This is a genomic window from Microcoleus sp. FACHB-SPT15, from assembly GCF_014849525.1.
Taxonomy (GTDB): domain Bacteria; phylum Cyanobacteriota; class Cyanobacteriia; order Cyanobacteriales; family Coleofasciculaceae; genus Symplocastrum; species Symplocastrum torsivum.
Map to the genome: position 1 here is coordinate 57,672 of NZ_JACJNU010000012.1, position 42,194 is coordinate 99,865.

The following is a 42,194-nucleotide window of genomic DNA, read 5'->3' on the forward strand; positions in this document are numbered from 1 at the left end:
TTTGACGCCATTCAAACCAAATCTCTCCTGTGTGTTCCATTGGTGAAAGAAGGGCGATTTGTTGCATTGTTGGTGTTGCACCAGGCCTCTGTTCGCCACTGGACGGAGGAAGATGTGGTGCTGATGGAGCGAATTGCTCAAAAAACCTGGCTAGCCGTGGAGCGATCGCGCTCAGAAGAGGAATTGCGCGAAAGTGAAGCTCACCTGCAACTCGCGCTGAAGGTCGGACGCATGGGAACGTGGGACTGGGATATGCAGACCGATGCCTTGCTTTGGTCAGAAGGTCACTTCACGATACTAGGGCTAAAACCGAATGAGTGCGAACCGGGCTATAAGGTTTGGGCAAGTCGGGTTCATCCTGATGACCTAGCAGAAGCTGAGGCAAAACTTCAGCAAGCCATAGCTGACAAGAAGGAGTATCACCATGAATATCGCCTGCGTTGGTCAGATGGCTCCATTCACTGGGTCGAAGCGAGAGGTCAGCTTACTTATGATAGTCAGAGAAATCCCAAGCATTCGATCGGAGCCGTCATTGATATCACAGAACGCAAGCAAGCGGAACAGGAACGAGAACAACTACTAGAGCGCGAACGCATTGCCCGTTCAGAGGCAGAAGCGGCACAGCACCAATTGGCAACTATTTTTAATACATCCCCGATTGGACTTGCCCTGTTAGATGCCCAGCAGCGATTTATTGCCATCAACGAAGCCTTAGCAGAAATTAATGGATTAACCCGCAAACAACACTTAGGACAATCCATTGCAGAACTTTTTGGTCAGTCCGATCCCAAATTAGTTGAAGTCTTTCATCAGATCTACACCACAGGCAATCCCTTCATTTCACCGAACTTCGCGGTGAATGTTCCCGGACGTAGTGATCGCCGTCCCGGTTACTACAACGTTTACTATCTTCCGACTGTTAACTCAAATGGTCAGGTAGAAGGGGTTCTAGTCTATGTAGTCGATGTGACTGAGCGCGTCAGATTAGAGCTTGCCCAACACTTTCTGTCTGAGGCAAGTGCCGTGCTTGCCTCCTCCCTTGATTATCAAACGACTCTAGAGCGAGTCGCGCAGCTTACGGTGCCGGAATTAGCGGACTGGTGTACGGTTCACATGATAGAAGAGGATGGTGCGATCGAGCAGATTGCGGTGGCTCACATCGACCCTGCCAAACTGGAATGGGCATATCAAATTAGAGACAAGTATCCACTAAACCCCGATGACCCTCGTGGTGCTGCATATACATTGCGAACTGGGCAACCTGATTTTGTGCCGGAGATTCCCGATGAACTTTTGGTACTCTCAGCGCGTGACTCAGAGCATTTAGAGATTCTGCGGCAGGTTGGATTCAGATCTGTAATGACGGTACCACTACGAACTCAGGCACGAATTTTAGGAGTCATTTCCTTTATCTCAGCCGAATCTGAACGACAGTACACCTCGGCAGATTTGCAACTAGCAGAGGAATTGGCTCGTCGTGCTTCCTTGGCGATCGACAATGCTCAGTTGTACCGGGTGGCTCAACGCGATCGCACCAAAGCAGAAGCCGCTAATCGGATTAAAGATGAATTTTTAGCCGTATTGTCCCACGAGTTGCGATCGCCCCTCAACCCGATTCTGGGCTGGACAAAATTGCTACGAACTGGGCGACTCGATGGCACAAAAACGCAGCAAGCCCTGGAAACGATCGAACGCAACGCCAAGCTGCAAGCGCAATTAATTGAGGACTTGTTGGATGTCTCGCGCATTCTGCAAGGAAAAATGACGTTAAACGTCGCTCCTGTGAATCTAGCAGCAATGATAGAAGCCGCCCTGGAAACGGTACGACTGGCAGCCGAAGCCAAACACATTCAAATCCAGACTACATTCAATCCTGTTTCAGGAACGGTTTCAGGTGATACAAATCGCCTCCAACAGGTAGTCTGGAACCTCCTCTCCAATGCCGTGAAGTTCACCCCAAGCGGAGGGCGAGTCGAGGTGCAACTAGAGCAAGTTGGTACGTATGCTCAGATTCAAGTCAAAGATACTGGAAAAGGCATCAGTCCAGACTTCTTACCCTATGTGTTTGACTACTTCCGTCAAGAAGATGGCACAACAACCCGAACATTTGGCGGATTAGGATTGGGACTGGCGATCGTCCGCCATTTTACCGAATTGCATGGAGGAACTGTTCAAGCAGACAGCTTAGGACAGAACTTAGGGGCTACATTTACCATCCGGCTACCGTTAAACATCGTAGAGCCGGAACCCTCTTCTGAGGACAGACACCCAGAAAGTGCGACAGACTTAGCAGGTATTCAGGTCTTGGTTGTGGACGACGATGCAGATATGCGGGAGTTGGCAGCATTCACCTTAATGCAATCTGGTGCACAAGTTACAACAGCCGCTTCGGCTGCACAGGCGTTGACTCTCCTGAATCAATCTGTCCCCGATCTGCTGTTATGTGACATTGGGATGCCAGAGATGGATGGTTATTCGCTGATTCGGCAAATTAGAAAGTGGTCACCTGAACAAGGAGGTATGATTCCTGCGATCGCACTTACTGCCTATGCCGGAGAAATCAATCAGCAGCAAGCCTTAGCTGCCGGATTTCAGATGCATATCTCAAAGCCTGTCGAACCTGAGGAATTGGTGAAAGCGATCGCCCGTTTGCTGAGATATTGAATGATTTGAGGACTAGCCTGATGCTGCTTGGCATAGATTTAGGAACAGGTTCTGCTAAGGCATTGCTCCTGGCGACAGACGGAACCGCAATAGGTGAGGCATCAAACTCCTATCCTGTTCATGCACCTCACCCCGGATGGGCTGAGTCTGAGCCAGAGGATTGGTGGTTAGCTGTTGGCGGGGCTGTTAGGAAGGCAGTGGGAAATCACACTGATCAGGTACAGGCGATCGCACTTTCAGGACAAATGCATGGTGTTGTCCTAGCTTCGGAGTCGGGTCAGCCCCTGCGTCCTGCTATCCTTTGGGCAGATACTCGCTCTAGTGCCGAGCTTAGCGCTTATCATTCGCTCGATGCCACTCTTCTAGAGCGCTTGGGCAACCCGATTACGGCGGGAATGGCGGGTTCAACTTTGTTGTGGCTACGAGAACACGAGCCTACTGTCTACACCGAAGCGCGTTGGGCACTCCAGCCAAAAGATTGGCTACGGTTACGGTTGACTGGAGAAGTTGCAACCGAACCATCTGATGCTAGTGGTACTTTGCTTTACGATGTTGTGTCGGACAACTGGGCTGGGGATGCAATCTCAGCGCTGAATCTACGTGGTGATTGGTTACCAAAAATTATCCCCTCTAGTGCGATCGCAGGTTACCTAACAACTGATGCTTCAGAGCATCTTGGCTTAAGAGTTGGCTTACCTGTTATTGCTGGTGCTGCGGATACGGCAGCAGCGGCACTTGGTAACGGACTACTAGAGCCTGGTTTGGTTCAACTAACCATCGGCACAGGCGCTCAAATCATTACACCTCGCTCCCAACCCATTATCGATCCTCAGGGTCGTACACATCTCTATCGAGCTGCTGTACCTAACCAGTGGTACAGCCTTGCAGCAATGCAAAATGCGGGGTTAGCGCTTGAGTGGGTGCGAGGTATCCTCGGCTTGAGCTGGCAGCAAGTCTATACTAAAGCGTTTTCTGTTCCCCCAGGATGTGAAGGGTTGACATTTTTGCCATACCTCACGGGTGAGCGAACTCCACATCTTGACCCTTATGTGCGCGGGGCATGGGTGGGGCTTGGACTTCATCACACACAGGCGCACCTGATGCGGGCGGCTTTAGAGGGAGTTGCTTTTGCCTTGCGACAAGGTTTTGAGGCACTTGAGGCAACAGGTTTTAAAGCGACAGAAGTGCGTTTAGCTGGCGGTGGAACGGCGGAAATGCCTTGGAAACAATTACTGACTGATGTATTAAGAATACCCCTCTATGCAACTACCGTTGCTGCTGCTTCCGCGCGGGGTGCTGCTTTACTGGCGGGTATCGGAATTGGTGTATACGCAGATGCTAATGACACGATCAAACTGGCAGCCACACCAACGCTTGCTGCAACTCCCCAATCAGTAGATTCAGCCCTAGAAGAGGCTTGGATGCGATATCAATCCCTTTATCCACGACTTAAAAAAGCCTGAGGTACTTTTGCCCTCACTTTTTTATTTAGTGCAATCTGCTCAAAGGTGGCATAGAGGTTAACAGCCGCCGCATGGACCCAGGTATCCAACCGTCCAAATACTTGAATCGCTCTGACGGCAACGGCATTCACCTGATCGAATACGGTTGCATCGGCAACAACAGCCACCGCATCACCACCCATCTGAGATGTCAATCCTCTACTCGATAACCCAACTCTGCCAACTGGAGGCGAGATTGCCGCCATTTGGGCTGCACTTTCACATACAGTTCTAGGTAAACCTTACCTGCAATCAGTTTTTGCATTTGTTCACGGGCAGCACTGCCAACGCTTTTGAGCATACTGCCCTTTTTGCCAATTACAATTCCTTTTTGGGAGTCGCGCTCAACGTAAATCGTGGCAAGAATCCGGGTAATTGTCGGTTCCTCCTCAACCACATCAATCGTAATCGCTACTGAGTGGGGGACTTCCTCTCGAGTTAGCAGCAAGATTTGCTCCCGAATTAATTCCCCCATAATGAACCGTTCGGGCTGGTCAGTGACTAAATCAGGAGGATAGTAGTATGGCCCTGGTTCTAGGTGATTGATTAGTAGTTGTTGCAGTGCTTCTAGTCCATCACCGGTGAGGGCAGAGAATTTTGCTATCTGCCAGTTGTTCGGTGCAGCGAGTTGTGCGTAACTAGCATCAATTGCCTCGTAGCTGGGGGGTTGCTCGTCAACTTTATTGATACCTAGAATTACTGGTGTCTGAGTGCGGGAAAGGATGTCAACAATAAAGCGATCGCCTCCTCCCGCATCTACGGAACCATCCACCACAAATAACACCACATCCACCGATTCAATTGCAATCTGGGCATTTTGCACCAACACCTTACCCAGTTGGTGATGCGGCTTATGAATCCCTGGTGTATCGACAAAAATTAGCTGCGCTTCCGGTGTCGTCAGGATACCCCGCAAGCGATTGCGTGTTGTCTGTGCTACAGGAGATGTGATCGCAATTTTTTGTCCCACTAACTCATTCATCAACGTTGATTTACCAACATTGGGGCGTCCAATGATGCCAATAAAGCCGGATTTAAATCCTGCCGGGGATTGGGGAATACTCGACCACTCAGGAACGTTACCTTGGTCGCCTTCTAAAGAAAAATCTGTGTTGTCGTCGTCTTCCATGCTGTGCCCGTCGCTGAGAAATCTCCGATCTGCTTCCTTCAATCTACTGCGTTAGCTCTTATGCCGCACAAACTCTGTTAGTGAATAAACGATACAAGAGATTTGCATTTCCTATCACCACGGTTGCCGATGCTAAGATCGACCCAGCTATAGATATCTAAATTCGGTTGAATATGGTACCTTCGCCTCCTCGCTTCTCTGATATTCAAAATCACTGGGCACGATTATTTATTGAAGGGTTAGCAAGTCGAGGTATCATTAGCGGATTTCCCGATGGTACATTTCGACCGAATCAAGCAATGAGTCGGGCTGAGTTTGCTGCGCTACTACAAAAAGCCTTTACCACATCTAAAAAACGTCCCTACGTGCCTTTCGTCGATGTGCCTGCTAAACATTGGGCAGCCGCCGCGATTCAAAAAGCTTATGAAGCAGGGTTTATATCGGGCTATCCGGGGAATCGCTTCCGTCCCGATGCAAGCATTGCTCGAATCGAAGTGCTAATTTCCTTAACTACTGGCTTAGAAATTACGTCCAACACACCCTCTGAGACAAAAGCGGCATTCCCAGAATTCTATCAAGATGCGGCTCAAATTCCTGTCTATGCGCTGGACAAGCTGGCTGCTGCGACAGATGCCCAAATAGTCGTCAATTACCCAAATGTGAAACTTCTCAAACCACTTGAAGTCGCAAATCGTGCGGATGTGGCAGCGTTTGTTTACCAAGCTTTGGTGTATTTGGGCAGGGTGCCGACAGTCTCTTCTGAATACATTGTTACTGGTCAAAAAACCGTAGCCGTTAGCCATAAACGAGAATTTCGCGGAGTTTGGGTGACAACGGGCTGGAACATTGATTGGCCGTCCAAACGGGGATTGTCTGTCGAACAACAACAAAGCGAACTGATCCAAATTCTCGACCGGATGCAAGGGCTAAACCTGAATGCTTTGGTTTTTCAGGTACGACCGACAGGAGATGCTTTATATGCCTCTGAATTAGAACCTTGGAGTGGTTGGTTAACGGGAACACAAGGCAAGGCACCTGAACCATTTTATGACCCACTAGCGTTTGCGATCGCCCAATGTCATCAGCGCAACATCGAACTTCACGCCTGGTTCAATCCTTACCGTGCGGGAACCTCTTCAGAAAATTCCCCGAAAGTACCCCCTCACATTACCCTGACTCATCCTGAATCTGTCTACACCTACGGTAATGATTTGTGGATGGACCCAGGAGTCAAAGTTATTCAAGACTGGACTTACAACGTCATCCTTGATGTGGTGCGTCGTTACGATGTGGATGGCGTTCACCTGGATGATTATTTCTATCCCTATCCAGTTTCTGGTCAAACATTTCCCGACAACGAAACCTACAGCGCTTATCAAGCTACAGGCGGCAAACTTTCTCTTGCTGACTGGCGACGGAACAATGTCAATCAAATGGTGCAACGCTTAGCCACAGGAATTCACGCCACAAAGCGCCATGTAAAGTTCGGCATTAGTCCCTTTGGCATTTATCGACCTGGACAACCACCGCAGGCGAAAGGCTTAGATCAGTACGAGGCGCTTTACGCTGACCCGAAAAAATGGTTGGGAGAAGGTTGGGTAGATTATATAGCCCCACAACTCTACTGGCGCATTGACCCACCTGCTCAAAGTTATCCCGTTTTGTTGCAATGGTGGACGGATAACAATCCCAAGCGCCGCCACATCTATCCCGGCAATCGGCTGAGTGCGTTAGATGGCAAAGACTGGTCAATTTCGGAGTATGAAAAACAAGTTGAGATTACTCGCAATCTTGCCTCAAAACAATCTCTAGGGAATATCTTCTACAACATGAAGGTATTTAGTGAAAATCGCTTGGGTGTTGTTGATGTATTGAAAGCCTCGACTTATGCCGAACTAGCACTTGCCCCCTCAATGCAGTGGCTAGATGATGTAAAACCAGGATTGCCCACAGATTTAGAGTTGAAAGACGGCAAGCTTAGCTGGAAAGCTGCAACTGGAATTCGTTCTTGGACACTCTATAAGCAGAATGCTGCTACCTGGAAGCTTGTACGAATTCTTGGAGGCACGACAACTTCTGTAGCGGTAGAACCAGGAACCTATGCGCTGTGTGCCGTGGATAATCTTGCGAATGAAAGTGCAGGTGCCGTTGTGTCTGTGAAGTAAAGCAAGACTTAGGGTTGGGGCAAGATTAAGCGATCGCTGACTTTAATCACGGTTTTTCTCAGGTTTGTGCGTTGTGATTAGGGAGTGCTGAGCGATCGCATTAACGAGTTAACTCCTCTGACTTGCGCCTTTCCATAAGTCAATCAGAATCGCTACTCATCTTCTTTGATAAGTATGATTCTTCTTTCCGTAAAGTTTTGCCAAGGTGCTTCTATCCATAGATAGGCATGAGGTCACACCTATTGGCAGATACAGATCTACATAGTTTTTGAAATATTTTGTAATAACACATTCTTTCTAGTGATAGTCTTTGGAAAAATTGATAATAAATGCTCACATCTGGGAATAGTAATTAGTTAGGGAGGGTTTTAAATTATTATTCATTTGCTCTAAACACGAACAGCTCTGTAAAAACTTCATTCTCTACTCCTTCCAATTCACCAATTACCATGTTTTCTCATCGCCCGCTACTCAGTGCAGTGTGGAGGAAATAACTATCCAGTTGAAAAAGGTTAAAAAGCTTATTTTACAAGCAATATTCATAAAAGCCTCCTGCATAAGAGCCTTCTTGCACTCAGTTCCTACCTATAACAACCTCGCAGTTGACGTTTTTTTGGGCTGAGCTATTTAGAACAATCATGGTTACGGTTATGACGTTGATAAGAGGAGTGATCTTGTGTCTCCAAGCCTAAAATTAAGCATCAAACCACCCAGTTCCTCAACAACGCCTTTATCTCAATCAGCTCAGGGATTAATTTTTGTCGTTGCAATGTGGCTGCTCAGCCGGATTGTCATCATCATTGCAATGCAGCTACTTGCTCCTATGTATCCGGGTATTCCTGCTGAACACCCTCTCCCAGTGCCACTGAGTTTTACTCCTGGTTTTGTACCTAAACCGAGTTGGGATCTCTTCACTCATTGGGATGCTGCTTGGTACGAGCAAATCGTTACTCAAGGCTATGACTATGCCGATGATGGAGAAATGCATAACATTGCATTTTTTCCTCTTTTTCCAATACTCGTTCGTAGCGTGATGGCTCTTGGTATCCCCTTTGTCATCGCTGGATTCTTGGTAAATAACTTGGCACTGCTTGGGGCAATGATTCTTCTGTATCGCTGGGCAGATGAGCGTCATGGAGTCAATGCGGCTAGGTGGGCAACGGCGGTTATGGCTTGGTGTCCTTTTTCCTTATTTGGAACAGTAGTCTACACTGAAGGTCTATTTTTGTTGCTCAGCACAGCCGCTTTACGGGCTTTCGAGAAGCAGCAATATGTCAGGGCAGGACTTTGGGGGGCATTGACTACGGCGACTCGCGTGACAGGTGTGGCGCTTATACCGACTTTTTTGCTTGTGGCTTGGAGAGAACGCCGACCTGTTACAGCCTACGTTGCTGGTTTGGCAGTCGGTTTAGGACTACTTGCCTACATGGTTTATTGTGCAATTCATGTCGGTGATCCCTTAGCATTTGTTCATGTACAGAAGGCATGGGGTACGGCTTCTGGTGTCAACTGGAAGGGTTGGTTAAATACCTTCTTGAATATGTTCCAGTTGCGGTTTGGTGCAATCAAAGAAATGACGAAAGTGGTCATGGTCTTTGGTGGCGTATATCTGTTTTGGCACCTACGCAGTCAGCTTAGCCGTGTTGCTGTCATCTACGGTTTTTGTTCACTAACAATTATCATCAACTCCGGAGCCATTATGTCCGTCAACCGCTATGTTTACGGGATTGCGCCAGCATCGTTAGCATTCGGATTGTTGCTTTCCCGTTATCCTCGTTGGGGATACGCCATTATGGGCTTCTTCGGTGTGGTACTCGTCGGCTTTACCGTTCGTTTCTCTTGGTGGCGCTTTATAGCGTAGAGGTCGTACCAAAGATAACAGCGAGTTTTTAGATTGGTCGCTCTTCGTCATTAGTCCAAGTTGAATGGGACTGAGGCTAAGGGCGATCGCTTTTGTGTAAGGATGTCGTTACTCTAGAGGATTTAGGTTAGTTAGCAACTAAAACGTATCCTGTATCAAGGGAGTTCGCACAAATCAGGCTTTCGTTTCCCTGAAACAGTAAGTGATTACCTTTCTTTGTAGTCAAAAATACAGAGTTTGCCTCCAAAGGTGCGTCTTAATAAAAAGTAATATCCCTGGAAGAACGCAGATTGACTGAACCTATTCCTGGATTACTAGACGCAGCGCGACTCCTGTTTGACTTACAGCAAGGTAATGAAATCGCTCAGAGCTTCTCTGGCTGTCTCGATCCAGAGGAAATTGCTCGTCGCGTGACTGATGGTTTGGTCGAAAAATTTGACTGTGCCTTTGCTCGTATCTGGCTGGTAGAACCGGATAAAACTGCCCTCCGATTAGTAGCTTCCTCTGGAATGTACACCCATACAAACGGTGCTTTTGCCAGGGTGCCAATGGGAGCCTTCAAGGTCGGTAAAATTGCTCAGAACCGCGTTTCGTTTCTGAGCAATAATTTGGCAAATGAGTCTTGGGTGAAAGACCGAGACTGGGCACTTACCCACAAAATTTGCGGTTTCGCAGGCTATCCCCTCACTGTCGGAGACAGAGTTATCGGAGTTCTTGCAACCTTTAGTCATCAGGTGATGGCACCGGAATTTCTGGAATTCTTACAGATATTGTGTACAACTGTAACTGTTGCCCTGGAAAATGCCGTTCAACATCAGCAGGAAAAGCAATCCTGGCAGCCTTCAATCCATAAGCTATCTTGGAGCAATCTTTCCCTGTCCGATCACTTAGCGAGTATTTTGAGTTCTGTTCGGTTAACGTTAATTGGAACAGAGCAGCCTCTCACACTACCCCTAAATTATCTATTTCTACAGGCGGCAGAAGTACTGCAAACAATGGGGTGTACCTACTGTCGGCTCATCTACAATACCCAATTCGTTGGGCTGGAAGCGATTATTACTGCTCCTGATCTGGCATTTCAGGCGCAAAGCGACTGGGTTCGCTCTGCCTTTGAACCTTTCTTGTTTACAGTTTCTTGCCTGGGTGGAGTGCTTCAAACTCAGACAGGAGCTAATCATAAAGTCATCCAGTTTTTACTCAAACTTCCCTACCCTAGCTCTACTCTAGGAGCGCGTTTGCGAATTCACTGCCGTTTACCCGTGTTGCAGATGGCATTCACTCATCTGGCTTATTTGGCAGGCTTAACAGTTTGCGATACCACTGATCAGGAGATTCCACTACTTACCGACGAACTTGCCCAGATTCAGACGGCTAAACGAGTTTTGTGGCTCAAACAGGGTGTTTGGGCTTTGCCTAAAGGGGTTAGCGCTAAAGTTGACCTGGCAATTAGTGCAGTGCAGCTACGGGAGGCAGTAGAGGCAGTCTTACGTGGCAAAACTTGGGGTATTGATTCAGATACGGAAAGTCAGCCACTTCTCTCAGAGCGAGAACAGGAAATTATGTCTCTACTAGCACAGGGATTGCGCGATCGCGATATTGCTAACCATCTCATTATTAGCGAGAGTACGGTCAAATTTCACGTCAACAACATCCTCTCCAAACTTAAGGCGCGCACTCGTTACCAGGCACTCCACCAAGTTATTGTCAACGGCTGGATTCAGTAGGCTAACCAGACTACTTAAAGAGTGGAATAATCCAAGCAGCAGTTAGGCTCATCAACACGATAATCTCTAAAACTTTGATGGGAAAAGACCGTTTCCGCCACTCTTTAGTCAAAGTAGGTCGCAAACCATACCACCATTGAAGAATATTTTCTCGCCACAAACCGGGACTATCTTTAGGGCGGAACTGGTAGCTTAATATTGATAAAAGAAGGGGAATTCCCCCTACTTTGGCACTCATTAAAAGATGCAAGGCGATGCAGACAACCATTACCACCCAGGAAATGAGGTGAGCATAATACCAACCATGGTTCAGCTCTCCCTTAGGTAACCACTTTTCATCCATCATCTTGCCAGAGAAAACTGCAAAAGTCAGTGCCAAGATAGCAAGCGTGTTAATTAATCGATGCAGCGTGTACCACCATATTGGTTTACCCAACTGTCCAAGTTTTGCCACAAAATCCTGCTGGATAAGTCTTTTATGTCCACGATGGAAAGCGTATAAAGCAAATAGAGGGAATACAAGTAAGGCATATAGCCCAAACGTGCCATGAATTCCTTCTATTTCCTTTAACTCAGGCAAGGGAATTCTTCCCCATCGTCCGTCGTAGACATCGTATGTCCAGAATGCGGTCAAAATCGCGGCAATGACGAAAAGACCAGTAAAGCCATGCAGAATCCGAAGCAGAAAAGGTTGGTATGGCCCAGAGAGTTTTGCAGGCATGTTCAGAAAGTTACCGAAATCTCCCTACGTCTTTCACTCATTAAATTGTCTCACCCTGCGATCGCCTCATGATTAGTGAGAGTACTGTCAAGTTCCATATGAATAATGTTCTCAAAAAGCTTAAAGCGAAAACTCGTTATCAGGCACTTTATCAAGCGATCGTAAATGACTCGATTCAGTAGTTTAGCTGCCACGGTCAGCAGCGGTAGCTAACCTGGAACACCCAACAGATAACTTCTATGCAGTTGGGTGCAGCGATTTGTTAGGTTGCTGACTGCGCTGTTTGATTGGTTTTGAGATGATCTGTCTTCCACTTTCAGCCTGCCTCTTCCGCAAATCATTACAAATTGCTTGTAAATCGTAGTTAAAAGACTTTGCGTGTTCTTCCCGAATTGTGTAAATCTCTTCGAGAACTTCATCCTTCCACATTTCTACTCTCCCATTAGCTCATAGGGCGTACAAATAGTTGGTAGTTCGTATCCAACATCATTGCTGAGTTGCAGCAGTTTCTTCTGGATTTGAGCATTAGCAATATGCCTACAGTTCCACGTTAACAGATAGTCCAATCCGTAAACTGTAGCCACTGCAATGTGGAGTGCGTCATCAGCCGCTTTAGGCGGAAGACTGCTCTTGCATCAAGCGAGCATCAGGGGTTGGATTTAGTAGTTTAACGATTAAGTAGAGGCTGCTTGAAGCTGTTTTTCAATTGCATCACATGCAACACCAACCCCATTCTCTGCTTGGATAATACGTCCGATTTCTACTGCTTTGGTTGCATAGTTAGGATTCTCTAACAACTCACGTAACTCATGAGCTACCCGTGACGCTAAATACTGCTTACGGGGAATTGTGCGGGAAGTTCCTAATCGTTCGCTTCGTGCTGCATTGTCCGGTTGGTCATGGCTGTAGGGCATAACAAGTGTTGGACAACCACTACGTAATGCTTGAGCCGTTGTACCAATCCCTCCTTGATGCACAATCGCACAAGCATGAGGAAAAATTTGAGAGTATGGCGCATAGCTAACTGCAAGTATGTCTTCTCCAAAATTCTCTGGAGGCCCATTCTTGCCAATCAACAAGACTGCTCGGCGGTTTAATAGCTTTGCCGCTTGAATGCTTTCTTGATAAAAGTTACCGGGAGTCATAACTGCGGCTGAACCAAGGGTGAAAACAATCGGTGGCTCACCTGCACCTAGAAATTGCTGAAGTTCTGGTGTCAGTTCTGCTTCGCCTTGACTGGCATCATAGAATGTGAATCCTGTAACGATGGTGTTTGCAACCCAATCAGGTTGAGGCTTCGCTAGGACGGAAGAGAACATAGCCAGCACAAGGTAAGAGGAATACTTATCGTCAATGAAGGGATTACCAACCAGTGGAGGCAATCCGAGTTCACGTCGCAGTTGGTGAACAGGTTCTGCCCAAGACTTAGCAACTGCTTTTGATAACTTAATAACTCCTCGGTTGACGATAGAACCAAGCCTACGCAACTTGGCTAAAAATGGAAACACAGGGATTACTGATGGGTCATAAGCGGAGAAAAATGAGATGGGCTGTAGGACAGCTAACGCCCACCGAATACCTAATTTTTCCGCAACCAACCGAGCCGCAACGACTCCTTCACCTGCAATGATGAAATCTGCATCTTTCGCACTGTTCATCAAGTCTGTGTAGGTTTCACGTAAACTCGCGCAAACCCAATTTCGGGTGACGTATTCTGTACCCTTCTGCAAGTCCATCATCCGCGCCATCTCTTGAGGATCGTTGAGAGCCGTGTTGTCAGGGCGCATCCGATGAAACTCAAATTCCAAGGCTTCAATTTTGCCTTGATATTCTTTATGCGTTGCAAAAACTACATTGTGACCACGTTTCCGTAATTCAAGCGCGATCGCAATTTTGGGATGCAAATCGCCCAAGGAACCAATTGTGGTTAAAACAATTCGGCTCACTATCTCGCCTCTGAGTCTGCGTCACTTGCATAGACATGATTGCTTGATTTTAAACCTTATCAATCGCTCCACCAAGTGTTCTCACATTGCAAGTAGTTTCATGGGTTAACTTGAGCTGAAAGAGAACGCCCTACCTTAAAAATCCATATCCTATCGATTTAGATAGTGATTGATGGCTGCTTGGCAGAGTATTAAACAGCGCGATCGCTAATCCCTAGTCTTATTGTTAGACTTAAACCTTTCGTATTCACAGATACAAAAGACCCTCTCTACTACCACTTAATCTTGCAAACATTCAAGCAAGCAAGTAAGCAAGAAGGGAGCCAATGAAAAACCACTATTCCGTCATCATTGTAGGAGGTGGTCAAGCGGGTCTGTCCATGAGCTATTGCTTAAAGGAGAGAGGTTTTGACCATATTGTTTTTGAAAAAAATAGGATTGGACATTCATGGCGCTCTAAACGTTGGGATTCCTTTTGTTTAGTGACACCCAATTGGCAATGCAAGCTTCCTGGATATCACTACCCAGGCGGTGACCCTAACGGTTTTATGCAAAAGGATGAAATCGTTAAATATATCGAACACTACGCTAAATCATTTGACCCTCCCGTAAAGGAAGGCGTTGAAGTATCAAAAGTTCGGAAGAGCCGTTCTCAGGATGTCTTTGAATTAACGACTTCTATTGGAGACTATACAGCCGATCAAGTCGTAATTGCTGCGGGAAGCTACCACATCCCCAAGATACCAAAAATCGCTGAACGGCTTCCCGAACATATTGTGCAAATTCATTCATCTGAATACAAAAACCCGCAGTCGTTACCTGACAAGAGCGTATTAGTTGTAGGAACCGGACAATCCGGTTGTCAGATTGCTGAGGATTTACACCTTGCAGGTAAACAAGTCTATTTATGTGTAGGAAGTGCCCCGCGATCGCCGCGCAGATATCGTGGGAAAGATGTTGTCGATTGGTTAGATCAAATGGGGTACTACGATTTGTCAATCGACGAACATCCCCAGAAAGAGAAAGCTAGAACCAATACTAATCACTATGTTACGGGTCGCGATGGTGGGCGCGAGATCGATCTGCGACAATTTTCTCTAGAGGGTATGCAACTGTATGGAAGGTTGAAGACTATTAGCAGTAGTCATCTCGAATTTTGGGACGACCTGAAGCAAAATTTGGATCGAGCGGATGTGGTTGCTAATAACATCAAGAAAAGCATTGATGCATTCATTGAAAAAAATCAAATAGACGCACCAACAGAACCGCCATACAAACCTGTTTGGGAGCCAGAGGAAGCAGTGCTAAAGCTTGATTATGAAAAGGCGAATATAGGCGCTGTTGTTTGGTCTACTGGGTATCAGCCCGATTTTAGTTGGATTGAGGTTCCGGTGTTTGATGGCAAGGGTTATCCCGGTCACGATCGCGGTGTAACAGGTGTACAAGGATTGTACTTCTTAGGACTCCCGTGGTTGTATACGTGGGGTTCAGGACGGTTTTCGGGAATTGCACGAGATGCTACTTACTTGGCTGATTACATTACGGCGAGGAAGAAAGTATCGTATTCAAACGCTTGGAGCATCGTCAATGAATATTTGCTTGGCTCGTAATAAGAGGTTCAGATCCCCGACTTCTTAAAGAAGTCGGGGATCTAGTAGGATTCACTACCTATCGATTTAGATAGGTGTTCGATGGCAGTTGGAGAGAGTTTTAGGTATTGCGATCGCTCCCCCTAGTCTTATTGTTAGACCTAAAAGTTTCGTAGTGAAAGATACAAATCGCTTTATCTGCCAACACTTAATCTGGCAGCACAACATAAGTTTGCTAAGTGTTCATCCTTAATCAGCTAGGTGATTTAAGGATTTTAGTAGCTACAAATCAGTCCTAAACCCACCATTAAACGTTCCAATTTTTAACGAATATCAAGGAGAAAATCATGCCTGAAGTAACCACTCCCGCTCATAAAGCTGGTGATTTCTTTGTCGATTATGAAGAGAAAGTTTTCCCGGATGTCAAAGCAGAACCCGGTGAGAAAGCGCTTGTTACATTTCACACCGTTGCGTTTGAAGGGTCAATTGGTCTAGTGAATTTATTGCAAGCAACTCGCTTGCTCCGTAAGGGATTTGAAACTTCGGTTCTGCTGTACGGACCAGGGATAACGCTGGGTATTCAACGAGGCTTTCCCAAAATTGGTGATGAGCCATTCCCCGGTCAGCAAAACTTTAACAACCAGATTAGCAAGTTTATTGCTGAGGGTGGCAAAGTCTATGCTTGTCGCTTTTCTATGCAAGCACTTTATGGTCACGGCGAGCCTTCTCTCATCCCCGGCATCCGCCCAATCAACCCTCTTGATGTGCTGGATTTGATGCTAATGCACCGTAAAGAAGGTGCCTTCATTCTGGATACTTGGACGGTGTAAGAGTTGGTAGGGGGTAGGTGTTAGATGGTAGATTTACAGGCTTTATCAGGAGCAGAATCTACCCAAAATCCTAATCTTTCCCAGCCAGTACTGTAGCTTCTTCCCTAAAACCTATTCCCTGCTACCTACCCCCTAAAACCTACCTCCTACCACCTAATGATGGATTACTCACGTACAGTCCGAGCGGCAGCAGTACAAATCAGCCCGGTTTTGTTCAGTCGAGATGGAACGACTGAGAAGGTGTTGCAAGCGATCGCCTCATCTGCCAAAGAAGGTGCCGAGCTAGTCGTTTTTCCTGAAACCTTCATCCCCTACTATCCCTACTTTTCCTTTGTGCAGCCTCCCGTATTGATGGGCAAGGAACATATGCGGCTTTACGAAGAAGCCGTAACCGTTCCTGGGCCAGTGTCCGATGCTGTGAGTAGAGCGGCTCGTTCTTATGGGATTGTGGTGGTGTTGGGGGTGAATGAGCGAGATAATGGTTCGCTCTACAATACCCAACTCATCTTTGACGCTGATGGTACCTTGCTATTGAAGCGACGCAAGATTACGCCAACCTATCACGAGCGAATGGTTTGGGGGCAGGGAGACGGTTCGGGTTTAAAGGTGTTAGATACGGCAGTCGGCAAGTTGGGAGCATTGGCGTGTTGGGAGCATTACAACCCTTTGGCTCGATTTGCCTTAATGGCGCAGCACGAACAGATTCACTGTGCTCAATTCCCTGGTTCGCTGGTTGGACAGATTTTTACTGACCAGATTGAGGTAACTATCCGCCATCATGCACTCGAATCCGGCTGTTTTGTGGTGAATGCGACGGGTTGGCTGTCTCCAGAACAGGTTGGACAAATTACCTCTGATGAAAAATTGCAGCGAGTGTTGAGTGGTGGCTGCAATACGGCAATTATTGGGCCTGAAGGAAATCACCTGTGTACGCCGATTACAGAAGGTGAGGGAATCGCGATCGCAGATTTGGATTTCTCGTTGATTACCAAACGCAAGCGAATGATGGATTCTGTTGGTCACTATTCTCGCCCCGATTTATTGCAATTGCGGGTCAACTTAGATGCCCAAAACGTGATGGAAGTAGCAGATGGCATTCAGGCAACGGATGAAACAATTGACCCATACCTACAACCTACTCCCTACTCCCTACCACCTACTTCCTAATGGAAACAAAACCCCCCTTACCGCCATTTACCCTTGAAACAGCTCTCATCAAAGTTCAAGCAGCAGAAGATGCGTGGAACACTCGCGATCCACAGAAAGTTGCCTTAGCCTACACAGAGGATTCTCAGTGGCGAAATCGAGCTGAATTTTTTAGTGGACGTGAAGCAATCAGAGCTTTTCTGCAACGTAAGTGGGCTAAAGAGTTAGATTATCGCCTCAAAAAAGAACTTTGGAGCTTCACCGACAACCGCATCTCTGTGCGCTTTGAGTATGAATGGCACGATGATTCTGGCTACTGGTATCGCGCTTATGGCAATGAACAATGGGAGTTTGCCGAGAACGGTTTGATGCAAAGGCGAGAAGCCAGCATTAACGATGTTCCCATTCAAGAGTCTGAAAGAAAGTTTCGATGGGAGCGTAAACCCGCTTTATGAACAAGCAACAGTTAATCGTAGAGCTTCAAACTCATGGACTGAAGCTAGTTGAGCATGAAATTGGAGCAGCAGGACGAAAAGGTGGGGCAGGCCCCTCTGATCACAAAGCTGTAACCGTCGATGGCACAACGGTAATGGTGCCGATTTACAACAGCCCAGCCGCTCAGTCACCTTACACGGCGGCGATTGACAAAACAACCAACCAGATGATACTGCAATTGGATCGAGAAGCGATTGGCTCCACCACGCCAAAGGCGATCGCACCGATTCAGTTTCCCCATCAACCCAAGTTCTACAGCCTAACTACGGCTGACGGCATTTCTTACAGTCAAATTGCTTTGTTGCACAGTCGAGACGTTTTAGCGACAACCGTTCTGCAAACCTGTATGCGTTATAGCGATACAGCAAACTCTTGCCAGTTTTGCGCCATTGGACAATCGCTGGCAGCAGGTAGAACCATTGCCCGGAAAACCCCTGCTCAACTGGCTGAAGTCGCAGAAGCCGCCGTGCGACTGGATAGGGTTAAGCAAATGGTGATGACAACTGGAACACCAAACACAAGCGATCGCGGTGCCGCTTACCTCACCGAATGTGCAAAAGCGATTAAAGCCAGAGTAGACATTCCCATTCAAGCGCAGTGCGAACCGCCTGATGATTTCATCTGGTTCGATCGCATGAAAGCGGCAGGGATTGACAGTTTAGGAATGCATCTAGAAGCGGCTGACCCCCAAGTTCGGGCAAAAATTATGCCGGGTAAAGCAACAGTGCCTGTGGAGTATTACTTTGAGGCGTTTGCAGCAGCAGTCAAGGTCTTCGGTTGGGGACAGGTGAATACCTATTTACTAGCGGGCTTAGGGGATAGTTTAGAGACTTTGTTAGATGTTTGCGATCGCCTGATTCAAATCGGCGTTTATCCCTTCGTTGTACCCTTTGTTCCCATCACAGGAACCCCACTAGCCAATCATCCTGCTCCTAAGAGCGAGTTTATGTTTACCCTCTATGAGCAAGTGGGTGCCATGTTAAAGCAGGCAGGAATGTCATCGGAGGAAATCAAAGCAGGTTGCGCCAAATGTGGTGCTTGCTCTGCTCTTTCCAACTTTGAAACGTAAACCCAAGATCCCTGACTTCTTTAAGAAGTCGGGGATCTGAACAGCCCAAGTTTTTAACTCAATTCGCCATTTCAATGAAGACTTACCAATTCAAACTGGCAACACATTCTCAGGAAATTGCTGCTTACTTTGCGCTTCGTCGCTCCATCTTTGCTGAAGAACAACAACTATTTCAGGGAGATGATGTTGATGAAATTGACAAAATTGCATATCCCATTGTGGCGATTTCCCAAAGGGAAGGCTCCGCGATCGCAACTGACATCAATAAAGTAGTCGGAGTTGTGCGAATCTATGAAGTTGAACCAGGCATCTGGTATGGTGGCAGATTGGGCACGCACCCGGACTATCGCAGAGGCTGGCAAATCGGCAAAGGCTTGATTTACAAAGCGGTCACTACAGCAAATACTTGGGGTTGCAAACAGTTTTTAGCAACGGTGCAATTACAAAATGTGCGCTTTTTCCAACGACTTCACTGGGAGACGATGGAGGAGATCGTAATTTGCGATCGCCCTCATCACCTGATGGAAGCTGACCTCAATTACTATCCCCCTGGAACTGAATCCCGTCCTGTTCTCCCCCTTCAGGCAAGAGAGGCATCCTGATGCTATCCGAGTTAGCAGCGCACTTACGACAATCCCTCGGTATCTTACAAAAGCGAGACATCCAAACCGCAGCACAGGCGCTAGGGCAGAGCGTGGGGTTTAACTCCTCGAATAAAATCCTCTTAGGAGATGACTGTGCGGCGATTCCAGACTTAGATGGTTACCTACTTCTGGCAGCCGAGGGAGTCTGGCCGTTGCTAGTGGAAACCGAACCTTGGTTTGCAGGCTGGTGTGCGGTACTGGTCAATATCTGCGATATCTATGCAATGGGAGGTCGTCCCATTGCCCTGGCTGATACGCTTTGGACTCAGTCCATCAGCGCTAGCAAACCTCTTTGGGACGGGATGAAGGCAGCCGCCCAAACCTACAACGTGCCTATCGTCGGTGGACACACCAACTGTCATAGTCCCTATAATGCTTTGTCTGTCGCTATCCTAGGACGAGCAAAGCGCCTGATTGCTAGCTTCAATGCCCAACCCGGTGATTTGCTACTCGTCGCCACAGACTTCCGGGGCAAACCCCATCCCAAGCATCCGTTCTGGGATGCTGCGACAGCAGCCGATCCACTCCAACTCCGTGAAGACTTAGAACTGTTACCACGACTTGCTGAAGCGGGTCTGTGTGATGCTGGAAAGGATATCAGCATGGGCGGCATTATTGGAACGCTGCTAATGTTGCTGGAAACCTCTGGCTGTGGAGCAATCTTGGATTTGGACAGAGTACCTTGTCCAGATGGTCTACCCTTGGAACGCTGGTTACTCTGCTTTCCCAGCTACGGTTTTCTCTTAAGTGTTCGCCCTGAGAGAGTGGCAACTGTTCAATCCAAATTTCGCCACCGAGACTTAGTCTGTGAGGTTGTCGGGGAGGTTCAACCAACTGATCAACTCATTCTCAAATCTCACGAGGAATCTGTCGTGTTCTGGGATTTATCTCAGCAACGCTTGACTGGGTTCGCAAGGGAGAAGGTGAAACGATGATTGAGAGTATCAAAGCAGTGCCTTGCGTTCCACAACCAACCAAACTCCGCATTGCACTACTTACCTATTCCACCAAACCCAGAGGTAGTGTTATTCATACCCTGGAACTTGCTGAGGCATTGCATTCACTCGGTCATCACGTTTGTGTCTATGCACTGGATAAAGACGGTAAGGGCTTTGATCGCGATTTATCCTGCGAGTACCAAGCTATCGCTGCCCAACCCGCTCCTACAGACATTGATGCTTTAATCAGGCAACGCATTCAAGAATTTGTTGATTATTTAAGCCAGTCTGAACAAACCTATGACTATTACCACGCTCAGGATTGTATTAGTGCCAATGCTTTAGCCATCCTGCGGCAACGTCAGCAAATTCCCTATTTTATTCGTACAGTTCATCATATCGAAGACTTCAGCAGTCCCTATCTCCAGCAGTGTCAAGACCGCTCGATCCGTGAGCCTGACTTATGTTTGTGCGTTAGCGATCGCTGGCAAGCCGAACTTCAGCAACACTACCAAATTCATGCCCCACGGGTGATTAATGGGGTCAATACCCAACGATTTTCACAGATTCTTGATGGTTCTGAATCCATACTCAAGCAGCGATTAGGATTGGACGGTTCACCCATTTACCTAAGCGTAGGCGGGATTGAACCTCGGAAAAACTCTATCAAGTTATTACAGGCATTCGCTGAGGTACTAGCAGACTACCCCCAAGCGCAGTTAGCGATCGCAGGTGGAGCAACCCTATTTGACTATCAGCCCTATCGGGATGAGTTTTTTGCTCTGGCACAGCGTTTAGGAGTGCCAATCGGCAAATCTCTCATTTTACCTGGGGTAATTGCAGAGGCGGAACTATCTGCTCTCTATCGAATAGCTGATGCTTTTGTGTTCCCTTCTGTCAAGGAGGGTTGGGGACTCGTGGTGCTGGAAGCGATCGCATCGGGTATCCCAATCATTACCTCTAACCAATCTCCATTTACCGAATTTCTCTTAGAAACTCAGGCACTTCTGGTTAACCCCGACTCGCCAAATGCGATCGCTCAAGCGATGCGCTCAATTATCCAGCCCGAACTTGCTCATTCCCTGGTGCAGCAGAGTCAATCCATCCTATCTCGCTATACCTGGGAAGCCTCTGCCGAACTGCACCTACACCACTACCAACAACGTCTCACTTACTCCCAATCCTTGAACAACTATGCCTGAAATTCGCTTCCAAATTCAGTGGCCTGATGGTTCCAAAGAAACCTGCTATTCCCCTTCTCTGATTGTCAAAGACTACTTCACGCCTGAGAGTGAGTATGCGATTGAAGACTTTGTGGAGCGATCGCGTACATCACTCAAGATTGCGAGCGATCGCGTCCTTGCCAAATATGGGATGCCGTGTTCATTAGCCTTAGGGCAACTTCAACGTATTGAAGCGACAGCAAACCAATACAGCCATTTTCCTCAACCAAAAGTTCGATTCATCCAATTTCTTGAGTGAAACTGAAACCTTGCCCTACATCATCACCATTAAGCTTATTGAGTTCAGCTCCACTCAGCGCAGCTAAGACAGAGCGCGTTAGGCTAAACTCCAGTAACAACTAACGACTTCTCAAAATTCCATCTTCTAAATAAGCCACTCGGTCAGCTACATCGATAATACGGGGATCATGTGTCACCATCAACACAGTACAGCCCCCTTCTTTTGCCAGATGCCGCAGTAATTCAATCACAGTGTGCCCACTGTGAGAGTCTAGGGCAGCCGTTGGCTCATCTGCCATGATTAGCCGTGGATTACCTGCTAGAGCGCGTGCGATCGCAACTCGCTGTTTCTGTCCTCCAGATAAGTCACCAGGCTTTTGATTCGCTTTTAGACCTAAACCCACCTGTTCTAGCAGAGCATGTGCTTGATATCGTGCGACTTTGCCCCGAATACCTTTGATGTTCAGCACCGCTTCAATGTTCTCCGCTGCTGTCAGGGCTGGAAATAGGTTGAAATCTTGGAAAATAAAGCCGATGTTCTGCCGCCTAAACCGTGCTAGCTTGGTTCGAGACATTTTCGTAATCTCTTCTCCAAGTAGATAAACTTTTCCAGTAGTGGGTGTTAGTAGTCCCGCTAAGATTGACAACAGGGTAGTTTTCCCTGACCCAGATGGCCCCATTAGGAGTTGGATGTCGCCGCTTCTAATTTCCAAGTCAATGCCTTGAAGAACTTGAAAGCGTTGTTGACCTGACTGAAATGCCATCTCTACCCCTTTGGCAAGGATGGATCGCGTTTCAGTATCAGTTAAACCTATGGAGGTAGAATCACCCAGGTTTCGTCTCTTAGTAAACACCATCAAGTTAATTTACAACAGCACTTCTTTTCGAGTGTCAGTAACTACGATTTGAAAGTCAAGAAGGCATGTGCCGCTGTAGTAAATTGTCCATTAGTATCGCACTACTTTCAGTCTACCTATCTACATAAATTAAAAAGCTTGCCGAGTATCAGTGTCTGTCTAAGTTGTGCTACTTGCGTAATCTAGGTGTAGCGTGATTTCTCCAAGATCTGCTTACTGGATTGGCTAAGTTCGACCTTCCGCTAGTACCCAACCTCGACGCATTTGGATAAACTTGGCACAAAACTTTAGTTCTACTATGGTTGAGCGCTCCTCCTCTCAGTTAGCTGCTGCACAGTCTATACTTGTCTCCAAGAGCCAATCTCCTTCTCCTGTAGGTTATGCGGCTCCTGCTTCTATTCAAGGGAGTGAAGCCAAGGAGGATAGGGCTGCACTAACTAAACTAGCTGCGAAAATTCTGCAAGACCCTTTGGCAATGAGGAAACTGAGCGATCGCGTTTTTGAACTCCTGCGGGAAGAGTTACAAATTGAGCGGGAGCGTAACCGAGGATACGGGAGACGACGCTAATGACAAATAGTCAAACCCACGAACTCAATTATGTAACTGCCAATCGTTTTTATGTCGAGATTGGTGGCAGTATCGCTGCATCATTTAGTGAATGTTCGGGCTTGGATGTTCAGCTCGATAAAGAAACCTACTTTGAGGGTGGGGTTAACGATCAACAGCGTATTTTTCTTAAACAAGCTAAATTCAGTGATGTGACGCTCAAGCGTGGCATTACTGATGATGTAATATTCTGGCAGTGGCTGGAGAAATTCCTTAGCCCAGATAAGAAGGAGCGTCGTAACGTAACGATTATCGTCTTCAACCAAGCTGGGGAAACAATGCAGGCTTGGACGCTTGTTGGTGCTGTGCCTGTGGGTTGGAAAACACCGTCTCTCCAGGCAAACTCTAGCACCGTTGCCATTGAGGAATTAACGTTAGCTTACGAAGGTCTAAAGGTTGTTGTGAAACCCAGTGGCGGGAGTGCAACAGCCGGACTTCAGCGCGACTCGTTAGGGTACTTTCCGAGTGGTTGAAACAAGGGATGAAACATTATGGCAGAACCTCTGGATGCACCCCTTGATCGCTCTGAGCCTCTAGGGATTAAAAACCCTTTACTTCCTCCGAGGGCGTTGGGGCAAACGGAGCCTAATTTACAATTTATGCTACCGCTTGGGGCGCGACCTCTCGCCGTCCTTGACCCTTCTATCTTTTTTCCCGAAGGAGGGTCAGAGTATGCTGAAATTGGGCAATCATTTGCCGAGTCACCGTTTTTCGACACCCCTAAGCCGACTTCACAAATAGATCATCAAAGTGAGAGTACAGCAACAGCTTTCTCCCAGAACACGCCAATTCAACGACAAACGGTATCACTTGATTCACCCGCACCATTGCCGTTAGAAAATCAACTGATTAGGGTTCAAGAGCAGCAGGCACAAGTTCAAAGCGTCGATGCTAGTAAACCGACTAGAGTGACAGGTGCAAGTGTAGATTCGCCAATCTTGCCAGATGAGCCAATTGCCAATGAATCTGTCAGTTCTGAGATTGCACCTACAGCAGATTTAGAAGCAAGCATTCAGCGATCGCAACTATCCCCAGAAGAGCTGTCTATACTAGCACAGACAGCCTTAGAGGAGACAAGTCTACCTGGTAATAGGGAGGGTTTTCAAACTTCCCCGTCAGATTTAGATCCCCCCCAGCTCCTTACTAAAGCTCCGGCTTTAAAAAGGGGGGAGAATTCATCCTCTACTGATACAAGCATCCAAACTCAGCTAGTATCATCACAATCAGAAGCAGCACCCTCTTCACCCACCCCGGCTGTAGAAGCATCAACAGGTGCAACGGAGCCAGTCACAGAAGCACTTCAGAAACCTTCAGGGTTAGGGGAAGCTCCTGCTATCTCCACAGAATCAGGAGAACAAACGCAAACGTCTCAACCCGATGTTATCTCGTCGGTTAATGAATCAGCGATCGCATCCACCATTCAGCGGCAAGCTATACCTGAAAAGCCCCAAAGCGATGAACGCAAAGAGGTCGAAGCGGTACCAGCTCAAACCAACTTGCCTCAAGAGGCTGAGAGTAGCACTTTAAGACAGCCTAGCGAGGGAATGATGCCCTTGAGGGAGTCGTCGAGTTATCAACAGCCGAGTCAGCCTCCAATACAGAACATCACTGAATTAGAAGACTCTGCGACTTCCTTGCTCAGTTCAGATGCCCAATTACAGGAAACTCCTCAACCGATTGCACCAATCATCCAAACCTCCCTAACCTCAGCCTCTCCATTGGAACAAGCAGCACAGCCAGAAGTACCTGAGTCATCTACGGCTGAACCCCAAGCTGAGGCGCTAACCGATTTACCAGGACAGGCAACTACTGCAAACGTTTCTTCCTCAACTCCCAACCCACCTGAAACAACAGGTAACCCAACTTTGATAGAGGCAGTTGAGGATGTCCCTACCACTTCACCAGAACTGATAACCTCAACTGAGCAAGAAACGATTCAACCTCGTTTCGAGACAGCATCGCCCCAATCGGAAATTACTGCATCACCGTTGCTTGACTTGCCAAGTGAAGCGGTAACAGAGGTATCTCACCAAGCCGTAGAGTTCTCATCTCCAGAAACTGTTCAACGTACTGCTGAGTCAGTTCAGGAACCTACAAATTCTCAACCTTCACCGACAACTGGTGATGAGGTGGAGAAAGTGCGATCGCATTCTCCCTTAGAACATCCTCTACCCAGTCCGACACCATCTAGTGACGCAGTTCTTCCCAGCACAGTCAAGTCAGATTCTCTCCCATCCGCGCTTGAGCTTTCCACCTCAGCACCTACTCAAAACACGTCACCACCAACCAGCATTCCTACTGGCGAAACAGAGACAATTGTTCAGCCTAAACTAGAATCTGCGTTAGACTCGATGAGTGCAACTCCAACCTCTGTCCCAGAATTAGGCTCACTCCTAGATACTTCAGAGGTTGAGGCAAGGAACTCTCCTCAAATTGAAACTCCTACCCAAGAATCCTCACCCGTTGAATCTCGTACTCCTGTAGAAGAAGCCAACGTTCAACCTCAACTCGAATCTTCCCCTGTACCTCTGGGCAAAGTTGATCACGTCTCATCTACGCTAGAACCTCTCACGGGTGAAGTAGAAAACACTGATGTCACAGATGCACCGCAGCAATTTGACTCATCCAGCTTGACAATAGAACCACAGCTAGGTACTCCTGATTCAGTCTTCGCAGACTCTACCCAGGAAACGCTTAGGGCGAGTCGAGAAAGTGAGATTGCGTCCAACAAATTGCAGCCTGAAAGCGTACAGCGTCAAGGTAGTGAGGAAGTTGCCAACAGTGATGAGTTGTCCCAAACGATGGGGAAATTTGTTGCAGACAATCTTAAAACAGATGAACCCTTACCTACGATTCAACGTTCGCTAGCCGTTTCTGAGCCAGTCCCAACAGAAGCAGAGATATCCGGACAAGAGGTTGCTGAACAAGCGATCGATCCCAATTTAGCATCTGAGCCATCAACTCTAAACCTGCCGTTAGTAGCTAGTGAGCCTACGCTAGATAGTCAAGAAACCACAATCTTTAATAATGAGCAGGCAACGGTAACAGAAGCACTAACCCTTCAACCTCTCTTAGAATCAACTACTGTTCAACGCCAAGTAACAGATACTCCCGCACTAGACCAACCTATAAGCAACCCTCAATCTATTATTCAGGCTAAGGAATCAGACTTTACTGGTTTAAAAGTTACTCCTGAAATTAGCCGAGAACTGTCTTCGCAATCGAGTGCGCTAGGGGAAGGCACCGTGCAAAGAGAAGAAGAAGCGATCGCACCTATCACCGACTCATCCTCTGCTACCCCCTCTGTTTCCCCCTTCACAACTGAGGAAACTCCAATAAGCGTACTACATACGCAGCCAACAGATGGCTTAACTTCAACAGAGCCAAACCTGATTCAGCCATTTCAGCAAACTGCTGCAACCCATCTCAACGAACTGCCCACGCTACCAACTGTCTTGCAGGATCTAAGCGTACTCAACCCCCTTGGCTCAACCCCTCTTATTCAAACCGCTTCCCTTGCAGACATGGCTTCTCCTAATGAACCTGTACCCGTAATTGCCAAAAAACACAGGAACGTTTTTGATAATGCAGAGAGTGGTGTTGAACAATTCCCCACATCTTCGCCTGCCCAAATCTCTTCATCCTCTTTGCCTTCCCAATCTGTCCTCCAAACTGCACCAACCTCATCGAACCTAGGGGCAGTTGCAGATGTCCCGACTGAATGGTCAAGCATTGCAGAATTACTCAACGGCAGTTCCTTTTCAGTTCCCAGTCCCTCCGCTCAAGCTAGTCCTCCATTTCCCGATCTCCAACCGTTTGGATCTACCGAAACAGTCATTCAACCTCAGTTTGAGTCAGCCACGCGCCGAACTAGTGCAGACACCATACCCACTATTCAAACAGACGAGGAGCAGAGCAACGTTACAGAGGTGACATCTGAGACACAAGCCCCCGCAGATGCTTCACCGGAGCAACTCGAAAAGCTAGCACGAGAAATTTATAGCTTAGTCCGCCAGCGATTCAAGATAGAGCAGGAGCGTAGCGGCAACTCCTATTCCGGTCGCTTACCGTGGTGATAGTTCAGTTAATTAGCAAATACATATGACGTTACAAAAAGCAAGACTTGTCGCCGTTGACGGTGGAGAAAACATTGAGTTCATGTTCAACCCGAACCAGTTGGACTTTAGTCGAAGCATCGACATAGAACAGGCACAAGGGGCGCGTACAACAGAAGGGGAGAACAAAACTAGCTTTAAACACCCAAATCCCTATTCCCTCAAAATCAGCAACATCCTCCTCGACACCTACGAATCAGGAAAGAGTGTCCTTGATCATGTAGGGAAGTTCACAAAAGCTGTTGAGTTTTCTCAAGGCGGTCAGGGAAAAGATAAGCGTCCGCCCATTTATCTGTTTACCTGGGGCAAGGAGCGGTATCTCCGATGCTTTGTCAAAACACTCAGCTTCAAACTGACCCTATTCTTACCAGATGGCACACCAGTGCGAGCAGTGCTTGATTTATCGCTAGAGCAAGTTGATTCTCCGACCCCCAGACCGGGTCAAGGGACTACCAATCCTAGCCAGAGTCTACGCGAAGCTTCTGATCGTTCAACCTTCCTTTCACGTTAGCCGTTATCCTTTGAGTCCATCATGGTCAACGCCAACAACAAAGCCACCTACACAGACCAGGTAATTCTAAAAATTGATGGTCAAATTGCTCCAAAAGACCTGATGGAAGATATCCTGCAAATCTATGTCGAGGAGAGTTTACATCGACCTGCAATGTTTACGCTCGTCATTCAAAATCCTTACTTTTCAGGAAAAGTTCAACATTCTGACTCTTCAGACGAGCTAGAGCGACCGTGGGCGCACGAACAGTTATTCGCCATTGGTAAGTCAATTGAAATTGCGTTTAAAGCGAGTACCACGGCATCAGTGGAATTTGAGGAAGAGGTAAAGGGCAGTGTTTTCAAAGGGGAAATTACGAGCTTGGAAACTCACTTTACCTCTGGCTCCCAAGCACCCATGATTATTGGCGGCTATGACATATCCCATCGCCTACACCGAGGGCGGCACAACCGCTCGTTTCAAAATTACACAGATACAGACATTGTTAAAGAGATTGCTCAGGAAGTAGGGATAACTGTCGGCACAATTGATGAGAGTGGAACACCCCATGATTACGTCTTTCAGGAAAACCAAACAAATATGGAATTCTTGCGAGAACGAGCAGCTCGGAATGGCTTTGAGTTGTTTGTACACAATGGTGAACTAAACTTTTGTAAACCGAAAGTGGACGAGACTCTAGAACTCCAATGGTTGACAAATCTGAGCAGTTTCCATGTTCGCGTCAGTAGTGCAGAACAAGTGCAAAGTGTAGAAGTACGCGGATGGGACTATAAGCAGAAACAGACCATTGTTTCGACTAAATCCTCTGCTCAAGTGATGACAAAAACCAAACATGGCAAGGGAAGTAAGACAAGTAAAGCCTTTCAAGGCAAACCTAACGATCCTAAAGTGGTTGTGGTAGACCAGCCAATTTTTACAGCCAAAGAAGCGGATACCCTTGCCCAAGCCCTGTTAGATGAATTAGGGGGAGAATTTGTCCATGCTGATGCCCAAGCCCAAGGCAATCCCAAAATTCAACCTGGGCGGGTTGTGAAACTAAAAAATATGGGGAAGTACGACGGCAAATACTACGTTACAGAAAGCCGTCACATTTTTAGCGAACGCACCTACAAAACAGAATTTAGTGTACGGGGATTGCGTGGAGGCGACCTCCTTGCTACCCTATCCCCACCCACCCACCTCGAACCTGGACAAACGCTCTTAGTGGGGAGAGTCACTAATAATAAAGACCCTGAAGGTTGGGCCAGAGTGCGGGTAAAGTTTCCGACGTTGACCGAGGAACACGAAAGTAATTGGGCGCGGGTCGTGGGTGCAGGTGCTGGTTCAGGTCGGGGGTTTGACTGTCTACCCGAAATTGATGACGAAGTGCTTGTCGCGTTTGAACACGGCGATATCCATCGTCCTTATGTAATTGGCAATGTCTGGAATGGTAAGGATGCCCCGCCTGAAAAGGTCAGTGATTCGGTTGACAATGGTAAGGTGCGTCTGCGTACTATCAAGACCCGTATTGGGCATAGTCTCCAATTTGTGGAGGAGGATAAAGCTAGCAGTAAGCAAGGCATTTACATCAAGACGAAAGAGGGTCACTGGTGTCGCTTGAATGATAGCGAGAAGTTTGTAGAAATCGAAACCAGTGGAGGACATACCCTTCGCCTTGATGATAGGAACAAAACTATTAGCCTAACTTCGACGGGTGACGTTTCTGTCAAGGCGGGACGCACGGGGACTTCTAACAAAATCAGTTTAGCCGCAGGGGAAATCGCTCTTTCTGGTATCCAAGCCATTACGTTGAAAGTGGGAGCCAGTACTATTGAAGTTACCCCAGCAGGCATCAGTATTCAGACAGCCGCGACAATTAATATCCAAGGCGGTGCCGCTACCAATGTGAAGGGGGGCATTGTTCAAGTTGTTGGTGGATTAATTAAGCTCAATTAATGTTGAGTCAGTCTGCTTAGGTTGATTTATAGCAATTCTTGTTGAGAGTGAGGTACATCTAAGTCTCTCGCCAATTCCCAATTCCCAATTCCCCGTTTTAAGGTTTAATTGCTTATGTCTTTCCCTGCCGCACGAGTTGGTGATGTGACTGTCACAGGAGATGCCATTCTTCCGCCTGGTGTCCCTACTGTCCTGATTGGAGGATTACCTGCTGCTTGTGTTGGTGATAAGGTTTCCGGACTTGTCATCAACTACGCTCCTGGGATTATTGCAACAGGGGGGTTTACTGTTTTAATTGGTGGACGACCAGCAGCACGGGTGACGTCTATGGTCAATGGGCTTACTATTGGCCCTTTGGGGGTTCCTGTACCAGTAGCAACAACCATTCTGAAAGGGCAACCGAATGTCTTGATTGGCGATATGGGGGTTGCTGTTCCCCCGCCGCCTGAAGTTCAAGCGCAGTTGACAGCGATGGATGAAGAGGTAAAGCGCAAAAAAGCTGAACTTGAAGAGAAGGAGTCTTAGTTCGCGATCGCACTTTTCTAATCATCTTAGGTAAGGTCACGAGACCGAAAACTTTATAAGCTACGCCACATAGTTTACTTCTTATCCATTGAAGGCTGAGATTTAGCACTGACAACCTTTGGCACCGTCAAGCTGTTGAAATAAACGATGCTAATTGTGAATAAAAACAGCAGGTAAGCTACAGCTTGAACTATATAGATTTGGTCGCGGTAGCCAAATAGTGCTTTGAGTGCTAAACCCGGAAATTTTTCATCCGGCAGGACACTGCTTGTATTCCAAACCATTGGCCCTAGAACGCAAGAGGGGTTTTTAGCAAAGTGTTCATAGTAGAAACACAAGGATTCTGACTGGCGATTCATCTGCGCGAGTGATGCAATGGCTTGGTCGAAATGAGCCAGTACTCCGATTACCAAACCCGCGACAATCAGGATGAGAAAGACACCCATCACCTGAAAAAATCGGCGGATGTTAATCTTGACCCCCCACTTGAACAGGAGAACCCCAATCCCGGCAGCTACCGCTATACCGCTAATCGCACCGATGGCTGGTACAAGTCCTTGTTGAAACTTAGCGATGATAAAGACAACGGTTTCAAAGCCTTCTCGCAAGACGGCAAAGAAAATTAAGCTGAAGATGCCCCAACCCGCACCAGTACCTTGTTGAATGGCCGAGGTGATACTGCCTTCAATTTCAGCTTTGAGCGATCGCGCCTGTTGAGTCATCCAAATCAGCATCCAACTGAGTAAGGCGATCGCAACTATCCCAAAGACTGCCTCTATTAATGGCTCAATTATGGGTGAATACTCTGGGTATGTCGTACTCAAGGCTTGAATACCCCAGCTGAACAGAACACCAACCAACGCACTTGCAACAATCCCTGCTATTACACCTGCATACACCGATGAGTTGAGCTGTTCGGCTTTGGCTTTTTTTAGGCAAGCTAGCACAATCCCCACCACAAGGGCGGCTTCGACCCCTTCTCGCAGGGTAATCACAAAGGTTGGTAAAGCAGCACTAAAATCCATAATTTGTTCTTTGTCCGTTGTCAGCTGTGCGTTTTTCGCCGTTACCTGTGTCAGTTGCCCTCGTTCTCCACTATGCGTAGAGGAAAGTCGAGGGAATCTACTGACGACTGAACTAATAACGAATAACTATTAACTAAAGTCGCGCAACATCTTTTTAATTTCAATGCTGTGCATTTCTTCCTGACCAATTTGGGTACGGGCAAACTCTTCTAGATAAATGCTGGCATTTTCCACGACGCTGAGTAGCTCTTTATACATCTCCAGCGCTTTTTTCTCATGGTTGAGGCTTTCTTCCAGAATGTCCCGCACAGAATGCTTGTAGCTTTCCTCAATTGGAGCAATCCGTTGGCTAGGATGCCCTTCTAACCCGGTGAGAATTTCTCCTACTTGTTGGGCATGGAGTAGGGACTCACTGGCTTGCGCCTTGAAAAAGTCCACAATCGGAATCCGGTTAGGCCCAGTCACCATCAAGGAATAATGGGTGTAACGCACAACCCCAGCAAGTTCAAATTCCATGATGGAGTTCAGTAGGTTGATGGTTTTTTTCAGGTCAAGGTCTTTCATGAGTTCCGAATTTACAACGAGTAGATCTACTCACATTGTGATTAATTTATCTCAAAAACTTTAACAACTAATGGTAGAGATAACGTGTAGAACAGAAAATTTCAGGGCAAACGCCTCAAGGCTATGCAGTTTACCCCGATTCACTTAGTTAACTACTTTCTGGCTGTTCTGCTCAATGGTTTTGATCAATTGAGATACTTCCTCTGGGGGAAGCACGGGTGTTGCAGGGGCTTGCGCTGAGGGCCAGGCTGTTTTTAGCTTATTCATGCTCTGGGCGATCGCTTTTTGGGCTTCTGAATTTTCCTTCGTTAACGAGTCGGAGATGTTGCTGTTCAAGGTATCTGCATAATTTACAAATCCCCGCGAGTCCTGATACTCAATTACCGCAGAAATTTTGTTATCAGCAATTGCCGCACCATATTCAGCTCCAGCCGCATCCAATAACCCATCAATTACCTGTAACACAAACTCAGGGGACTGGCGCTGTTGCTCTGGCAAAACCTGAATCGCTCCATCTATCGCTTGCATGGACTCCTCAAAATTTGTCGCTAGTTTGGCATCCTTAGGATTAGATTTCACCAAATCTTGCAAGCTCATTAACGCTGTTTTAAATTCCGGAACGTTGCGCTCTTGAAATTGCTCTTCGACATCAACGTAGATTTCTTCTACAGGATGCCCAATGTGCGGTTCTGCCTGATCGGGCTTACCCTGATCCAGCAGTTCTTTGGCAACCATCATATGTCCTTTCATCAAGCCCAACTTGGTCATGTAATCGACATCTTTGGCAACGCCAGTTAGAACAACATCCTCAACAGTCACCTGATCTTTAATCTGATCGAACTGCTCTTGAGTAATCACCTTTTTTGATACCAGTTCCTCAGGGCTACCATAGGGGCGACTTGCTTGAATCTTGTTTGATAATGCCGGGACACCTAATGCTGCTTCAAATTTATCTAACTCCGACAGAATCGCCGTGTTAATGTTGATCTTCTCCTCAGCAGCAGTTTTACTCTCAGTCGTAGTAGCTGTAGAACTTGAATCAGGAGCAGGCGAAGAGTTTGAAGCATCACTCGTGCTTGGTGTCTGAGAACAGTTCGTGAGAACAACCAACAAGGCACCAGCAAGAGCGAGAGCAAAAAAACGAAGGATTGCTTTCATATCAATAAGTCAAAATTTCTCATCAAACTTGAAGCGTTCAATTGCTAATTTTTAAGAAAGATTTGCAACAACGTCAAGTAGGACTTATTGTCAAACCATTGAGAATTCTTGTCAACTAGTTGTAAAGAAGAGGGTTGATAAAGTCAGCTTTCGATTACATCAAACAAACCCATGCAGCCAGCCTCTGCGATCGCATCTTGGTGAGGATGGAACATATACTTGCCGGGATAGCGGTAGGCAAATTCCAAAATATGCCGTTCTGCCGTTCCCATTGTGATGACATCTGTTTTCTGTGTCGGTGTAAGGGTCATCCCTGTGGGATAGACATCAAAAAAGTTAGCGTGTAAATGAAAGGTTGCCGCTGCCTCAAACTCAATCAGGTTCAGCACATACAACCGAATCAGCTGATTTTGGTAAATCGCGATCGGGTGCATCATGTAGTAGTCTGGCAACCCATTAAAGGCGTAGAGTTCATTTCGCTGGTCTTCATTCACGTCATATCCCGCCATCACCAGCACCATCTCATCAGCAGGTGGACGCGCTTTAGGGGGGTCAATGATGAACATCCCATACAACCCTTTTGAAATGTGTCGCGTTACCGGGGCAATATGGCAGTGGTATAAGTGAACTCCATAAGGTTCAGCATCAAATTCATAGATCGTTGCTGCACCGTTGCCAACAGGTCGAATGCCATCAACTTCTGCACGATGAATACCGTGAAAGTGCATGGTGTGAGCGTGTCCACCATTATTGAGGAAGATTACCCGAACGCGATCGCCTTCTTTGGCGCGTAGTGTCGGCCCCGGAACACGACCATTGAAGTTCCAAGTCATAAAAGAAACGGCACTATTCAAATCCAACTTGGTCGTTCCAGCAACAATCCGAAATTCCCGAATAGTACGTCCATTCTCTTTTTTCACTGTCCCATAGTCAAAGTCCCGGACAATTGCCATTGGGTTGAACCCCTCAACCACGACCGGAGCCTCATTTGAGAGGGGCGGAATCTTTGCAGGTTGTATTTGTTTTCGGGTCAAAGACGGTAAAGCTAGCGCTGCACCAGCAACACCAGCACCTGCTAGCCCTAACTTAATTAACTGACGGCGCGAGAAGGGCTTGCCTTGCTCAATTAGAGGCAGTTTTGGCATGGACAGTAGCTGTCACTTAAGTTATTGCTAACTATTACTAATTATTCCGAGACTAACTATAGAATTCTCTTAATCTAATTGTCAATTATTCTCAAGTAAGGTCGATTTGGGAGTGGGGTTGGGGATGAGGAACTGGAATCTTATTTAACTTCTTCAGGTTCCTTTGTCTGGGCTTCAATAGCCGATGTCTCAGCCTCTACTACTGGCTTAGGCTCAATGCGTTCAGAGAATCCCCAAAGAAACACTAAGGCAATGGCAGCAATCATCAACCATTCCGGTGGCACAAGTTCGGGTTTAATCGCTCTTACCAAGAGTCGCAAGCCGACAAAGCCAACGGTAATGTAGCCAGCATCCTCAAGATGGGCATATTCCTTGAGCCAGCGGATAAATAACCCCGCCATAAACCGCAGGGTAATAACACCAATCGTGCCACCCGTAACAATGAGCCAAGTTTTGTCAGAAATAGCGATCGCAGTCGTTACACTATCCAAAGAGAATGCTAAGTCGGTTACAGCAATTAGTGGAATCGCTTGCCAGAGTGAAGTAAATCGAGGACCATGATGTTGATTTTCTTCATCTTCCTCAGCACTAAAATGCTGAAAGACTAACCAAAGCAAATAAGCAGCGCCAAGTAGCTCAAACTGCCAGTACTGTACCACCCAAGTCGCTGTGAGAATTAAGGTAATGCGTAAGACGTATGCCGCTACTAAGCCGAAGTTGAGGGCACGATTCTGGAGTTTGCCGTCTTCTAAACCTTGCGCGATCGCAGCTAATGCGATCGCATTATCCGCAGAAAGCACTGCCTCTAGTGCAACAAGAATCAACAGCACTATCGAGGCTTCAATTCCTGCATGAAAAGGGGAGTTAAAAACTTGGTCTAGCATTAAATAACGATTTTAAATAGATAAAGTTGTAAAAGCTCGTCTAGTACGCGATCCTCTAAAATACGCGAAAACTACGGCTACCTTAACTTAGCTTAACCTCTCCTGGGTAGTTTCTGACGAAAAGGCGGAAGACGATCGAGTAGATTGCAAAATTTGAATCGCTAGCTATTTACTGAGAACTGGGGTGTCGGAAATGGCAAAAGGGCAGCAAGTTATTGCTTTCTCAACTCTAAGCTCTGTTGCCCAGCTTCCACTTCCAGACAACCTCCTGATTCCCGTTCTCTAACAGCCAGGAAGCAATTTATATTGCATCTTGTAACAAGATATTTCGCAAATGCTCAATTTGACGCAAATTAATGGGTAATTACCTTTGAAATAAGGAGAAGTTAAATAATGTCATCCATATCAGATGTCCAGGTTTACGTGGCTCTTGTCGTTGCCCTAATTCCCGGTATCATGGCATTCCGGCTAGCGACGGAACTGTACAAGTAGAGTTCCCTTAAAAAAAAGTGACAGAGAGCTTATCAAAGGCAGACAAGAGGCGATTGATGAGTTGGCGCTGAAAGTTCTCTCCCAAATGAGGGCGTTAGCGCAGCAACTAGCATCAGGCAACATCCTTCCCTCAAAGCCCGCAGCTTAAGTTTTCCGGATAATTACAGTAATACGCTGTAAATTATCTGATAACATCGGCGTGCTACTGCCTTTGATAGGCTCTTTGTTCATTTGGCTCTCCGCCATCATCAAGCACAAAGCAGCGAGATCACATCAGGAGCGCATACCTTAACGCTATACTGGAACCCTTCAGCGCTGGCTCTCCCAGCGCGGTAGCCTAACACTGATGAACGCAATTCAACCCCCAAGACCAACTGGACAACCGTTAGAACCTCACCGGAAGGTTCGTCGGACTCAACGCCCTCAGCGTCGTCATTCTTACAGTGCCGTTGCTGGTGAAACGACAGCGAAGTTGGTCGTCAACTTGGTAATTTCAGCCGCCGCGCTCACTGGACTAATTCAGTTGTTGCCCTATCACCTGTCACAGCAAGGAAAGTTGCGAGAAGTCAGTGCGGAAGTGAAGCGCACGGAGACACGAGTCAATAGCTTGCGTACTGACTTCAGCCGTTCTTTTGATCCTGGACAAGCCAAAAGCGTGATGCATGAGCAGAGTTATCGGGTTGACCCAACTCAGCGTCAAATCGTCTGGCAAGATCCCAGTACGAAGGATGACAACTAGTGCAACAAGAGCAGACGTTTTTGACAAGTTCTGAGAAAGCAAGAATGTATAGATTTCAATGGCTTCAAGCAGGCTTGTTTGAGAAGCTTGCTTGAAGGGTTATCGCTTACATATCTGTTGTCTGTTGCATAAAACCTTGATGCAACTTTTCATCAACTTGCTAACAGCTAACAGTTAAATGAATTAAGCACTTAAGGGCTTGAGCAGCTGACTCATCCAGGTTTCAACTTTCCGACGCAGACGGCTAGAACTACCTGAGTGTGATAGCTGACTCAAGGCGCGTTGATAATCAGCGATCGCACAGTTCCAGTCACCACGTAAATGGTAAGTGCGACCTCGTTCGGCGTAAATATAGTCTTCTAAGCATCCCAGAATTAAAGCCATATCAAGGTTTTCTAGCGCCAGATCATAAAGTCCCAATTCACGGAATGTGATACCTTGGTTAATCCAAGTACGAGTATTTCCAGGATTAAGGTCAAGCGCTTGCTCATAGTCGGTGAGCGCTTCTGCAAGTTGTCCAGTCGAGGCGTAATAATTAGCACGATTGTTGTAAGCACTATCCAATTCAGGATTGAGTTCTAGTGCCTTGTTGTAATCAGCCAGTGCTTTGTCGTGTTGACCACTTTGGAAGTAAATCAACCCCCGATTGTTATAGTTGATCGCATCAAAGGGGTTACGCATAATTAACTGGTTAAATAATGCGATCGCTCCACTATAGTCCCCTTGCTTTGCTCTACTGTGGGCAGAGGCGCGTAAGCTTTGATCTGACAGTTGTGGGCTTGTTCTGGGTACCAGTTTGACTGGAGCTAAACGCCTTTGATTTTTGTGTGGCATCCGTGACCACTGTCTATTTTGGTCTTTCCGGCTTACAGAAGTGTCAGCGTTCATATCTTCCTCAACAGTACCTGCGGCCTATCTATATTCAACATTACGGCTTGCAGCACCCTGTTCGTTGGTCTGAGTGTGTCACTTACTAATGCGTCTTCAGGTCAACAACAAACCACTCAAGCTGTCCTTAAATTCGGACGTTCTAAATAGAGACTACAATCCTGCTTTGCTCCTTTCCTGAAACAATATCTCTGGGACATTAAGAATTACTTCCCCCATCAGTAGGGTTCGTAGATTTTGTTTGTGTGTAACTCTTAAGAAATTGGCACAAGAAGATGAACTTCTCAGCCTTAATCACCCAATTGGATGGAGACAAATCTCCAGTCGGTGTACGTTCCTGCTCCGAGCTTGTGGAGATGCTGGTAAAATGCAACCGAAGCCATTGATTTGTCTTGGTTTCTTGCTCGTTAACAAAGAATAATCCTATGGCAGCTGCAACGTCCTTAGATCAGGCTCCTGATGTCTCAACTGATAGCTATCTGGTGGTTGGCTTAGCCACCTGCTTTCTGAAAGAAGATGGTGAAGTTCATGAAGTCAAAGTCATCGAACCCATCCCTTCAGCCGCGCTAGAAGCTATTCTCAAAGGAATTCCTACCTCATATTCATTAGCAGGTGGAACTACTCTCGGTGAGTTGTTCACTAGTGAAACACCCCAGAAACCCTCTGCCTTTCCCACAGAGGCACAGTTTTGTGATGAATTTCCCGCCCGTGCGATCGCGGCAGCACGTACTTACCAAAGTCGTCAGGAAGCGCAATCCCATATTCCTCTTGGCACAACGCGCAATGACTTCAACTACTCTACAGAACGTAAGCGTGTATTGAATCAAACTCGCGTTGTCCGTAAGGAAGACGACGTTAAACAACACGAATATACTCACAAAGTTCTTTAGAGGGCAGTTTACAATGTTAAAACTTTACGGAGGAGCGAGGAGTCGGGCATCTATTGTCCAGTGGTACCTCGAAGAACTAGGAGAACCCTACGAATTTATCTTGCTGGACATGCAATCCGGTGAACATCAGCAACCTGAATTCCTAGAGATTAACCCGATTGGGAAAGTCCCAGCAATTGTAGATGGAGATTTTAAGCTTTGGGAGTCAGGAGCAATTCTGATGTATCTCGCTGATAAGTACGGCAAGCTTCCGGCAGCGTTAGAAGCAAAATCAACAATTATCCAGTGGATCTTGTTCGCTAATGCCACATTGGGACCAGGAATCTTTGTGGAAGCAAATCGAGAACGGGAGATGCCTAAATTGATGATGCCACTCAATCAAATCCTGGAGAAGCAGCCATTCTTGCTAGGAGATGAGTTGAGTGTAGCGGATGTGGCAGTTGGATCAATCTTGGCTTACATACCAATGATGTTGAAGCTTGACTTGAGCGAATACCCGGCTGTTGTAGATTACATCAAGCGTCTCTCAGAACGACCTGCATTTCAAAAGGGGATTGGGGCACGACGGTAGGGGTTGATGATATTAGGGACTGGAGAGATCGAGAAATTAGCTAGAGTAAGCACCCTGTAGACAGGGTTGTCTTTCCTACCCCCTAATCCCCCAGCCCCTAATCCTTTCTACCTAAACCCTACAGCCGCTTGCCAAACGAAGGCTAACAGCAAGAAGAAGACAGGGATAACTGGGAGGATATCTACTAGTGGGTCAAAGATCGCATAGGCTTCAGGCAGTTTCGCCAACAGCAGTGCAGCTTCCATGTTTAAATTACCTTTCCAACACAGTTTTCAGAATTGACATGGATCGTAACATGAACCCGGTCACAGCTGAGCGGAAGTTGGGGTGTCTAACCAATGAGCAAATTCTGTAAAAAAGCGATCGCTTAAAATTGCCGCTCGAATTTGTTGGGTGAAGCGAATCAATTCAGTGACGTTGTGTAAGGAGAGCAATGTATAACCAAGAACTTCCTTGCAGCGCACCAGATGACTCAGGTAAGCGCGGCTAAAGTTCTGGCAGCCATAGCAAGGGCAAGTGGCATCTAAGGGAGTGAAATCTTCACGAAACCGAGCATTTTTTAAGTTCCAACGCTCTCCCTGTACTAAGGCAGCACCGTGACGTCCTAATCGTGTAGGAATCACACAATCGAACAAATCTATCCCAGATGCGATCGCTCGTGCCATTTCCCGATAGGTACCAACCCCCATCAGATAACGCGGTTTATCTATTGGTAGATAAGGTGCAGTAGCTTCAACAATCTGGTGAATGAATTCAGCGGGTTCACCCACGCTAACCCCACCAATGGCATAACCTGGTAAATCTAATGAAACCAAAGATTGAGCTGCATCACGACGCAAATCTAGGTAAACACCGCCCTGTACAATGCCAAACAGTGCTTGGTCAACAGGACGTGCGTGAGCCTCAATGCAGCGCTTTAGCCAGCGATAGGTACGCTCTGTTGCTGCCTCAACTTCTGAGCGTTCAGCAGGGTAAGGAGGGCACTCATCAAACGCCATAATGACATCTGCCCCCAGTGCATTCTGAATCTCAATTGACCGTTCTGGTGTTAAATTGATCATCCGTCCATCACGGGGAGAGCGAAACATCACCCCCTCTTCCGCAATCGTTCGTAGCTGGCTTAAGCTAAATACCTGGAAGCCTCCAGAATCCGTGAGAAGGGGTCCCTGCCAACCCATGAATCGATGCAGTCCACCTGCTTGCTTCACAATGTCTTCTCCTGGTTGCAGGTGGAGATGATAGGTATTCGCCAACACCATCTGTGAGCCTGCGGCTTCTAGTTGTTCCGGTGTTAATGTTTTGACAGTTGCTAGGGTTCCCACAGGCATAAACCTGGGCGTTTCAACCCAGCCATGAGGCGTAGTAAAAACACCAGCACGAGCCTTTGTCTGGCTACAGGATGCCTGACATTGAAATGAAAATGAAGCTTTGTGTTGCTGCAACGCTCTCTATTAAGGTGTAAGCCTAGGTTTCATATTTCTCATCAGCTATCTCAATCTTTTACCTGATCTCAAGCATTAATCCAAACTCAAAGATCCAAAGGGTTGATAGCTTAGAACGGGCACTCGCCTTCGTCGTCGATTTGCACATCCCATTTAGCACTAAGAACTTGTGCCACCATCGTTTCTAGAGCGTCAGCATTAAGTTGCTGGTTAGATTGCTCTTGATAAGGGTTTGATAGGGGAATCAGGCGTAACTGACGATTATCTTGAATGAGATCAAAGTAAGTTTCTTGTTCAGGGGACTGATTTAGCTGCAAATAATCAAAACTTTGAACATTCAGGTAAAGCGCTCGGTTAGCAATTATGGTAGAGCGGTTGGGGTCAGCAAAGACTTCCAGCACACACCCTTCTCCCTCATTTTGCAGCTTACCATCGAGAGTATGAATATAGCGGACGCGACCCAAATCTGTGAGAAGGCGTCCCATGTCTTGCTTGTTGACGATGGTGCCAGTGTCAATGATGCAGGGGGCCGGAAGCTGATGCGGAGGTTGGTGATGACTCATGGGTAAAAGCCGTAGGATGCAATAAGGGCTGACATTTCCATGCGGTAGGTTGATGTAACCGCTTCGTTCAAACCCTACATTTCAATACCGGGTGCTTAGATCATAGCCTCTGCAAAGGTAAAGACAAAGATGAACTAGGCAGGAATGAATACCTCAGAAGGCTACACGGCGCAGGGCTTTTTAGATTTCTACTTGATATTACCTGTGTCGTACAGGTAAGACAATAAGGTATGACAGTAGGGTATGAGACAATAGTATCCTAAGATTCTCCACTGGTCATACGGCAATCTTGTAAATTCTAGACTGGATGTCCCCAATGAAGCGGTTCACATTAAGACGGTTGGGGCAATGGGGTAGCCGATTCTGGGGTTCCTTCTTTGGGGCGATCGCATTTTACACTTGCATTCCAATTCCTATTCGTTGGGCGTTAGAGTTTCGATGGGTTGCCCGTTGGGCACCATTAATTGGATTGTTAATTGGGGCGATACTGGGAATTGTAGATAGTGGGCTACAACAGTTGGGAGTGCCAATACTGACTCGGAGTGCAGTTATTGTGGTTAGCTGGATTGCTCTGACTGGAGGCCTGCACTTGGATGGTGTGATGGACACGGCGGATGGCTTAGCGGTTCAAGACCGACAACGGCGTCTGGAAGTAATGGCAGATAGTGCCACGGGTGCTTTTGGGGCAATGGCAGGAACGGCTATTTTATTATTAAAAACCGCTGCTTTGACCGACTTGGAAACCTATCGTGGTGTGGCGTTGATGGCATCAGCAGGCTGGGGACGCTGGGGGCAAGTCGTTGCGATCGCCTTTTATCCCTATCTCAAACCTACGGGTAAGGGCGCATTTCACAAAGAGGCAATTCGCATACCCCAAGATATTCTCTCAGTAGGATTCTTCTTGCTACTAGGTGTATGCGGCTTACCCTTGTTGTACGGGACCGCTTGGGGGCTATCGCTGAGTATAGTCGTGGGAGGAAGTGCGATCGCACTCCTTACTGGTGCTTACTTTAACCGCAAACTCGGTGGACACACGGGCGACACTTATGGAGCCGTAGTGGAATGGACAGAATCACTATTTCTTTGTCTCCTTACCAGCTTCTTTCACTAAGCTACAGTGCCTTCAATAGATTTTCATTAGCTTTAAGGTTTTTGCCAAACTCTTCTATTGCTTTGCCCCTTATTTAGTGGTCAGGAGCAACAAACCACTGACCACCGACAAAAGACCAGAAATCTAAATAAAATCACCCGAATGTTTAATAGAGTGACACCTCGCCAGCGCTCACCCTAACGGGTAGAGCGCTGGCTTCCTGAAATCACTTTCAAGAGTTCCTGCTTCAATGGGTGGTAGCTAGGCATTGCTGCCCCCGCTCCGTCCCCTCCACAGGCAATTTGTT

General features: G+C 47.1%; 41 protein-coding genes and 1 pseudogene (1 of these 42 only partly in view). 26 read left to right on the forward strand and 16 right to left on the reverse strand.

The features are described from left to right. Together H6F98_RS04880 and xylB are read left to right on the forward strand one after the other, a co-directional pair. Nucleotides 1-2,664: the final stretch of a PAS domain S-box protein gene (locus H6F98_RS04880; RefSeq protein WP_192217546.1), read on the forward strand. Its footprint begins 3,042 nt before the window's first position; only the last 2,664 of its 5,706 coding nucleotides appear in the window; its start codon lies beyond the left edge, outside the window; the stop codon is at nucleotides 2,662-2,664. 20 nt (nucleotides 2,665-2,684) lie between these two features. Then, the gene (gene xylB / locus H6F98_RS04885) at nucleotides 2,685-4,127 is read left to right on the forward strand and encodes a xylulokinase (RefSeq protein WP_192217547.1); all 1,443 of its coding nucleotides are present in this window, start codon (nucleotides 2,685-2,687) and stop codon (nucleotides 4,125-4,127) included. Here the strand turns inward: xylB and H6F98_RS04890 are convergent. Then, entirely contained in the window at nucleotides 4,103-4,321 is a 219-nt protein-coding gene (locus H6F98_RS04890) for a hypothetical protein (RefSeq protein WP_199348295.1), read from the reverse strand. The two genes, xylB and H6F98_RS04890, sit on opposite strands and share 25 nt — an antisense overlap. Next, the gene (gene era, locus H6F98_RS04895; RefSeq protein WP_192217548.1) at nucleotides 4,318-5,295 is read right to left on the reverse strand and encodes a GTPase Era; all 978 of its coding nucleotides are present in this window, start codon (nucleotides 5,293-5,295) and stop codon (nucleotides 4,318-4,320) included. Before era ends, H6F98_RS04890 begins: the two co-directional genes overlap by 4 nt. A 173-nt stretch (nucleotides 5,296-5,468) precedes the next feature. Here era and H6F98_RS04900 point away from each other — a divergent pair, with 173 nt between their 5' ends. The 3 genes from H6F98_RS04900 (at nucleotide 5,469) to H6F98_RS04910 (ending at nucleotide 11,045) form a co-directional block, all read left to right on the forward strand. Then, nucleotides 5,469-7,460, forward strand: coding sequence for a family 10 glycosylhydrolase (locus tag H6F98_RS04900; RefSeq protein WP_192217549.1), 1,992 nt, complete (start codon nucleotides 5,469-5,471; stop codon nucleotides 7,458-7,460). 676 nt (nucleotides 7,461-8,136) lie between these two features. Beyond that, a complete protein-coding gene (locus H6F98_RS04905; RefSeq protein WP_313929796.1) occupies nucleotides 8,137-9,321 on the forward strand; it encodes a mannosyltransferase family protein in 1,185 nt (394 codons plus the stop codon). Between the two features lie 290 nt (nucleotides 9,322-9,611). Further along, the gene (locus H6F98_RS04910) at nucleotides 9,612-11,045 is read left to right on the forward strand and encodes a GAF domain-containing protein (protein ID WP_199348296.1); all 1,434 of its coding nucleotides are present in this window, start codon (nucleotides 9,612-9,614) and stop codon (nucleotides 11,043-11,045) included. Between the two features lie 10 nt (nucleotides 11,046-11,055). On the opposite strand, the gene H6F98_RS04915 is transcribed toward H6F98_RS04910, so the two are convergent. Beyond that, nucleotides 11,056-11,766 carry a cytochrome b/b6 domain-containing protein gene (locus H6F98_RS04915; protein WP_192217550.1) on the reverse strand — a complete coding sequence of 237 codons (711 nt, stop codon included), beginning with the start codon at nucleotides 11,764-11,766 and terminating at the stop codon, nucleotides 11,056-11,058. A 98-nt stretch (nucleotides 11,767-11,864) separates the two neighbouring features. On the opposite strand from H6F98_RS04915, the gene H6F98_RS34570 reads away from it, so the two are divergent. After that, nucleotides 11,865-11,948 carry a hypothetical protein gene (locus H6F98_RS34570; RefSeq protein WP_396810632.1) on the forward strand — a complete coding sequence of 28 codons (84 nt, stop codon included), beginning with the start codon at nucleotides 11,865-11,867 and terminating at the stop codon, nucleotides 11,946-11,948. A 55-nt stretch (nucleotides 11,949-12,003) separates the two neighbouring features. On the opposite strand, the gene H6F98_RS33310 is transcribed toward H6F98_RS34570, so the two are convergent. The 3 genes and pseudogenes from H6F98_RS33310 to H6F98_RS34375 form a co-directional block, all read right to left on the reverse strand. After that, nucleotides 12,004-12,195 carry a hypothetical protein gene (locus H6F98_RS33310; RefSeq protein WP_242058361.1) on the reverse strand — a complete coding sequence of 64 codons (192 nt, stop codon included), beginning with the start codon at nucleotides 12,193-12,195 and terminating at the stop codon, nucleotides 12,004-12,006. A gap of 2 nt (nucleotides 12,196-12,197) precedes the next feature. After that, nucleotides 12,198-12,398: pseudogene (locus tag H6F98_RS04925) on the reverse strand (DNA-binding protein); the annotation flags it as partial. A gap of 42 nt (nucleotides 12,399-12,440) precedes the next feature. Further along, on the reverse strand, nucleotides 12,441-13,712 hold the full coding sequence (locus H6F98_RS34375; protein ID WP_192217553.1) for a glycosyltransferase: 1,272 nt from the start codon (nucleotides 13,710-13,712) through the stop codon (nucleotides 12,441-12,443). Between the two features lie 326 nt (nucleotides 13,713-14,038). On the opposite strand from H6F98_RS34375, the gene H6F98_RS04935 reads away from it, so the two are divergent. From H6F98_RS04935 to H6F98_RS04975, 9 genes are all read left to right on the forward strand, one after another. Next, nucleotides 14,039-15,322 carry an MSMEG_0569 family flavin-dependent oxidoreductase gene (locus tag H6F98_RS04935; RefSeq protein WP_192217554.1) on the forward strand — a complete coding sequence of 428 codons (1,284 nt, stop codon included), beginning with the start codon at nucleotides 14,039-14,041 and terminating at the stop codon, nucleotides 15,320-15,322. A gap of 326 nt (nucleotides 15,323-15,648) precedes the next feature. Then, nucleotides 15,649-16,131, forward strand: coding sequence for an MSMEG_0572/Sll0783 family nitrogen starvation response protein (locus H6F98_RS04940; RefSeq protein ID WP_192217555.1), 483 nt, complete (start codon nucleotides 15,649-15,651; stop codon nucleotides 16,129-16,131). Between the two features lie 156 nt (nucleotides 16,132-16,287). Next, nucleotides 16,288-17,298, forward strand: a complete 1,011-nt coding sequence (locus tag H6F98_RS04945) for a Nit6803 family nitrilase (protein ID WP_199348297.1) — start codon at nucleotides 16,288-16,290, stop codon at nucleotides 17,296-17,298. Then, nucleotides 17,298-17,732, forward strand: a complete 435-nt coding sequence (locus tag H6F98_RS04950) for a nuclear transport factor 2 family protein (RefSeq protein ID WP_192217556.1) — start codon at nucleotides 17,298-17,300, stop codon at nucleotides 17,730-17,732. The genes H6F98_RS04945 and H6F98_RS04950 overlap by 1 nt, the downstream gene beginning before the upstream one ends. Next, nucleotides 17,729-18,841: an MSMEG_0568 family radical SAM protein gene (locus H6F98_RS04955; protein ID WP_192217557.1), complete on the forward strand. Its 1,113-nt coding sequence runs from the start codon at nucleotides 17,729-17,731 to the stop codon at nucleotides 18,839-18,841. Before H6F98_RS04950 ends, H6F98_RS04955 begins: the two co-directional genes overlap by 4 nt. Before the next feature lie 74 nt (nucleotides 18,842-18,915). Next, nucleotides 18,916-19,443, forward strand: a complete 528-nt coding sequence (locus H6F98_RS04960) for an MSMEG_0567/Sll0786 family nitrogen starvation N-acetyltransferase (protein WP_192217558.1) — start codon at nucleotides 18,916-18,918, stop codon at nucleotides 19,441-19,443. Further along, the gene (locus tag H6F98_RS04965; RefSeq protein WP_192217559.1) at nucleotides 19,443-20,420 is read left to right on the forward strand and encodes a sll0787 family AIR synthase-like protein; all 978 of its coding nucleotides are present in this window, start codon (nucleotides 19,443-19,445) and stop codon (nucleotides 20,418-20,420) included. Before H6F98_RS04960 ends, H6F98_RS04965 begins: the two co-directional genes overlap by 1 nt. Then, nucleotides 20,417-21,625 (forward strand): MSMEG_0565 family glycosyltransferase, encoded by a 1,209-nt coding sequence (locus tag H6F98_RS04970; protein WP_192217560.1) that lies wholly within the window; start codon nucleotides 20,417-20,419, stop codon nucleotides 21,623-21,625. Before H6F98_RS04965 ends, H6F98_RS04970 begins: the two co-directional genes overlap by 4 nt. Continuing rightward, on the forward strand, nucleotides 21,618-21,905 hold the full coding sequence (locus H6F98_RS04975) for an MSMEG_0570 family nitrogen starvation response protein (RefSeq protein ID WP_192217561.1): 288 nt from the start codon (nucleotides 21,618-21,620) through the stop codon (nucleotides 21,903-21,905). Before H6F98_RS04970 ends, H6F98_RS04975 begins: the two co-directional genes overlap by 8 nt. 100 nt (nucleotides 21,906-22,005) lie before the next feature. Here H6F98_RS04975 and H6F98_RS04980 read toward each other — a convergent pair whose 3' ends face one another. Then, complete coding sequence (locus H6F98_RS04980) at nucleotides 22,006-22,650, reverse strand: ABC transporter ATP-binding protein (protein ID WP_242058375.1); 645 nt, start codon at nucleotides 22,648-22,650, stop codon at nucleotides 22,006-22,008. Nucleotides 22,651-23,041: 391 nt separating this feature from the next. On the opposite strand from H6F98_RS04980, the gene H6F98_RS04985 reads away from it, so the two are divergent. The 6 genes from H6F98_RS04985 to H6F98_RS05010 all read left to right on the forward strand — a co-directional run bounded on the left by H6F98_RS04985 (nucleotide 23,042) and on the right by H6F98_RS05010 (nucleotide 30,436). Continuing rightward, nucleotides 23,042-23,311, forward strand: a complete 270-nt coding sequence (locus tag H6F98_RS04985; RefSeq protein WP_192217563.1) for a hypothetical protein — start codon at nucleotides 23,042-23,044, stop codon at nucleotides 23,309-23,311. After that, on the forward strand, nucleotides 23,311-23,823 hold the full coding sequence (locus tag H6F98_RS04990) for a phage tail protein (protein WP_192217564.1): 513 nt from the start codon (nucleotides 23,311-23,313) through the stop codon (nucleotides 23,821-23,823). Before H6F98_RS04985 ends, H6F98_RS04990 begins: the two co-directional genes overlap by 1 nt. An 18-nt stretch (nucleotides 23,824-23,841) precedes the next feature. Further along, nucleotides 23,842-27,426 (forward strand): hypothetical protein, encoded by a 3,585-nt coding sequence (locus tag H6F98_RS04995; protein WP_192217565.1) that lies wholly within the window; start codon nucleotides 23,842-23,844, stop codon nucleotides 27,424-27,426. A 25-nt stretch (nucleotides 27,427-27,451) separates the two neighbouring features. After that, nucleotides 27,452-27,976: a hypothetical protein gene (locus H6F98_RS05000; protein ID WP_192217566.1), complete on the forward strand. Its 525-nt coding sequence runs from the start codon at nucleotides 27,452-27,454 to the stop codon at nucleotides 27,974-27,976. Nucleotides 27,977-27,997: 21 nt separating this feature from the next. After that, complete coding sequence (locus H6F98_RS05005; RefSeq protein WP_192217567.1) at nucleotides 27,998-29,911, forward strand: VgrG-related protein; 1,914 nt, start codon at nucleotides 27,998-28,000, stop codon at nucleotides 29,909-29,911. Between the two features lie 114 nt (nucleotides 29,912-30,025). Continuing rightward, the gene (locus tag H6F98_RS05010) at nucleotides 30,026-30,436 is read left to right on the forward strand and encodes a PAAR domain-containing protein (protein WP_192217568.1); all 411 of its coding nucleotides are present in this window, start codon (nucleotides 30,026-30,028) and stop codon (nucleotides 30,434-30,436) included. A 74-nt stretch (nucleotides 30,437-30,510) separates the two neighbouring features. On the opposite strand, the gene H6F98_RS05015 is transcribed toward H6F98_RS05010, so the two are convergent. The 5 genes from H6F98_RS05015 to H6F98_RS05035 form a co-directional block, all read right to left on the reverse strand. Then, on the reverse strand, nucleotides 30,511-31,461 hold the full coding sequence (locus H6F98_RS05015) for an FTR1 family protein (protein ID WP_192217569.1): 951 nt from the start codon (nucleotides 31,459-31,461) through the stop codon (nucleotides 30,511-30,513). Nucleotides 31,462-31,590: 129 nt separating this feature from the next. Beyond that, the gene (locus H6F98_RS05020) at nucleotides 31,591-32,025 is read right to left on the reverse strand and encodes a bacterioferritin (RefSeq protein ID WP_192217570.1); all 435 of its coding nucleotides are present in this window, start codon (nucleotides 32,023-32,025) and stop codon (nucleotides 31,591-31,593) included. A gap of 144 nt (nucleotides 32,026-32,169) precedes the next feature. Next, nucleotides 32,170-33,183: a helix-hairpin-helix domain-containing protein gene (locus H6F98_RS05025; RefSeq protein WP_192217571.1), complete on the reverse strand. Its 1,014-nt coding sequence runs from the start codon at nucleotides 33,181-33,183 to the stop codon at nucleotides 32,170-32,172. 143 nt (nucleotides 33,184-33,326) lie between these two features. Further along, nucleotides 33,327-34,328, reverse strand: coding sequence for a multicopper oxidase domain-containing protein (locus H6F98_RS05030; RefSeq protein WP_192217572.1), 1,002 nt, complete (start codon nucleotides 34,326-34,328; stop codon nucleotides 33,327-33,329). A gap of 140 nt (nucleotides 34,329-34,468) precedes the next feature. Beyond that, nucleotides 34,469-35,212: a TerC family protein gene (locus H6F98_RS05035; protein ID WP_192217573.1), complete on the reverse strand. Its 744-nt coding sequence runs from the start codon at nucleotides 35,210-35,212 to the stop codon at nucleotides 34,469-34,471. Nucleotides 35,213-35,605: 393 nt separating this feature from the next. On the opposite strand from H6F98_RS05035, the gene psaM reads away from it, so the two are divergent. Together psaM and H6F98_RS05045 are read left to right on the forward strand one after the other, a co-directional pair. Further along, the gene (psaM, locus tag H6F98_RS05040; RefSeq protein WP_192217574.1) at nucleotides 35,606-35,704 is read left to right on the forward strand and encodes a photosystem I reaction center subunit XII; all 99 of its coding nucleotides are present in this window, start codon (nucleotides 35,606-35,608) and stop codon (nucleotides 35,702-35,704) included. Between the two features lie 346 nt (nucleotides 35,705-36,050). Next, nucleotides 36,051-36,443 carry a hypothetical protein gene (locus H6F98_RS05045; protein WP_192217575.1) on the forward strand — a complete coding sequence of 131 codons (393 nt, stop codon included), beginning with the start codon at nucleotides 36,051-36,053 and terminating at the stop codon, nucleotides 36,441-36,443. A 183-nt stretch (nucleotides 36,444-36,626) separates the two neighbouring features. On the opposite strand, the gene H6F98_RS05050 is transcribed toward H6F98_RS05045, so the two are convergent. Beyond that, a complete protein-coding gene (locus H6F98_RS05050) occupies nucleotides 36,627-37,331 on the reverse strand; it encodes a tetratricopeptide repeat protein (RefSeq protein WP_192217576.1) in 705 nt (234 codons plus the stop codon). 425 nt (nucleotides 37,332-37,756) lie between these two features. On the opposite strand from H6F98_RS05050, the gene H6F98_RS05055 reads away from it, so the two are divergent. Both H6F98_RS05055 and H6F98_RS05060 read left to right on the forward strand, forming a co-directional pair. Next, nucleotides 37,757-38,221, forward strand: a complete 465-nt coding sequence (locus H6F98_RS05055) for a hypothetical protein (RefSeq protein ID WP_192217577.1) — start codon at nucleotides 37,757-37,759, stop codon at nucleotides 38,219-38,221. A 13-nt stretch (nucleotides 38,222-38,234) separates the two neighbouring features. Further along, nucleotides 38,235-38,792, forward strand: coding sequence for a glutathione S-transferase family protein (locus H6F98_RS05060; protein ID WP_192217578.1), 558 nt, complete (start codon nucleotides 38,235-38,237; stop codon nucleotides 38,790-38,792). Between the two features lie 107 nt (nucleotides 38,793-38,899). Here the strand turns inward: H6F98_RS05060 and H6F98_RS05065 are convergent, their stop codons facing one another. From H6F98_RS05065 to H6F98_RS05075, 3 genes are all read right to left on the reverse strand, one after another. Next, nucleotides 38,900-39,037 (reverse strand): photosystem II reaction center protein K, encoded by a 138-nt coding sequence (locus tag H6F98_RS05065; RefSeq protein ID WP_192217579.1) that lies wholly within the window; start codon nucleotides 39,035-39,037, stop codon nucleotides 38,900-38,902. 60 nt (nucleotides 39,038-39,097) lie between these two features. Next, the gene (gene tgt / locus H6F98_RS05070; protein ID WP_192217580.1) at nucleotides 39,098-40,234 is read right to left on the reverse strand and encodes a tRNA guanosine(34) transglycosylase Tgt; all 1,137 of its coding nucleotides are present in this window, start codon (nucleotides 40,232-40,234) and stop codon (nucleotides 39,098-39,100) included. A gap of 110 nt (nucleotides 40,235-40,344) precedes the next feature. Beyond that, nucleotides 40,345-40,797 (reverse strand): hypothetical protein, encoded by a 453-nt coding sequence (locus H6F98_RS05075; RefSeq protein ID WP_192217581.1) that lies wholly within the window; start codon nucleotides 40,795-40,797, stop codon nucleotides 40,345-40,347. 316 nt (nucleotides 40,798-41,113) lie between these two features. On the opposite strand from H6F98_RS05075, the gene cobS reads away from it, so the two are divergent. Continuing rightward, nucleotides 41,114-41,908: an adenosylcobinamide-GDP ribazoletransferase gene (cobS, locus tag H6F98_RS05080; protein WP_192217582.1), complete on the forward strand. Its 795-nt coding sequence runs from the start codon at nucleotides 41,114-41,116 to the stop codon at nucleotides 41,906-41,908. The last annotated feature ends 286 nt before the right edge of the window (nucleotides 41,909-42,194 follow it).

Bases quoted from the DNA above. Each gene is read 5' to 3' on its own strand.
- xylB (WP_192217547.1), top strand. From the start codon at position 2,685: ATGCTGCTTGGCATAGATTTAGGAACAGGTTCTGCTAAGGCATTGCTC.
- era (WP_192217548.1), bottom strand. From the start codon at position 5,295: ATGGAAGACGACGACAACACAGATTTTTCTTTAGAAGGCGACCAAGGT.
- H6F98_RS04900 (WP_192217549.1), top strand. From the start codon at position 5,469: ATGGTACCTTCGCCTCCTCGCTTCTCTGATATTCAAAATCACTGGGCA.
- H6F98_RS04915 (WP_192217550.1), bottom strand. From the start codon at position 11,766: ATGCCTGCAAAACTCTCTGGGCCATACCAACCTTTTCTGCTTCGGATT.
- H6F98_RS34570 (WP_396810632.1), top strand. From the start codon at position 11,865: ATGAATAATGTTCTCAAAAAGCTTAAAGCGAAAACTCGTTATCAGGCA.
- H6F98_RS33310 (WP_242058361.1), bottom strand. From the start codon at position 12,195: ATGTGGAAGGATGAAGTTCTCGAAGAGATTTACACAATTCGGGAAGAA.
- H6F98_RS04935 (WP_192217554.1), top strand. From the start codon at position 14,039: ATGAAAAACCACTATTCCGTCATCATTGTAGGAGGTGGTCAAGCGGGT.
- H6F98_RS04940 (WP_192217555.1), top strand. From the start codon at position 15,649: ATGCCTGAAGTAACCACTCCCGCTCATAAAGCTGGTGATTTCTTTGTC.
- H6F98_RS04945 (WP_199348297.1), top strand. From the start codon at position 16,288: ATGATGGATTACTCACGTACAGTCCGAGCGGCAGCAGTACAAATCAGC.
- H6F98_RS04950 (WP_192217556.1), top strand. From the start codon at position 17,298: ATGGAAACAAAACCCCCCTTACCGCCATTTACCCTTGAAACAGCTCTC.
- H6F98_RS04955 (WP_192217557.1), top strand. From the start codon at position 17,729: ATGAACAAGCAACAGTTAATCGTAGAGCTTCAAACTCATGGACTGAAG.
- H6F98_RS04960 (WP_192217558.1), top strand. From the start codon at position 18,916: ATGAAGACTTACCAATTCAAACTGGCAACACATTCTCAGGAAATTGCT.
- H6F98_RS04965 (WP_192217559.1), top strand. From the start codon at position 19,443: ATGCTATCCGAGTTAGCAGCGCACTTACGACAATCCCTCGGTATCTTA.
- H6F98_RS04970 (WP_192217560.1), top strand. From the start codon at position 20,417: ATGATTGAGAGTATCAAAGCAGTGCCTTGCGTTCCACAACCAACCAAA.
- H6F98_RS04975 (WP_192217561.1), top strand. From the start codon at position 21,618: ATGCCTGAAATTCGCTTCCAAATTCAGTGGCCTGATGGTTCCAAAGAA.
- H6F98_RS04980 (WP_242058375.1), bottom strand. From the start codon at position 22,650: ATGGCATTTCAGTCAGGTCAACAACGCTTTCAAGTTCTTCAAGGCATT.
- H6F98_RS04985 (WP_192217563.1), top strand. From the start codon at position 23,042: ATGGTTGAGCGCTCCTCCTCTCAGTTAGCTGCTGCACAGTCTATACTT.
- H6F98_RS04990 (WP_192217564.1), top strand. From the start codon at position 23,311: ATGACAAATAGTCAAACCCACGAACTCAATTATGTAACTGCCAATCGT.
- H6F98_RS04995 (WP_192217565.1), top strand. From the start codon at position 23,842: ATGGCAGAACCTCTGGATGCACCCCTTGATCGCTCTGAGCCTCTAGGG.
- H6F98_RS05000 (WP_192217566.1), top strand. From the start codon at position 27,452: ATGACGTTACAAAAAGCAAGACTTGTCGCCGTTGACGGTGGAGAAAAC.
- H6F98_RS05005 (WP_192217567.1), top strand. From the start codon at position 27,998: ATGGTCAACGCCAACAACAAAGCCACCTACACAGACCAGGTAATTCTA.
- H6F98_RS05010 (WP_192217568.1), top strand. From the start codon at position 30,026: ATGTCTTTCCCTGCCGCACGAGTTGGTGATGTGACTGTCACAGGAGAT.
- H6F98_RS05015 (WP_192217569.1), bottom strand. From the start codon at position 31,461: ATGGATTTTAGTGCTGCTTTACCAACCTTTGTGATTACCCTGCGAGAA.
- H6F98_RS05020 (WP_192217570.1), bottom strand. From the start codon at position 32,025: ATGAAAGACCTTGACCTGAAAAAAACCATCAACCTACTGAACTCCATC.
- H6F98_RS05025 (WP_192217571.1), bottom strand. From the start codon at position 33,183: ATGAAAGCAATCCTTCGTTTTTTTGCTCTCGCTCTTGCTGGTGCCTTG.
- H6F98_RS05030 (WP_192217572.1), bottom strand. From the start codon at position 34,328: ATGCCAAAACTGCCTCTAATTGAGCAAGGCAAGCCCTTCTCGCGCCGT.
- H6F98_RS05035 (WP_192217573.1), bottom strand. From the start codon at position 35,212: ATGCTAGACCAAGTTTTTAACTCCCCTTTTCATGCAGGAATTGAAGCC.
- psaM (WP_192217574.1), top strand. From the start codon at position 35,606: ATGTCATCCATATCAGATGTCCAGGTTTACGTGGCTCTTGTCGTTGCC.
- H6F98_RS05045 (WP_192217575.1), top strand. From the start codon at position 36,051: ATGAACGCAATTCAACCCCCAAGACCAACTGGACAACCGTTAGAACCT.
- H6F98_RS05050 (WP_192217576.1), bottom strand. From the start codon at position 37,331: ATGAACGCTGACACTTCTGTAAGCCGGAAAGACCAAAATAGACAGTGG.
- H6F98_RS05055 (WP_192217577.1), top strand. From the start codon at position 37,757: ATGGCAGCTGCAACGTCCTTAGATCAGGCTCCTGATGTCTCAACTGAT.
- H6F98_RS05060 (WP_192217578.1), top strand. From the start codon at position 38,235: ATGTTAAAACTTTACGGAGGAGCGAGGAGTCGGGCATCTATTGTCCAG.
- H6F98_RS05065 (WP_192217579.1), bottom strand. From the start codon at position 39,037: ATGGAAGCTGCACTGCTGTTGGCGAAACTGCCTGAAGCCTATGCGATC.
- H6F98_RS05075 (WP_192217581.1), bottom strand. From the start codon at position 40,797: ATGAGTCATCACCAACCTCCGCATCAGCTTCCGGCCCCCTGCATCATT.
- cobS (WP_192217582.1), top strand. From the start codon at position 41,114: ATGAAGCGGTTCACATTAAGACGGTTGGGGCAATGGGGTAGCCGATTC.